The sequence below is a fragment of the Sphingobacterium sp. UBA3519 genome (assembly GCF_002377215.1).
Lineage (GTDB): Bacteria > Bacteroidota > Bacteroidia > Sphingobacteriales > Sphingobacteriaceae > Sphingobacterium > Sphingobacterium multivorum.
Window position 1 is genome coordinate 207,624 of record NZ_DFPI01000010.1, and the last position, 57,671, is coordinate 265,294.

The window sequence follows — 57,671 nt, forward strand, 5'->3', positions numbered from 1 at the left end:
AGAATGGCTAGCGGAACATCGGACCCCATGGAGCCTGTTGGTTCGTATCCTGTCAATGCCATTGGGGTCAGGATGGTTTCTAGATCCTCGCGGGAGAAACCAAATGTCTTTTGATATTTGAAAACAGAATCTTTGGAAAGATAGGTGTAGGTTACACGAGGTTCTTCCAGTTCTTCTAGCTTAATTTTATAGTTGTCCAACCAATCACTATAAGGCTGTTGGTTGATCAATTGATCTTTTACTTCGTTATCGGTGAGGATACGGCCTTGTTCCATGTCGACAAGGAAAATCTTGCCTGCTTGTTGACGGCCTTTTTTGATGATGGTAGACTCCTCGATCGGAAGTGCCCCTGCTTCAGAAGCAACAACGACGCGGTCGTCTGAGGTTACGGCATAACGTAGCGGGCGTAAGCCGTTGCGGTCTAATGTAGCACCAATATGCTTGCCATCGGTGAAGCAGAGTGCTGCAGGACCATCCCAAGGCTCCATCAAGGTTGCGTGATATTCGTAGAAAGCACGTTTTAAAGGATCCATTTGCGTATTGCCATCCCAAGCCTCAGGGACCAACATCAACATCACATGGGTGAGACTACGTCCGCTATGTAAAAGCAGCTCGGCTACATTGTCAAGGCAGGCAGAATCTGATTGACCACGGTCAACAATAGGAAGTAAGATTTCCATCTCTTCTTCCGTAAAATACGGCGATGATAAAGCGCGCATACCTGCGTAAAACCAATTCAGGTTACCTGTCAATGTATTGATCTCGCCATTGTGTGCCAGCATACGGAATGGCTGAGCGAGGGACCATGAAGGAAAAGTATTGGTGGAAAAGCGCGAGTGAACTAAGCCAAAAGCAGATACCACACGAGGATCGCGTAAATCAAGATAATAAGTTCCGACCTGGTATGTTGTTAATTGACCTTTGTAAATAATTGTTTTGCAAGAAAGCGATGCAAAGTAAAGGGGGAGAGGGTATTCTTGTTGTTGTTTAACTTTTTGAATGATCAGGCGACGTAGTACAAAAAGTTTGCGTTCAAATTCTTCAGTGTTTGAAACGCCGTCCGGTCTGCTAACAAAAAATTGGACTATTTCAGGTTCTGCACTGAGCGCTGTTGGTCCAATACCTTCACGATTGACTGGTACTGGACGGTAGCCAAGGAATTTCATACCCCTTTCTGCTGCCGCTTCCTCAATCAAATCCCGACATATTTTGTTCATGTCTTCTTCTTTTGGAAGAAAGACCATACCTGTGCCATAATAACCTGGCTCTTCCAATTGTATACCCAAGTTGATACATTCTTCCCATAAAAATTCATGGGGAAGCTGGATCATGATACCCGCTCCATCACCGCTTTCTGGGTCACAGCCACAAGCACCACGGTGCTCCATATTCTCCAACATGGTTAATGCATCTTTTACTTGTGCGTGTGATTTATTCCCTTTGATATGGGCGACAAAGCCTACCCCACAGGCGTCATGCTCAAAATTAGGGTCGTAGAGGCCCTCCGTTTTCGGTCTTTGTTGAATCATCTTTCCTTTTCAAATATTATACATTGCTAATATAGGAATAAAAAACGGAAATATTATAAATATTATAATGAAAATGTATTTAGTTTGATTTTATCATTTCTTTTGATATGTTTTATTGCCGATATTGTATTTGATATTCGCCGCAATCAATTCAGTTTGATGCATCGCTGAATAATGCAACATTTGGCAATATTTTTTGTGGGATATGGAAAAATCATCCCAAGATTGCAAGAATATATATAAATTAGGCAAAGTATTGCATATCCTTTATGCTGTATCGACATGGCTTAACTAAAGAGTGAGATGAAAATAACTGAAATTGAAATTTATCGACTAAGCATTCCTATGGAACCTTTTGTTATCGCAACAGGGACGATGGATTATGCGCAAAATACTTTTATACGTATATATACAGATGCTAATATATATGGTGTGGGCGAATGTTCTGCCTTTCCGATGATCGTAGGAGAAACACAAGATACTTGTTTAGTTCTGGCAAGGGATTTTGCAAAGATTTGGAAGGGGCGCGATCCTTTGGCTATAGAAGAGCGTTTGGCAGAATTGGACCTATATATCGCCGGTAACAAGACGATCAAATCAGCTTTTGATATGGCCTTGCATGATCTGGCGGCCAAACATGCTGGTCTGCCACTTTATCAATTTCTAAAGGGAGCGAAGCGAGAGATTACGACAGATATCACCTTGGGAATTGCGTCTCCAGAAGAGATGGCGTTGAAAGCAAAACGTTTACAGAGCGAAGGTGCGGTCATGTTGAAAGTTAAGTTGGGAAAGGATCCAAAAACAGATATTGCGCGTATACGTGAAATACGTAAGGCTGTTGGATTCGAAATGCCTATTCGTGTTGATGCAAACCAAGGCTGGTCTTATGAGGAGGCATTAGAAGCATTACAGGGGTTGGAACCTTATAAGATACAATTTTGCGAGCAACCGATGCGTACATGGGACGACGAATATTTACCGCAATTGCGTGCAGAAACAATTGTTCCCGTGATGGCGGATGAATCCGTTTATTCTCAACATGACGCAGAGCGTCTCTGCAAAGCGGATGCTTGCGATTATATCAATATTAAATTTTCGAAATCAGGAGGCATACAGGAAGCCTTAAAAATTAATCATATTGCCGCGGAATACGGTATTACTTGTATGATCGGAGGGATGTTGGAATCTCGCTTGGCTTTAGCAGCTAAAGTACATTTCGCTTATGCTGCACCGAATGTCAAGTTTTTTGATCTGGACACCTGTATGGTTGGCCATCTGAAGGACCCTGTTATAGGTGGGATTCAATATGATGGATACAAAATACATATCTCAGACCAAATTGGAATCGGAGCAGATATGGAACAGACATTTTTAGATCAATGCGAGAAATGGATCATTTAAATTGAAAAAATATGAATAGTATGAACTGGGGAATAGGGACACAAGAGATTATTGTCCTGATTATTATCATTATCTTTTTGATAGCGGCCTTTTTGTTTTTCTCTAAGTTGTTGAAAAAGTAGGTTTTAATTGCCTTTTTTTGATTGAATTCCTTCTGTGAACTTGTTTTTCAGTTTTATAACTTATTTTTAAGTTGTAAAACTGAAAAATAAGTTATAGCTTTATATTAGTATAAACAACGCATCAAATTATGGAAGAATTAACAAAAAAAGAAGAGGAAGTCATGCAGGTGATCTGGAAACTCAACGAGGTCTTTGTCAAAGATATTATTGAGTATCTGGATCCAAGCAGTTCAATTCCTTATAATACAATCTCCTCGATTGTAAGAATATTGGAAAAGAAAGGGTATGTAGGTTATAAGGCCTTCGGAAAAACTTACCAATATTATCCTTTGATTTCGAAGATGCAATACCGGAAATTATCATTCTCGAGAGTGCTCGATCATTATTTTGATGATTCGGTAGAGAATTTACTCTCTTTTATGGTAAAAGAAAAGAAGCTTTCGGCGGAGGATATTCAGAAAATAGAACAACTCATCAAAAAACAAGAAGATCATGAATAGCTTACTTTATTATTTATTTGAAGTTAACTGCAGTCTGGTAATCGGGGCAGTTCTTTATTTTCTGGTATTCAGACAGCTTTCATTTTTTCAATGGAACCGTTATTTTATCCTAGGTTTATGTTTGTTGAGTCTGCTTCTGCCATTTGGAACTGTACGTTTGGGTGAATTATTTCTTCCGTCGGCAAGTCCGGCTCTCGCTTTTGGACAATCCAATACACTAACTCATTCCATCGGAACTGCGAGTGGTCTCGTGTCAGAAGTAGAAATGGCCGATTCTTTCTGGCATTCTTTTTCGATCGGATATGGCATTGCTTATGGTTATCTGCTTGTATCTTTTGTATTGTTGTGCCGCTTTGCGTTTCGCTATATCCGCTTGTACCGTCGAATTGGACAGTTAAGTCAGTATAAATTTGACGGATTTACAATGGTTGCTCCTTTTGGACATTATGCGAATTGTTCTGTGCAGCATGTCATTGTTATGGAAGAGGATCAGCTCAATACGCCAGAAGGTAAATTGATTTTTGAGCATGAGCGTCAGCATATTGTTTTTAATCATTGCCGGGATAAATGGTTGATAGAAATTTTTCGTTGCCTTTATTGGCTAAATCCATTTGTTTATTGGTTGCGTAGACAGCTGTATTTGCTGCATGAATATCAGGTAGACGAGGTGTTAGCCAATCGATATGGTAACAGCGGCTATGCCCGTTTTCTACTGACTCAAACACAGCAGCCATGTCCCACTGGGTTGCAGAGTAGTTTATTTAAGAATAGACATGAGTTGGTGGAGCGGGTACAGGTTATGATGTCAAAACCTTCCTCCAAAAAGGCAAGATGGCAGTACGTATTGACTATTCCATTACTAGGTCTTTCACTGTTATTTTACTCTTTTATTAATCCACCGAAGAGCACTTGGTTTTCTACTTCTTTAAAAGAAGGAAGTAATCGGTCTAAAACGATCATTCTTGACCCCGGACATGGAGGAAAAGACACGGGTGGTATTTCATCTTTCGGATTGGAAGAAAAATCATTGACCTGGGAAACCTGTTTGCTTTTGAAACAGGAGCTGGAGCGCAAGGGGCACAAAGTCGTATTGTCAAGAGCGGCTGATGAATATAAATTACTCAGAGACCGATCGAACGTTGAAGGGGATTTATTGTTATCAATCCATTTCGACAATGTAAAGGGCAAACAATCTCTTCCTATACGGATATTATATCAGTCGGGGGTTAGTCATACGATGCTAGAAGAGCTTAACCGCAAATTTGCGTTTAGTTTGGGCCAAATGTTGCAACAGAATGGACTGGCTGCGGGTACTCCAGCGATAAATACAAAGCTTGCAATTTTACGCGGTGCTAAAATACCGGCGCTTCTCCTTGAGCTGGAGAACATCAATGCCATTGATAAAAACGTAAAACCTGAATTTATCCATAAACTAGCACAGGCTATAGACCAAAGCTTTGAAGACTAAGCGTTAATTTTCGTAGATATCATGAAGTTTAGGATACTTATAGGGTTATCCATGGCATTGCCATGTCTGTTATCGGCGCAAATAGTCCCCAAAACTAAACAGCAATTAACCGACAGCACGATGCTGCGAAATACTGGATCCGATTCAAGGAGGATAGATACAGTGCTTGTTGAGGGATCAGGGCCTCTCGAACAGCAACTTTTGGATCGGGTCCGTATTCGAACGGGCAGCAATCCCGTTTTATTGAATGGAAATACGTTGGCTGTTTTAAATGCCATTCCGAGTATACAGGTAGACGAATTAGGCAATTTTTCTTTACAGGGAAAAACGGGCGTGTTGATTACCGTCAACGGCAGGCAGACCTATCTCAACGGAACCGCTTTGATCGCCTATTTAAAATCTATCCCGGCAAGCTCTTTAGAGAGCATTGATCTCATGACCATTCCACCAGCAAAATGGAGTGCGGAAGGGGCCGGTGGAGTAATTGATATTCGTATCAAAAAGGATGTCCTGAAAGGTCTAACAGGAAATGTTTTTTTAGGAGCATCAAAAGGAAGGCTTTGGAAATGTAATAATGGCGTGGGGCTGCAGTATGGAATGAAGAAATGGACCTTAAACTCCAGTTTTTCCGTTGCACGCTCTTCGAATTATTTTGATGTTGACCGTAGGCGTGAACTTGCGTATCGTGAAAATGTTCATTATGTGATCGGACAGCTGAATAAAGAGACGAATAGCACGCAGGAATTAAATGGTCGTTTGGGCATGAGTTATCGAATCGACAAGCAGTCGGCTATTGAATTGAACTGGAATTATCTTCGCAATAATTATGAGGAGATAGGCGTCTATCAAAATGATTTTTCAGCCGATGGAACATTTATAAGTGCAGCCTAGGAATACGATTCCTTTTACATTTGTTAAAAAAATGTGGTCTATACGTGTTTTGAATCTCTATTGGGACGAAAATAGATTATATTCAGTACCTTTGCGGTACTTATTATTTTATAAAAGTTAGAAAATATCATGAGTACTCAAAAAGGACCTATTTCTCAATTTATTGAGCATAATTACCGTCACTTTAACGCAGCTGCATTAGTAGACGCTGCAAAAGGTTACGAGGAGCATCTGTTGGATGGTGGAAAAATGTTGATCTCTTTAGGAGGTGCAATGTCTACTGCCGAATTGGGTGTTTCTTTAGCAGAAATGATCCGTCAAGATAAAGTACACTTTATTTCTTGTACTGGTGCCAATTTGGAAGAGGACGTGATGAACCTTGTCGCACACTCACACTACAAAAGAATTCCGAATTATAGAGATTTGACAGCTGAGCAAGAAAGAGAGCTATTGGATAATCACTATAATCGTGTTACAGATACTTGTATTCCAGAAGAGGAAGCTTTTCGTCGTCTGCAAAAACATCTCGAGGATGTTTGGCATGCTGCTGAAGCTAAAGGTGAGCGTTACTTACCACATGAGTTTCTTTATCAAGTTGTTAACTCAGGTGTGTTGGAACAATATTATGAGATCGACCCAAAAGATTCTTGGATTGTTGCAGCCGCTGAGAAAAATTTACCGATCGTATGTCCGGGATGGGAAGATTCAACGACAGGTAATATCTTCGCTTCCAATGTGATAAAAGGTAAATTGAAAGCAAGTACAGTAAAATCGGGTATCGAATACATGATTTACTTGACAGAGTGGTACCGTAACAACTCCGCAGGTAAAGGTGTTGGATTTTTCCAAATCGCAGGCGGTATTTCTGGTGACTTCCCAATCTGTGTAGTTCCGATGATGTATCAGGATCTTGAATGGGAAGAAGTGCCTTTTTGGGCTTATTTCTGTCAGATTTCGGATTCAACAACTTCGTATGGTTCTTATTCTGGTGCTGTTCCAAACGAGAAAATCACTTGGGGCAAATTAGATATTGATACACCTAAATTTATCGTAGAATCTGACGCGACGATCGTTGCGCCATTAATTTTCTCGTATATCTTAGGTCATTAATCTTTTTGACATACAGAAAGGAGCGATTCTTCGCTCCTTTTTCTTTTCTCTTTTTCTTCTTTATCTTTACGGTTTAATATTTCTTTTCCCGATGAGCAATCTTACAACAGATAATCCCGTTGCACTTCAGGCCTTAATGGATGAAACCATCTTTGGAAATGGTTTTAATTTTCAAGCCGATCTGTCTGTACATCCTTTACAGGAGGAGAACAGTACTCATGTGCAATATGCTGACCCCTCATCCTCGACAACGAAAGATACCTCGTATTTGGCAGTGGGATTAGGTGCGGAGCAGGCCGCTATGGCTATTGGGTCCGGCAGGGTTGGCGATACTGTTGACAATCTGGAGGTATTGGGTGGTGAATTTATTTATCAAGGAAATAAGGATCAGGGCATACTATTTATATTGCGCTACGAGCAATATCCCTACTTTTCGCCCGCAGCATTGGACGCCTTTGAAAAAACAATTGGTGCCTTGAAATTGACTAAAGAGACCGTTGCGGTACTCAATTTGGCAAATCCCCATAATCCGAATGATTTTAAGCGCATTATGCAGTTTTTTCAACCGACTAAGATTATATTGTTGGGTGTGGAACCCGCGTCTTTAAAACTTCCATTTATTGAACATAATTCCTACATGAAAGGCCGTATTGCAACGGTTTTTAATACGTTCAGTTTTGAAGAGATGTTTGTCGATGTGAATAAAAAGAAGCTGTTCTGGAACGAATTTAAGACCTTTATTGTTTCCTGATTTTATCAGATACTTGTTCTGAATAAAAATTGGGGTTTAATGCTTATTTTTGGGGGCGTGAATTCATGGAAAGATAGTAACATACTACAACGTGAGGAGCACTGTCAACAAAGAGAAAGAACAAACAAAAAGCTAAATTTGAAGAAGATGCTAGAACTTGTATTTGCAACCAATAATGCCCATAAATTGGAGGAAGTCCAAGCGATCGTGGGAAGTGCTTTTATCATTAAGAGTTTAAATGATATTGACTGTAGCGATGATATTCCAGAGACAGGAGAGACCTTTGAGGAAAATGCCAAGCAGAAAACAGACTATTTGGTTAATAAATATGGACTTTACTGTTTTGGAGATGACTCAGGTTTGGAAATTGATGCATTAAATCGAGAACCGGGAGTTTATTCAGCACGTTATTCGGGATCAAGGGATATGGAAAAGAATATTGATCTTGTCCTACAAAAATTAAGCGATAACCCCAATCGTACAGCGAGATTCAAAACAGTTATTTCATTATATTTGAATGAGCAGCAGCACTTTTTTGAAGGCAGTATCGAGGGGAAAATTATTGAAGAACGTAGAGGTATTGATGGCTTTGGTTATGATCCCATTTTTATTCCGAATGGCTATGATAGGACGTTTGCCGAAATGACAGCGGCAGAAAAAAATAGCATTAGCCATCGAGCGATTGCTGTTGGTAAACTTGCTACATATTTAAAAACGAAATAGGTTAATAACTACCTCATTTGAGTTATAAATAGAAATTTTCATTTCTCTGAGCTAAGGAATGAGTGCGTCTGATACGATCAGGAGATAGCCTTAAATTAAAAAAGCAGCGCAAAACAATTTGTTTTGCGCTGCTTTTCTGTGCGACTCAGTATTGGCGGTTATTTAGCTTTTACTTTTGTTTGAATACTATCTTGAGCAGGTATTATCGCCGATTTATTGGTTGTTGAGTCAGACTTTGCAGCTGCTTTGTCGGTTGCGGTCTTTACATTTGTTTTTGTAGCGCTAACTTTATCCGTTGTTTCAGACGGCTTAGCTGTTTTGGTTACAGCGTTTGTTTTATTGTTTGCAGCGCCCACCTCTTTTTCTTCCTCGAGCGTTTCGGTAGCACCAGCTTTCTTAGCGGCACCTTTTTGAGGGGTCGTTGTTTTATCGCCTTTTTTAATAGACTTCATTGTCCCGGATTCTTCACCTTCTGGTGCAGTCGGAACCGTAAATGACGCTTTTGAAAGATCCCTTTTTCGATTTAATAAATCATCTTTTGATTTAGGTCGATCTTCGGGACGCCAGGTGAAATTCGGAAGAAATTCTTTGTCGGCCGTGACTTCAGCAATGGGATAGACTTTGCCATCCACTTTTCGAATAGATACATATTCCTTCAACTTATTATCTTCCATCAAGATCTTGAAACGACTGCTTCGATCATGTACAAGCTCAGTGGTTACATTGGTCTTTTCATCAATATTGTAAAAGATATTTTCTGCATTGCCATCAACAAACAAACGTTCCATACGGTTATTGGTGAAAAAGCTGGTAATCTTACGACCCTTAATCTGATTGAACTTTAATGAGTCGCTTGTTGCGTTCACCATGAAAGCATTACCGACGAGTAAGGAATTGTCCAATTTCTGATTCTTTACCTGTAAAAATATGGTATCTCCGGAGATTTGTGAGTTTTCGGCCCACATCATTGGTTTTCCCATCAGCCTGAACATCGAATCTTGCATACCATAATACATGGAATCTGCTACAGCCTGCAAGTCTGATTTAAATAATCGTGCATTATAGTAGGCTTTTATAATCCGTGTTTTAGCAGTATCCTGTGCAAGAGAATCTCTTCTATTCTCTTGGGCATTTTTTAAAGCTGCTCCCATCAATTTATCGGATTCACCGCCTTTGGGGATGATCGCTTTTTTACGCAAAACACTATCAGCCTTGAGGTTTTTTTCAATTTCTATCTTGTTTTGATCGCCGACAATAACTGGCGTTTTCTTTGGTGCAATCGGTTTTTTATTTATAAGTGTATCTTGTACTTTTTTAATGCTCTTTTCAAGAACCGGTTTGTCACTGTCTTTTTTAGACAAACTGTCTATTCCCTTGTGAAGGTTAACTCTTGTGTTATCTGATGTACCAGTAGAATCAACTGTTGTTGAGCTGGAATCCTGGTCACCATAATCCACTTCATTGTCATCTTCAATAGCCCCACCTTCACGATTCAATTTAAAATCTTTTGCAATATAATCTCGGCGAAATATCATCTGTGAGAAGAGGGTGTCGGCTGTCATAAAAACAGAATCGACTTGTGAATCAGCCTTAAGGGTTTTACTATTATCGCTTTTGATATTCTTACCTGGATGTTCCTTTTCTTCTAGAACAACTTGCGATGTGGCTTTATTTGATTTGAGTTCATCTTTGTTTTGTTCTTTTTCAATCTTCTTCAATTCCTTGGCTTCATTTTTTCGCTCTTTCTCCGATTTTTGTTGGGCAGGAGACAAAGAAGATACAGAATCTTTTTGTGTTGAATCTTTTTTGACCACCGAAATAATCAGGGGTTTGTCTGTCATTGTAATGGATTCGTTCCTCCCGTTGTACAAACCAAATCCACCATAGGCGTAAAATTTGTCTAAGGTATCAACAAAGACCACATTTTTTACGGCTTTACCGATTCCCACTTGTCTATCGTAGAATAGGCTGTCTCCTTTAAGAAACTTTGTCCCTTCTGTGTAGAGGTTGTTTTTAGAGAAATAAGCCTGGCCCGTTGCCATATGGTATCGGCCTTTTTCAGTATACAGGTTTTCCCCTTTATTTCCCTTGATATTCGTGGGACCATAGAAATCAGTAATGCGTGTATTACCATTATATTTCATGGAGTCTGTGTAGACTTTTACATTGGTCGATCGAACCACAACTTTTTGATTGAAATAAGATTCCCCTGTATTTTCGAAATAAGTAGCTCGCTGGCTTGTAATTGTATCGCTTCCTGATAGAATACGCCCGCCGCTGTAATAATTACCGATTTTACTTCGCATATTGTAGACAAGATGATCGGTCGTTAATACCGATCCACTAGTGCTGACCATTCGAACAGCGTCTGTAAGCGTAGCGAGCTGCATTGCTGCTTCATAATGTAATTTATTGGAAAATATCTGTGTCCCGTCGGGTTGAGTAATGATTACGTTTCCAAAGGCTTCAAAAAATTGTCGGCCAATGTTGTCTTTATGTAAATAGCCACTATCTGATGATAGCGTTGAACCTACATGTTCATAGACTGGACGGTAAAACAAAATATTGCCGTCTTTCCCAGTAATAATATGGGATGACGAAAGAAGCTTTAGTTCATCCTGTTTCTGTGCTTGGACCGACAAGCCAGTTAAAATAAATACAATAAGTGTATAAATGTATTGTTTCACAAGGGCAAAAATATGGATTTTAATTGCTACTTCACTGGATTTCACAAATTTTAAGAGTTGAATTTATCATTCGGACAAAATATACCGTAACTTTGTTCTATGAATGTGCTGGAAAGACTAATGGGCTATATTGAAAAGGAGCATTTGTCGATGCCTCATGATAAAATATTGCTTACGGTGAGTGGGGGAAAGGACTCGATGTTAATGGCACATTTATTTGCAAAAGCAGGGTATACTATTGCTATTGCACATTGCAATTTTCAATTAAGAGGAACAGAATCTGATGAGGATGAAGCTTTAGTTCGGAAATTTGCAACGGAAAATAATGTTCCAATATACGTGAAGCACTTTGATACAAAAGCTTACGCAAAGGACCATCAAATTTCGATTCAAATGGCGGCCCGGGAACTTCGCTATACTTGGTTTGAGAAATTGCGACATGAACTGCAGTTCGATCGAATTGCAGTAGCCCAGCATCTGAACGATCATATCGAAACGGTACTCCTGAACCTTTCACGTGGAACGGGTCTCCAAGGACTCCAGGGTATTTTCCCTATCCGGGAACGCATCATTCGGCCACTACTTTTTCTGAAAGCAAGCGAGATTGAACATTTTGTTGATATGTATGGGATTGCTTATCGAGACGATCAATCCAACTTTTCAACAAAATATGCGCGTAATAAAATAAGAATTGATATCATCCCACATTTTAAAAAACTTCAGCCAGATTTTGAGATGGTCTTCGAGCAGAATATCAATCATTTTAAGGAATCTTATCAGCTGTTGCAGCAATTTGTGGAGCCTATCCGGAGAAAGCTGTTTTATCCTATAGATGAGGGCTGGGGAGTTCGGAAAGAAGACCTGGAGCCCTATATGGATAATTTGCCTTTACTCTATGAGTTGTTTTCGGCTTTTAATTTCTCAAAGGCGGTACTAAGTGATCTTCAACAGGCTTGGACAAGAGAGTCTGGGCGTATTTTTCAATCCGATGCCTACCATATGCTCTTGGATAGAAATGAGCTTTTTATTCGTGAAAAGGAATTTATTTCTCCCGACGAGGCTTTAATCACCTCCGAAACTTCAACTGTGGAGTGGAAACACTATTGTTTTCATGCCAATGTTTCTGCGGATCTAGCTATCGTCAAAGCGAGTGAGGTTGCAAAGCTGGATTATGATGTATTAGTTTTCCCGCTCACGATTCGATCATGGAAAGTTGGCGACAGCTTTTATCCTTTAGGTATGGAAGGGCGGAAGAAGTTAAGCGATTTTTTTATCAATAAGAAGATCAGCTTATTTGAAAAAGAAAATATTCCGATCGTAGTGAATGGAAATGGAGATATCCTATGGGTAGCCAATTATCGCATGGACAATCGTTATAAAATTACCGCCAATACAAAAAAAGTCCTTACTTTAGTTTGCAAAACTGATTAGCAGCAAAAATTGCTGATGTTAATCAGCGCCAAGGGTCTCTGTTTTGAGAATTAATGCCATATGGTTGATAGTCCAAACAATGGGCCCTGGAGGTGACAAAATCTATAGAAATAAAAACGAAGTTATTGAGAAGCTCTGCTATTAGAAAACAATGGTGTGAAGTCTCCAAATTAATAGCTAAATCTTAAGTAAATGAAAGAAGGTGTACTTTATTCGGAAAATCAATATTTAGGTCGTGACCGTGTTTGGATAAGCGTGCGTCTAGTGCTCGTACTTTTTTGTTTCACAGCATTTTATTTGAATTTAGACCATTTGATATCGAGTCAATTGTTCTTTATCGTAGGAGTAGGTATTATCATCACGTCCATTGTCATGATGTATATGGTATTATTCCGTACGGAAGTATTTCAAGACCATATACTGATTAGTGGACTATGGTCTACTCGTGTCGTCAAAATCGATCTTGCCTCTATTACAAAAATAGAAAAGGCGCCTTATAGCACATTCTTTTTCAATAATCCGGTTTATAACCTGCATACAAAAGGAAAGATTAAATTCTTTGCTGGTGGCAAAAATGCTGTTTTTTTAACAGATAAAGATGGTCTTACTTACGTATTGGGAACACAGCGCCAGGAAGAGCTCTATCGAATAATTATGGAAACAAAAGGGCGATTAGGAAAGTCTTAAAATTTGTTAATAAATTCTTATCTGACATTTTAAAGACAACAGTTTATCGAGTTATTGGTTAAATTTGAGAAAATAGCAACGAATTAACTATGGCATTTTTAAAATTTATACTTATTGCATTCGCTGTTTACTTTGTAGTAAGATTCTTATTTAGATTATTTTTACCATTTGCAATGCGTAAGGCAGCTGAAAAGTTGATGAAAAAAGCGCAGCAGCAGGGTGGAGCATACGGTAGCCAAGGATCAGGCGGTACATTTTATTATGAATTTAATGGTCAAGGACAACAGGAAAGTAAAAGGTCTCAGCCCGAAGGGAAGGTACATGTCGATTACATTCCACCGAAGGATGGCCCTGAACGTAAAGGGACTGAAACAGCTGGTGAGTTTGTGGATTTTGAGGAAATAAAATAATTTTTAGCAACCCAAATAGCGTATCTTTGTGCTATGTGGCTGAAGCAACTTTCTGTTCTGAATTTCAAGAATTACTCGGAATCATCTTTGGAATTTCTTCCCGAGGTAAATGCGTTTACAGGGAATAATGGTGTTGGTAAAACCAATCTTTTGGATGCGATTCACTATTTATCACTCTGTAAAAGTTATTTCAATCCAATTGATTCGCAGCATATCAAATCAGGTAATGACTGGTTTATGGTACAGGGTGAGTTTGATAAAGAATCAATTAGTGACTTCATTTCTTGTAGCCTTAAGAAAAATCAGAAAAAGCAGTTTAAAAAAAATAAAAAGGATTATCCCCGACTCGCTGACCATATCGGCTTATTTCCTTTGGTCATGATATCTCCCAATGATAGCATCATCGTAACAGATGGGAGTGAAGAGCGCAGAAAGTTTGTCGATAATGTGATTTCCCAGACAGATAATAAATATTTAGATACCCTAATTATTTATAATAAGTTTTTAGCCCAACGTAATAGTCTCCTTAAACAAGCGCGTCAAACCAGTGTATTGGATCTAGGCCTAATCGAAATTCTCAATTTTCAACTTGAAGAAGTAGGAAATATTATTTTCCAGAAAAGAAGGTCTTTTATGGAGGAATTTCAGCCAGAGTTTGATCGACACTATCAGTTCCTTACCGAGGATGCAGAGTCTGTTCACTTACACTATGAATCGCCTTTAATGGCTGATTCTTTTCTAAATATTTTGGAGAAGAATTTGGAACGTGACCGTATTCTGGAACGCACAACTCAGGGAATACATAAAGATGATCTGATCTTTACCATTCACGGCGGAATGCCCTTAAAAAAGTTTGGCTCCCAGGGCCAACAAAAATCTTTTCTAATTGCACTGAAGCTTGCGCAATATTCTTATCTACAACAGAAAAAAGGTTTTAAGCCTTTACTTCTTTTGGATGACATCTTTGATAAACTTGATGATCGCCGTACACATAAATTGATGCAGATGGTTTCAGAAGATGATTTTGGACAGATTTTCCTGACGGATACAGATTCCATGAGAATTCAGCGAATCTTTGACGAAATCAGCCGCCCTGTTCGTATATTTGATATTGAAGGAGGACAAGTCAATGTATAAGAAGCAAACTAAAAAAAGCCTAGAATTCATTCGGTCAAGCGACGATATGACGATTAAAGAGGGGGTTGAGCGTCTTTTGGAGGCTTATAAGCTACGAAGGAAATTTGATGAAACTTCGATCGCATCTGTTTGGCCTCAATTAATTGGTAAGGCTATTGCTAATCGTACACAGCAGCTATATGTTCGTGATAAAAAACTGTTCGTACGGGTAGAGTCTGCTGTTATTAAGAATGAATTGGCGCTTATGCGAAGGCAAATTCTAGGAAGAGTAAATGAATATGTAGGTCACGTCATTATTGAAGAAGTCGTGATTTTATAAAACCTCCTTTCATGTTAGAGCAACTCTTTTAATATTTTTTCCTATATATGAGGCTAGTGCCTTAAAACTTTTCTCAAACTTCGAGCGTATTGAATTAAAATGAGTATTCTCATTGACGCGACAGCAGAAGAGGAATGGAGCCCAACTATCAAACAGTTTGAAAAGCAACCGGTCGGAAATGCACAGGTTAGATTTGTCCAAGGTGAATTGTTTTGGATTGTTTTTTCCTGGAAAACTACTTATAGAAACAAAGCGCAGAATTGACCTTTTCAACATAGCGATAAAAAGACGGATAGCATATAGTTCTTAACTTTCCACAGGGATCTGTTAGTATAGCTTTTTTATAAACACGCTTTTTAACAAATTTGTCGATGACCGCTAACTTATGCACATTTTTATGTGTATAACTACTTAGTTTTGCACATTTTGTCATTTTTTGGAAACCTTATACTTTGTGTTATTAACAAATTCATGTTGATAAGTGGTTACTTGTGCACATTTTATGTTGATGCGCGTAGGTCATTAAGTTACTTATTAACATTCTCTATGTTAATAAGTAGCTTGTTTTGTTAATAAGTATGTTAACGGGAGTAGTTTATGCACAAATTACCAACAATGACGCTGGGGAAAATTTTGCAAATAGGTCAGTATATAGAATTTCTATTGAAAGTTGGTTTTTATAGGAATTGCTCCAAGTCACCTTTTCCTTCACGAATTACTTCAAAAGTTCCTTCTGTAAGATCAACCACGGTAGATGCGACATTATCGCCATAACCGCCATCTATAACAGCATCAACTAGATCTTCGTATTTTTCGTGAATTAATTCTGGATCGGTAGAATATTCAATAATTTCATCTTCATCGTGAATGGAGGCTGTCACAATAGGGTTGCCTAATTGTCTGACAATTTCACGAACAATATTATTGTCTGGAACACGGATACCCACGGTCTTCTTTTTGGAACTTAGGAGCTTAGGGACTTTAGTTGTTGCGTTAAAAATAAAAGTAAAGGGTCCTGGCAATGCTTTTTTCAATACACGGAATACGGAGGTATCGAAGGATTTTGTGTACTGCGAAATATCTGTTAAATCATAGCAGATAAATGATAGGTTCGCCTTTTCTGGTTTTAGCCCCCTAATTTCACATAAGCGTTCTATGGCTTTTTGTTGCGTGATATCACAGCCAATACCGTATACGGTATCGGTTGGGTAGATAATTACACCACCACGGCGAAGAATATCAACCGCCTGTTCTATTGCCCTGGGATTGGGGTTATCGTTATATATCTTAATGAGCATTTTTATTTTTGTTAAGCACCTGAATTAGGTCTAATCTCAGGCCCTATTGTAGGATGTCAATAGGGCAATGGTTATTATCTGCATTCAGATACACTATATATGAAAGAACAACAGCCAAAATATTTTGTTTTGGCTGTTGTTCTTTAGATTAAAATTCTGCGTTTTTCGGTGTGCGCGGAAATGGTATTACATCGCGGATATTTGTCATTCCGGTTGTGAATAATACCAAGCGCTCAAAGCCTACACCAAATCCTGAATGTGGGACTGAACCAAAGCGTCGTGTATCCAAGAACCACTCCATTTCTTCTGCAGGAATACCAACTTCAGCCATGCGATCGAGTAAGCGATCAAGATTTTCTTCACGTTGCGAACCACCGACCATTTCACCAATACCTGGAAAAAGAATGTCCATGGCACGGACTGTGTTTCTTCCTTGTGCATCCGGCTCATTTTGCTTCATATAAAAGGACTTGATTTCGCGTGGATAGTCTGTTAAGATAACAGGTTTTTTGAAGTGTTTTTCCACCAAATAACGTTCGTGTTCCGATTGTAAATCAGCTCCCCAGTCATCAATTAAATATTTGAATTGTTTCTTCTGGTTTGGTTTGCTACGCTTTAATATTTCAACGGCATCTGTATAGGTTACGCGTTCAAAATCGTTTGTTAAAACAAAGTTCAATTTCTCTACCAGGTTTAATTCTGACCGTTCCGCAGCTGGTTTCGATTTCTCTTCTTCCAATAAGCGATTTGTTAAGAACTCAATTTCTTCTGGACAAGTTTCCAAAGCGTATTTGATGACATATTTCAGCAAAGCTTCGGCCAGATCCATATTGTCTTCCAATTCATAGAAAGCCATTTCTGGTTCGATCATCCAAAATTCGGCTAAGTGACGTGTTGTATTTGAGTTTTCCGCTCTAAATGTAGGGCCGAACGTATAGATGTTTCCAAAGGCCATAGCGCCAAGCTCCCCTTCTAATTGGCCTGATACAGTAAGGTTCGTCGATTTCCCAAAGAAGTCTTCTTTGAAATCGATATCTCCATTTTCTTTACGTGGCGGGTTTTTTAAATCCAAGGTTGTAACCTGGAACATTTCTCCAGCACCTTCCGCATCCGAACCTGTGATGATTGGTGTATGCATGTAGACAAAGTCATTTTCCTGAAAAAACTTGTGTACTGCAAATGCTAAAGCATTACGCACTTTGAATACCGCATTGAATGTTCCGGTACGGAAACGCAAATGCGCAATTTCACGTAAAAATTCTAAGCTATGCTTTTTGGGCTGTAATGGATATTTTTCGGGATCAGAGTCGCCAATAATACTAACTTCTGTCGCTTTAACCTCAACTTTTTGCCCTTTACCCAGTGATTCTACCAATTGACCTTTTACGCGAACTGCTGCTCCAGTGGTGATCCGTTTTAAGATATCTTCAGGTGTATTTTCAAAATCGACTACTGCTTGAATATTATTGATTGACGAACCGTCATTGATTGCTATAAACTGATTGTTACGGAAAGTTCTTACCCAACCTTTAACAACGACCTCTTTGCCAAATTCTGTGGCATTCAATAGTTCCTTTATTCTTGTGTGTTCCATCTTAATTTTTGGAGATTGACTTGTAAAAGATGCTTTGTTAGAAAAGCAATACAAAAATAAGCTATTCTGTTGGTTTATTGGTTATAAATGTTGATTTAATTCACTTGAAGATGGTTCGTTAATGTGCAAAGGAAAAATATTTTCTGAAATAAAGATGGGTGAAAACGCAAAGCAGGGGAAACGACACATAGCTCACTTTGCTATGAAATATCGGATCGGTAGGAAGTGCTTTTTTTTCGTTGTGGCGTACAGAAATAGCCGATAGAAACAAAAAAGCGCGGATTATAACTAATCCGCGCTTTTTGTTATGATGATTAAAGGAACTAACCTTTTAATACTTTTGTTACCAATTCAGCAGCTTCTTTCAATAAGATTGCGGAATAAACTTGTAAACCGGACTCATCAATTAATTTTTTAGCCTCTTCAGCATTCGTACCTTGAAGGCGAACGATGATTGGAACAGGGATGTTACCGATTTCGCTGTAAGCATCAATTACACCTTGAGCAACACGGTCACAACGAACAATACCACCGAAGATATTAATTAAGATCGCTTTTACGTTAGGGTCCTTTAAGATGATATTGAAACCAGCCTTTACAGTTTCAGCGTTAGCAGTACCACCTACGTCCAAGAAATTTGCAGGTTCACCACCAGCTAATTTGATGATGTCCATTGTAGCCATTGCTAAACCAGCACCATTTACCATACAACCTACGTTACCATCTAATTTAACGTAGTTAAGGTTTGATTCACCAGCTTCAACTTCCGTCGGATCTTCTTCAGTTACGTCACGCATAGCAGCGTAATCTGGGTGACGGTACAAAGCGTTCTCATCAAGATTTACCTTCGCATCAACTGCTAAGATCTTGTCGTCTGAAGTTTTTAATACCGGATTGATCTCAAACATAGAAGAGTCTGTAGAATCGTAAGCTTTGTAAAGAGCAGCAACAAATTTTACCATTTCTTTGTGTGCAGCACCAGAAAGACCAAGATTGAAAGCAATTTTACGTGCTTGGAATCCTTGTAAGCCTACTTTTGGATCGATTTCTTCTTTGAAAATCAAGTGTGGTGTTTTTTCTGCAACTTCTTCGATATCCATACCACCTTCTGTAGAGTACATAACGATGTTACGTCCTTTAGCACGGTCTAATAATACAGACATGTAGAATTCTTTTGTTTCGCTCTCGCCTGGATAATAAACGTCTTGAGCTACCAAAACTTTGTTTACTTTTTTACCTTCAGGTCCAGTTTGAGGCGTTACTAATTGCATGCCAATGATGTCAGTTGCTCTTTGTTTGACTTCATCTAAGTTCTTAGCCAACTTGACACCACCACCTTTACCACGGCCACCAGCGTGAATTTGAGCTTTAACAACAACCCAATCAGAATTGTAGTCTTCTTTCATTTTTTTGGCCGCTTCCACAGCTTGCTCTGGAGTATCTGCTACGATACCTTCCTGTACGCGCACACCAAAGCTCTTTAGTATTTGCTTTCCTTGATATTCGTGAATGTTCATTTGCAAAAATATTTGGCGTAAAAATATAATTTTTTGGGGGATAAGACAAGGGATAAGTTGCTCTTTTATCTATTTTTTGACATTTAGACAAAATAAAATGGCTGGAATAGAGAAATAACAGCTTATTTATTCAAACTCGTGGTATCGTAAATTTATTTATCTTTGTCCTATGATGTTACATGCCAAAGGAATTCACAAAGCTTATGGATCATTACCAATTTTGAAAGGTGTTGATATCGCTGTTGAAAAAGGGGAAATCGTCAGTATTGTTGGTGCCTCAGGAGCTGGAAAAAGTACACTGTTGCATATTATTGGTACCTTGGATAAGCCTGATCAGGGGGCAGTTTTCATCAATGGTGTTGATGTTCAAAAATTGAATGCTAAAAAGCTCAGTGCTTTCCGTAATGAACATATTGGTTTTGTTTTTCAATTTCACCATTTGCTGCCTGAATTTACGGCCTTGGAAAACGTATGTATTCCAGCTTTTATTCAGGGAAAAGGGAGATCCGAGGCGGAAGCTAAAGCAAGAGAATTACTGGAATTATTGGGGGTTTCTCATCGTATTGACCACAAGCCCGCTGAAATGTCTGGCGGCGAACAACAACGCGTTTCTGTGGCGCGCGCTTTGATCAATGATCCTTCCATTATTTTGGCCGATGAACCTTCGGGTAATCTTGACTCAGAGAACGCGGCAGCTTTACATCAATTGTTTTTTGATCTTAGACATAAATTTCAACAGACATTTATTATCGTTACTCATAATGAGGAGCTTGCCCGAATTTCGGATCGAACGATCCATATGCGCGATGGGTTAGTCGTGTAACAGTAATCGGGATTATAATTATATTTTTAATGAAGAAAATACTCATAACTTTCGGGACCAGACCTTTGGCGATGCGTATCGCTAAAAGACTTGGGACTGATTTCGAAATATTATATGCAAGTTCAGAAGATATTCCCGAATTGCTTTTAGCCTCAGGGAAATATGCTAAAATTCCAAAAGGTCTTCTTCCTACTTTTGCGCATGAGATACTCAAATTAAGTTTAGACCAAGAGGTTGATTATGTGTTGCCTCTGGGTGGTTTTGAGCTGGAGCCATTGTCCACTGCCAAGGTTTTATTTGAGGAATATCAGATCTCCGTTCTTGTCCCCGATAAACAGCAGCTTGAAACTATTCCTGTTATGGAAAATCCACCTGCTGAATTGCCTTATAAACTCCTTTCGAAGGGGAACAATTTATTGGATTCGACGAGATTTGACAGGCCATTGGATGGATTGTTTGTCACTTCGGATTCAGGCGAGGACTTAGCGCTAATTTGTGTGTCCAAATAGAATCTTATTGTTGTGGCCAGTGTCATTAAGGTTTTAACGATGTCGACACAACCCTTAATTTTAAGCTTTTACTTATCATGATGTTTCCAGAAGATAAAAAGGTATATGTTTTTGAATTGGATGATGTTGTTTTTCCTAAAAAGGATTACTTACTTCAAGTATATTATCTTTTTGCTAGTTTTATAGAATTTACAGAGACTGTTCCTGCGCAAGCAGATTTGGTTCAATTTATGAAAAATCACCTTGAGCATCAAGGTGAGTATTTATTGTTCGAACATGCGCAGCAAACTTTTGGATTTGATCCAAAATATAAAGAGAATTTTGAGCGGCTTCATGTCAATGCAATTTTGCCGCTACGGTTACATTTGTTTGATCATATTAATACGCTGTTTAAGCAATTAAAAGCGGCAGATAAACATGTATGTATTTTGACGAAAGGAAATCCGCTAGAACAACTCAATAAAGTTAAATTTGTGGATTGGGGTGAATATGGGGATGATATAAAGGTTTATTTTAAAGATGAACTTGTTTTTAGGGAAATTGATCCATTGGAGTTCCTCGCCAAGGAGTTTACCGTTGAAACGGCTGCAATTCAATTTGTAGACTAAGTTTACAGTCAGTATCTTTGTTGAATCTACCAACAATAATTGCCATTAAAGTCGTTGTCGATATTGTTGAGAAAAAATTATGATTAGGGATATAAAAGCCCTATTTTTATATAAAGCCCTTGGATTTATGAATAAAGTGAACAAGCCTGCCACGATTAAAGAAATTGCCAAGAAGCTCAAAATCAGTCCTTCGACAGTTTCTAGAGCATTGAATGATCACCCAAGTATTGGACTGGTAACAACAATGCGGGTTAAAAAAATGGCCGAAGAATTGAATTATGAACCCAATCAGACGGCTATATTCTTCAAGCAGCGTAAAACTTTTACGATTGCTGTAATCTTACCGAGTTTGTCTGAACCGTTTTTTTCTTTCGCCATTAGTGAAATTGAAAATGTTGCATCAGAACACCGATATACAGTTCTGATGGGGCAATCCTTGGATGATCCTGATCGGGAAGAGCAAATTTTAAAAACATTTAAAAACCATCGTGTTGACGGGATTTTAATGTCCATAGGTAAAAAGACGACCAATTTGGAATTTATTGAGAAATTGGAATCGTCCGGTATCCCGATTGTTTTCTTTGACTGTGTGCCTAGTTTACCCAATATCAATAAAGTACAAAGTGATCTTTCTACGGGTATGAACGAAGCTGTGGACGCCTTCGTAGCCCGTGGACACAAAGTTATCGCGCTTGTAAATGGGCCGAAAACACTGCCCGCTAGTGAAGACAGAAAAGTAGCTTACCTATCGGCAATGAAAAGGAATGGGATGGATATTCTGGAGAAGAATATCATCGAAACGGATTTGAGTACGGAAGGAAACGAGAAAGCGATGGATCATATATTCGCGATGTCTGAGCGGCCTTCAGCCATTATATCTTTTAATGACTTTGTTACACTTGATTTGATGAAAGCAGCCAGACAAAAGGGTCTTGTCTTAAATCAAGATATTTTCTTTATTAGTTATGCCAACTATCCGTTATGGCAATATATGGAAAATCCGCCAATGGGGCGCATAGAGCAATTTCCAGGCATGCAAGCGCGTAAAGCCGCTGAAATCTTATTTGAACGCATTGACAATACCGAAATTGTCGATCAACAGATCGTCTTTAAGTCACGATTGGTTATGTAATCGCTATTATCCATTCGGCAATAAAACTAAAAAGGGGAAAANNTTTTCCCCTTTTTAGTTTTATTTTTTTTAATACTACAAGTGGATCACTTCACCGTAAGCATCAGCACAAGCTTCCATAATCGCTTCACTCATTGTTGGGTGAGGATGGATCGTTTTAATCATTTCATGACCTGTTGTTTCCAATTTGCGGGCAACAACAACTTCTGCAATCATCTCGGTCACATTGGCTCCGATAAGGTGTGCGCCTAGAAACTCACCATATTTAGCGTCAAAGATAACTTTAACAAAGCCATCTTTCGCACCAGCAGCTGAAGCTTTTCCTGAAGCTGAGAATGGGAATTTACCAACTTTAATTTCATAGCCGGCTTCTTTTGCCGCTTTTTCGGTATAACCTACAGAAGCAATTTCTGGGGAGCAATAGGTACAGCCTGGGATATTATTGTAGTCAATAGGTTCAACATGTAGCCCTTTGATTTTTTCAACACATGTGATCCCTTCTGCTGAGGCAACGTGAGCCAGGGCTTGGCCTTTAACGATGTCACCGATAGCATATACACCTTCGATGTTTGTTTTGTAGAAATCATCTACAACAACACGGCCGCGATCAGTTTTTACACCAACCTCTTCCAAGCCGATATTTTCGATATTTGGAGCGATACCAACAGCCGATAATACAATCTCTGCTTCGATAACTTCAATACCTTTTTCTGTTTTGATTGAAACTTTGCTCAACTCACCTGTTGTGTCAACGGATTGAACTTCAGATTTCGTTAAGATGGTGATACCTTGTTTCTTTAAGCTTTTCTCTAATTGTTTTGAAATTTCTTCATCTTCAACAGGAACGATTCTATCCATAAACTCTACGATCGTTACCTTTGTTCCGATTGCATTATAGAAATAAGCGAATTCAACACCGATTGCACCGGAGCCAACAACAACTAAAGACTTTGGTTGCTCAGGAAGTGTCATTGCCTGACGGTAACCGATGATTTTTTTACCATCTTGCGGTAAATTAGGCAATTCACGTGAACGTGCACCAGTCGCTAGGATGGTATGTTTTGCCGAATATTCTTTAGTAGAACCGTCTGCTCCTTTCACATCGATTTTACCACCTTTTTTAATTTTTGCAGTTCCATTGATGACGTCGATTTTATTCTTTTTCATCAAGAACTGAATACCTTTACTCATTCCTTCAGCAACCCCGCGACTTCTTTTGACAATAGCGTCAAAATCAGCCTCACCACCTTGAACATTGATGCCGAAATCAGCGGCATGGTTTAAATATTCAAATACCTGAGCACTTTTCAATAATGCTTTTGTAGGGATACAGCCCCAGTTTAGACAGATTCCGCCTAATGATTCGCGTTCAATAATCGCTGTTTTGAACCCTAACTGAGCGGCTCTAATGGCAGCAACATACCCGCCTGGACCACTACCGATTACAATGATGTCGTAATTCATATAAATAAATATTCTGTAGTTGAGTGTTATAGCTTCAAATGACAAAATATGTGAAGCATATATTCATTCAAAAGTACGCATTTTTTCTGATGAATATGAACTATTTATTGTAAAATTGGCGGTTTCTGATAAAACGCTGTCGCTGTTTCTAGCTGAATGTCACATCCTGGTCAAAGGGGGAAAAATAATAGTTAAAGCGTTTTTAGTGTCTTATTTTTGAAGTTCACAATGCACAGTTTATCATTATGTTAAGAATATTCAGACAGATCGCCTTGTGGGAAGCTATCTCCACCATTTGCTTGTTTTTTATTGCTATGCCCTTGAAGTATTTTGCGGGAATCCCCGAAGCTGTCAAAATAGCCGGTTCCATTCATGGCTTCTTTGTTGTTATTTTTGTGGTTATGCTGATTATGTCAACAGTAGAATACAAGTGGCCTATATTAAAAGCGGTAAAATATTTCTTAGCATCCTTGATCCCTATTTTTGGCTTTTGGGTGGAATTGGACCTTAAAAAAGAAATCGAAGGAAAAAGACAGAAGTCATAGTATTTGTATAAAAATTCAAATGCATGATTTTTATAAAGGTTCAGGAAGAGGTAAGAGAAGGAATTGGATTGCGAATAGACCAGAGGAATCGCCTGTATTCAATGGACGAATACGTGTGTCCCTCTCCTTTGCGGGAGATATCAATTAATAAGACAGGAGAGAGATGTTTAATCCTCTCTACCTGTCTTCTCAATACCCATATACGCATAGGTAATGCTATCCCTTCCGTGGGGAGCAGGATTACCTTCTTCATCCAGGTTTACAAAGACCAATTTATCGATTGATAGAATTGTTTTTCTGGATATTTTATTGCGGACCTCGCAGCGCATCGTTAACGATGTTGTTCCAAAATTGATCGCTTCAATACCCAGTTCAAGTATATCGCCTTGTTTGGCTGAGCTTACAAAGTTAATTTCTGAAATAAATTTCGTAACCACTTTGGGGTTTCCTAATTGAACGATAGCATAAATGACCGCTTCTTCATCAATCCATCGCAGGAGTGTTCCGCCAAATAATGTTCCATTGGGATTTAGGTCTTCGGGTTTGACCCACTTTCTTGTGTAAAAATTCATCGTGTTTAGGTAGTTAAGAGAAAGGGGAAAAGTTTTCTTTTCCCCTTACGTTTCGATATTTATCGCCTAAGCGTGTATTGCTCTATTTGCTGTAGCTGCTAGCGCCGCCTCTTTGATTGCTTCCGTGTAGGTTGGGTGTGCGTGGCAAATACGTGCGATATCTTCTGCAGATGCACGGTATTCCATAGCTACGGTTGCCTCACCAATCATATCTGCTGCACGAGGACCGATCATATGTACACCTAATACTTCGTCAGTTGTCGCGTCTGCCAGTACTTTTACAAAACCGTCGGTGTCACCCGATGCTTTTGCACGACCAGAAGCTTTGAAAGAGAATGATCCAGCTTTGTATTTTACACCAGCCTCTTTAAGTTGTTCTTCCGTCTTGCCAACAGAAGCAACTTCAGGCCAAGTATAAACAACACCTGGAATCAAATTATAATCAATATGTGGTTTTTGACCTGCGATATATTCTGCAACATATACACCTTCGTCCTCAGCTTTGTGTGCCAACATTGCTCCAGTGATCACATCACCAATTGCAAATACACCTTGCACTGCTGTTTCCAGATGGGCATTAACGGGGATTTTCTTACCTCTTTCTTCTACTGTGATGCCGATATTTTCTAATCCTAAACCTTCAGAATACGCGGTACGACCAACGGCTACGATACAGTAGTCGCCTTCTAAAGTTACTTCTTGTCCTTTTGGATCTTCAGCAGTTACTTTTACAACTTTACCTTTCGCGGAAGCTCCAGTCACTTTATGACCTAAATAGAACTCCATGCCCAATGATTTTTTCAAAACACGTTGTAGTTCTTTTCCTAAGCCACCATCCATTGTACCGATGATAGATTTTGCAAATTCAACAACAGATACTTTTGAACCCAAACGCGCATAAACTGAACCGAGTTCCAAACCGATAACACCACCACCAATGACAATAAGGTGTTTTGGTATTTCTTTTAGGTTAAGTGCTTCGGTTGAGGTAATGATTCTTTTTTTATCAACAGGTAAGAAAGGCAATGAAGTCGGTTTCGATCCCGTTGCGATAATTACATTTTTAGCAGTGATCTGCTCTGTAGAACCATCTGCTTTCGTTATTTTGATGGTGTTTTTGTCCACAAATGAACCCACACCCTGAAAACTGTCAATTTTATTCTTCTTAAATAAGAAGGTGATACCGGCAGTATTTTGGGCAATGACATCGTCTTTACGAGCAATCATCTTTGCCATGTCTACTTTCAGATCTTTCAAACTGATGCCAAATGCATCAAAATTGTGCGCAGCATTGTGGTAATGCTCCGAAGAATCTAAAAGCGCTTTTGAAGGAATACATCCAACGTTAAGACAAGTACCACCAAATGTGCTATATTTTTCAATAACAGCTGTTTTTAATCCTAATTGGGCACAACGGATAGCTCCTACATATCCGCCTGGACCACTTCCGATTACAATTACGTCGTATTGCATTGATTACGTTTTATTTTTTTGTAGCACAAATTTAATGATTATTAATGGGATAGGAAATCAAAACTTACGATTTGTGATCAAAGACCCTTACTTTACATTTTTTTGATAAAAGAATGGAAATTATGCACCTTGGGGAGGAACGGGGCGGTGCTTTAAAGGGGGATAGATCTAAAAAAGGATATTCAAAATATGAATATCCTTTTTTACTTATTTGTTATTCTGCAACAATTTTTCCTTGCATAACACCATAGTGACCAGGGAAGCTACAAATAAACGTATAAACTCCTTTTTCAAGTGTAAATGTGATTTTATCAGTTTCTCCAGGTCCCAATAATTTGGTGTGCGAAACAATTGAAGATAAAGCTGATTTTGGAATATATTCGTCTGCAGCAGCTGCAGCAGCCTCAGCACCGAAAGTTGGAAGGTCAACACCTGGTTTTAGGATAACGACGTTATGTCCCATGGACTCTTTCGGCATAGTACCTGCATTTTTGAAGGATAATTCTACTGGTTCACCCGCTTTTACACGGAAAAGATCCTTATTATATTTCATTTGATCGTTACCTTCTAAAGATAAGCTGTTGGAAATAGCTACGTTTTCAATACCAGGCACTGTTTCTGTTGCTTGGCTTTCGGTTGAAGTTGTCGCTTCTGTACCAGTTGATTTTTCAGACTTGTCACTGTTTCCACCACAAGATGCAATTGATAAAGCAACTGCAACTGCTGGTATCATAAAAAGTTTTTTCATTTGAATGATTGTTTGTTTATCTTTTATTTATTGTAGGCATTTCCGCAGCCTCTAGCGGTTTAGTGATGAAGTTATGACGAACTTGATTCCTTTCTGGATGTGCGTTCATGAGAAATAACATCAAAACATATTGTTTATGTTCTAAAATTAATGATTTCATTGATAAATTGAAACTATCATTTCAATTTTGACAATAAAGTATCAATTGTTTTATATAATTTGATAGGATCAAATGGCTTTCCGACGACTTCATTGGCTCCTGCATCGAGCGCTTCCTGTTGTTCGGCTTGAAGCACAGAGGCTGAAATGGAAATAATCGGCATGTTTGCGATTATCGGATTCGTGTTTCGACGTATTTCCTTGATTGCTTCAAAACCACTCATGAGTGGCATATGGGCGTCCATAAACACCAGATCAATTTTTTTCTTATTGATTTCTTCTAACGCAATGAGGCCGTTTGTCGCCAAAGTGATATCGCAATTCCAGCTCTTCAGGATATTCGCCAGCATAAAACTGTTTAATTCATTGTCTTCAGCAATCAAAATCATCGGAAAGTTGAACTTGGGTAATTCTGTATAGAGTACCTGCGTTTCTTTCTCTACCGGTTTGTCTTTGATTTTATCAAAGGTACATTCAAAAGAAAATATACTTCCTTTACCGTATTCACTTGAAGCAAAAACCCGACCGTTGAGCAGCGCAGCAATACGTTTTACAATTGCAAGACCTAGTCCTGTACCGCCAAACTTTTTGGTGATACTATCCTCTCCCTGTTCAAACGCAATAAATATTTTCTCCAGGGCATCTTCTACAATGCCGATCCCTGTGTCTATTACCTGAAACCCTAAACAAATGCTATGGTTATCTTCTGCTAGGAGTTGAATCTTTAATACAACAGAGCCTTCCGAGGTGAATTTAAAACTATTGGAGATAAAGTTGGTCAGTATTTGTTTTAATCGAAGTGGATCGGTTAGAAAATAACTTGTGATCCGATCGTCCACATCAATTGAAAAATCCAGGCCTTTGTAGACCGCTTTATCAATGAAGAGATTGTTTAGATCATCCGTAATATCATGTACAGAGGTAGATTCCATATTAAGTTTCATCATACCCGAGTCAACTTTAGATAGGTCGAGTATGTCGTTGATAATAGTCAACAGATTTTGAGAGGCAGAATCCAATTTATTGATCCAATTTTCTTGCTCTAGCGTGAGCTGCGAGTTTTTTAGCATCTGTGTAATGCCCATAATACCGTTAATCGGGGTACGGATCTCATGGCTCATATTGGCCAAAAAGGTTTCCTTGGATTTTCGAGCAAGATCGGCCTCTTCTTTAGCTTTGAGAATCGCCTGTTTTGATTCTTCTAAGGCTATGTTTTTCTCTTTAATTTCTTGCTGTATCAGTAATTGCTGGACAAAAGATTTTACTTTCGCGATCGTTGCTTCCGGGTTAAGCGGTTTATATAAATAATCCACAGCTCCACTATTTAGTCCCTGAATAAGGTATTTGTCTTCTTTTGAGATTGCTGTTACCATAATAGGGATAATATGGTTTGTTTTCGGATTCTTCTTTAGGAAGGAAACAAATTCAAAACCATTGATCTCGGGCATCTGTACGTCAACAAGTGCTAAATCAATATCCTCTTTCCAACAGATTTTTAGAGCTTCGTTGGGATCTGTGCTCGTCACTATATTTATATTTTCGATATCCTCCAGTAATGCTGTTAGACTGATAATATTTTCAATTTTATCATCGACAATCAATATATTTACCTTCTTCATTTTAGCAAATCTAAATACAATTTTAAGTCAACTGTTTGACGTAGTCCTTTATTTCTTGAATGCTCAAAATGCGTTCCTGCGCATCGAGTTGAATAGCTGCTTCGGGCATGATGGGAACTTCAGCAGTCACAGGGTCTTGTACAAATGTCTTCCCGCCGTATCGTTTTATCATTAATAATCCTTGTGCACCATCCTGATTCGCCCCAGAGAATAAAATAGCTGTACAATTTTCTTTATATATTTCGGCTACGGATTCAAAAGTCACATCAATTGATGGTCTGGAATATTGAACAGGTTCTGAGATATCCAAAGAAAAGCTATAGTCTGGTTCAACTAAAAGATGATAGCCTGCAGGGGCAAAATAGATCGTTCCATTTTCTATCGCTTCCTTATCATCTGCAGTTTTTATTTTTTGAACAAGTGCTTTAGATAGCGTGTCCTCAATACTAGAAGCATACTTAGGGTTTCTGTGTACGATGACAATAACGGGTATGCGAATCGGCCGTTCCAATGACTTTAAAATATTTAGAATCACACTAAACCCACCTGCAGACCCCGCTAATAAAAGAATTTTTCTTTCCATTACCTACTACCCAATTTTTTGGTAAATATTCTGTTTTTTGTTTACGATCTTAAATTTAGCAGCATCTTTATAGTTGATTAAAGACTCTTTTGCTCCCAAACATAAGAAGCCCAGATGGCAAAGTGAATGATAGAATAAATCCAGGACTTTATTTTGCAATTCAGTATCAAAATAGATCAATACATTACGGCAGGTAATCAGTTGAAATTCATTAAAAACGCCATCGGATACCAAACTATGTATGGAGAAAAGGACATTTTTTTTAAGACTATTATTAATGGTAGCGGCGTTGTACATCGCTGTATAATAATCTGACAATGAGTTTTTCGGTTCCGTCTTAATAAAATTTTCCGAGTATTCCTTAACTTTCGTAAGCGAATAAATACCGCGTTTTGCCTTTTCTAACACTTTGCCATTGATATCGGTGCCATAGATAAACGCCCGTTGGTAAAGATTTGCTTCTTCTAATAAGATGGCTAGCGAATAGACTTCTTCGCCAGTCGAACAACCTGCACTCCAGAGTTTGATATGTGGATAAGTTGCGAGATAGGGAAATACATCCGTTTTTACAGCTTTATAAAAATCGGGATCCCTAAACATTTCAGTCACATTGACTGTAATTTCCTGTAGGAAATAGGTGCTGAATCCGGGCTGATTGATCAAATTGGACTTTAGCTCCTGTAGATTGAGCTTGTTAAGTTCCATTATTCTAGTCACACGTCTTTTTAAAGAAGCTCTTGTATAGCCGGACACATCATATCCGTGGAGATTTTTGACTATATCAATAACTTCTTCTAACTCCTCAAAATTGATCATTGCTACTATTTTATCAGTTAACTCAGCCATACGCGCATTAGGGATATTAATTTGTCAACATCAACCGGTTTACTAATATAATCGTTTGCACCAACAGCAATTGTTTTTTCCCGATCACCTTTCATGGCTTTCGCTGTCACAGCAATAATTGGAAGGTTTGCAAATTTCTTGTTTGCCCTTATTTTTTCAATAGCTTCATAACCATCCATCACGGGCATCATGATATCCATTAAGACAAGGTCAATCTGTTCATTTCGTTCAAGAATATCTAATGCCTCCTGACCATTGTTGGCAATTTCAATGTTCATATCATAGCTTTCAAACGCCGTGCTAAGGGCAAATATATTTCGCATATCGTCATCTGCTAGTAGTACTGTTTTGGAAGCTAAATTGTTTTCAGCAATGACAGAAGCTCCGGCGTGATTGAACATATTGTATTCGCGCTTATTGCTGCGGATTTTATTTAAGAATAAATTAACTTCATCGATCAGGCGATTATTTGATTTCGCTGACTTAAGGACCATCGCTTGGCTGTGATGCAAAATTTCGGAAGTCTGCTCTGTGGTGAGTTCCATTGCCGTATTGATGATAATAGGTAAATCCCTAAATTGATCGTTCGATTTGATTTCATTCAGGAGTTCAATGCCCGATTTGTCAGGAAGGTTTAGGTCCATAATGATGCAGTCAAACAATTTCTCTTGATCTAATAAATCGAGAGCCTGTCTCGCATTGAAGGCCTGAAATATCTGAATGTGCTGTTCTTCCAAAGATTGTTTGATAAAATCGCTTTGGATTTCCTGATCTTCCACCAGCAGAATTTTTTTCAGTGGATGACTAGTCGATGCTTTTATTTTTAAGAATGTTTCAGCCAAAGATTCTTCTGACACAGGTTTAGCCATAAACCCGATGGCTCCGGCAGAAATAGGTTCGTCATGTAAAAATGTTCCTGCCGACATCATGTGCACAGGAATCTCCTTGGTGCTGTCGATTTTTTTGAGGTTACGAAGAACTTCCCAGCCGTCCATTTTAGGCAACATAATATCTAGGATAATCGCGGCAGGGCGTAAATTCTGTGCTTTTTGTAGCCCATCTTGCCCATCATAGCTGATGTATACATCGTAGCCGTTTTGTTCGGCGTAGTCTTTTAGAATATCTGCAAAAATGAAATCGTCTTCAATAATCAGCAGTTTATTGTGTTTTCCATCGTTGTCGATTGACTTTGTTTTTTCGACTATAGGATTTTCCTTCGGAATTTGTGTTGGCGGATTACTTTCTTTTTCGATAGATGGTACTTTCGGAACCTGAATTTCTTGTTCTAGCGGGATACTGAAGGTGAAAATACTACCTTCACCAACCTTACTGGATAAGATTATTTTCCCTTTTAATAAGCTAGCAATTTCGCGGCATATCGATAAGCCTAAACCTGTGCCACCATATTTACGGCTCGTTGAGCCATCTTCCTGTTTAAAAGCATCAAAGATAAGCTCTTGTTTTTCAGGGGCGATCCCGATACCGTTATCTTTGACCGTAAAAAGAAGATTTTCTGCTTCAGCTATTATTCCTAAAGAAACTTCGCCTTTTTCACTTGTAAACTTGAACGCATTCGATAATAAATTCTTGAGGACTTGTTGTATACGATGTTCATCGCCAATGAATTCCTGCGGTGCATTTACATTGACATCGAGTAAGAAGTGAATATCTTTCGACGCTGCGGTATCGATGAAAAAATCTTTAATATAATTGACAAGGTCGTACGTGTTGATACGTTCTTTTTGGACTTCAACCTTCCCCGATTCAATTTTTGCCAGATCCAACAATTCGTTAATTAAATGTAGGAGATCTGAGCCGGCACTATGAATAACAGAAGCATACTTTATTTGGTCTTCACTGAGGTTTTTCTTTTTGTTATCCTGAAGTAATTTGGCAAGAATGAGAATACTATTGAGTGGTGTCCGCAATTCATGGCTCATATTGGCCATAAATTCAGATTTATATTTGCTCGACAGCTCTACTTCCTCTATTTTTTGAGCTATGGCCTGACGGGCTTTTTCCAGATCTTCATTTTGTGCAAAGAGCAATTTGGCCTTCTCGTCCAGCTCATTATTGGTTTGGATAAGCTCTTCCTGCTGTACTCTAAGCTCTTCCTCAGAAGCCTCCAACAAATGTGTCTTATGGATTAACTCCTCATTGGTTGTTCTCAATTCCTCCTGTTGAGTCTCTAATTCCTCTGTTTGTTGTTGAAGTTCCTCATAAAGATCAGCAAGCTTTCCATGCGTTTGGGCTACTTTTATGATAACGGCAATGTTATCTTTTGCTTTATCCAAGAAGTTAAATCGCAGTTGCTCGTCCTTCGCATTAATAATTGGGCAACAAATTTCCATGATACCGACACACTGGTTTTCATAAGAGAAGGGTACAATATAAATCTCAGTTTCTAAGCGGTCGGATAATGAGGTTTCTAAGATAAGATGCTTGTGGTCGACGTCCTTTATTTTAACGACTTCATGATTGTTTGCGACTTCGCCCAAAATACCATCGTTTTCCTTAAACGTTCGTTTGATAAACTGTGTGGAGGAAATGCCAATTTTGTGGCAAAGCTGATACTCCTGATAGTTATCATCGAAAATATAAATAGTCCCACCTAAAGCTTTTGTCGTGGAAGCAATAGCATGTAGGCTTATTTCGGCAATTTTCTTGTCTGTATAGTCACCCCGTAATTGTTCGTCGATGCCATTAATAGCATTCAAAATCCAGTTATCACTGTTGGTCTGGTCTTGCAATAGTTGGAGGCGGTTGTTGGATTCTTGCTGACTTTTCATTGTAGACCTCAGAAATCTAGAGATCGAGGAAATTTTGGCGAGAATATAGAAAAATCCACTTAAGCCAATGGCGATGAAAAGGTAAGTAATGTACTGGGCCAGTTGTAGTTCATTTCTAGATCTTTCTAAGAGTCTTGCCCTTTGATCCAATAAGTCTCTCGACATGAGATCGATCTGATTTAATATCGAGGCTTTTCGCTCGTGAATATTATGGGATATGGATTGTGTTTCCTTCGTGTTATCAATATCCTGCTCAAAGTCGTAAAATGCAACAATATCCTTTCGGATGTTTTCAGTGCTGTTTGGCTGAACATGATAGAAATCATCTTTTAGACTTAAAGATCGTAACAGTTCATCCATTTTTTTTAATTCCATTTTATAAGGAATAAATAGTGAAGCGTCTTTCTTATTCAGGTAATCAAGTTTGATGTCATTTACCTCGTCTACACTTGATTTGATTTCATTAATGATATTGAATCTATTTTCGGCGACACGAACAATACTTCGCTCGTTATTTAAGTTATGATGCAGCGATATGAAAAAATATAGGGCTGAAAGGAAGATAAGTGAAAAAGAAATGATCACTCCAATGGTAATTTGCTTTCTATAATTTTTTCGATCCATGTGAGAATGAGTTTATTGTTTTACTTTTCTGTAGGTATTGTGTTTCGATGGTACCTGGGGAAAAAGATATATGTAAAATAACAAAAAAACTTGCTATTCCTAAAATAATCAAAAGTCAGCATAGAAACAAACCTATACAGCAGTCAAGGATCCCCACCAATATAATCTATTTGCGCACAACATCGACTTTTTATTGCGTAAGCGTAACTTAGACCATTTTTTTGTCTTTTCATTCTTAGTCGCAGCACATTGGGGGCAATTAGTGATCAGGTTTGATCTTTCAACAGTATTTGTTCAGTGCTAGTTCAGTGATTGTTCAGTACTTGTTCAGTGATTACTCAGTATGAACTGAATATTGAGTGACTGACCACTGTATAATAATAGATGGAAAACTGTAGTAAGCTTTAAAGTGATATGAAGGTCTGTCAAACCGATTGTTATTTCGATTATTGATAATAAGATATTATGGTAATCATCAAATAGTAGAATCTATAAAATAGAAGAAGAAAAAATACTTATAAAAACAAAACCCTGATGATGGGCACCAGGGTTCGTTACTAACCAATTATAAACCTAAATTATGAAAAGACTTTTTAAGGGCTTCTAAACTAAATTAGTTGCCGTGTTGTGCCGTGAAAACTAAAAATGATTGTTTTTTAAATCTTATGCAAACTTTAAGTCAATAACTCTTCTGACTGCTTGCTGTTAGTGTTTCATAGCGAGATAACCTTTAATTATCTTCTACAAAGATACGGTAAATATACCGTAGCATCCAAATATTTTTAAGAATAAGTTGCTAATACAACTATGTTGTGACACACAAATGATATTTTGGCTTATCTGAATAATTATCTGACAGTGTTGTCAATTAGATCAGTATCGCTTCGCGAATTATTACTCGAAATGCCTTACTTTTACAAAAAATATATTTATGGTATTGACTGAATTTAAATCGATAAAAGCATTTGTATTGGATGTAGATGGTGTGCTGACTGATGGTACTGTGCAAGTTAATGAAGAAGGGCATCAGTTACGTACATTTCATATAAAAGATGGCTATGCCATGCAGTTGGCGATCAAGAAAGGTTATCCGATTTTTATCATCACAGGTGGAGGTTCGAAGGGCGTCGAGCAGCGGATGAAAGGTTTGGGGATCAAAGAAGTCTATTCAAAAGTTACGGACAAGCTTTCTAAAATGAAAGAACTTGCTTGTGATTACAAGCTTGAATTAAATCAATTGATGTACATCGGCGACGATATCCCTGATCTTAGCTGCATGAAGTCCGTTGGTATAGCTGTTTCTCCGGCAGATGCAGTAGAAGAGATCAAGAAAATTTCACATTATGTGTCTGGTTTTTGTGGCGGAAAGGGAGTTGTACGTGAATTGATCGAAAAGGTAATGAAAGTACAAGGCAACTGGTATGAGGATGAAACGGTAAAAAGCATATAGGGATGTTGAAAAATCTAAAAAATAGAACAATTATATTAGGGTCTCAGTCTCCACGGAGAAAGCAGCTGTTAGCAGGGCTTGGACTGACATTTGAAGTCGACGTACGGGAAACGGCAGAATATGTGGATCCGAATTTGTCTGCAGCTGAGGTCGTTCGTCAAATTGCTATTTGTAAAGCGGAAGCATTTGCGGATAAAAAAGATTGTTTGGTTATCTGTGCCGATACTATTGTGGTATCGGATAAGGGCGAAATCTTAGGTAAGCCCAAAGATGAACAGGAAGCCAGAGAAACGCTAACAAACTTGTCTGGTCAGAAACATGTGGTGCTGACTGCTGTAGCGATCTCATGGGAGGGTAAGATGAGCACTTTTGTCGAGACGACAACTGTTTATTTTTACGAACTAGAGCTGGATGAAATCGATCATTATGTTACTCAATTTTCGCCACTAGATAAAGCAGGTTCTTATGGAATACAGGAATGGATCGGCTTAATCGCCATAAAAAAGATAGAAGGGGAATACAATAATGTGGTCGGATTACCCACGGCAAAGCTTTATCAAGAATTGAAAAAGTTAATATAAAAAAAGCGGCTTTTGCCGCTTTTTTATTACTCTTTGATTTTTTTTAGCTTACCTGTTATTTGATGAAATAACGAACGCCGGTGTAGAACATGCGTCCTGTTAAAGGACCCCAAAGCATTGACGTATCAAAATAGTTTCCAAAGGGTTGATCCGCGGCAAGGATTGGCATATTTTGGAAATAATTAGACAGATTTTCTCCGCCCACATACACGGTGAAGTTTTTCTCTTTCCCAAAAGTTTTGCTAATCTGCGCATTCATTGTCGCATAAGCCTTTGATGCTGTAGGCATTTGATATTCAACGGGGTTCTCTGCTGTTGATGGAATGCGTTTTTGTCCAACGACATTCAATGTATAATCTACACTCCAGCCAGAATGGTGATTATATGCCAGGTTGACAAAACCACGGTGTTTGGCCAATAGCGGTTTGGTCTTTCTGCCACTTTCAAAATCAGTTTGAACATCAAGTAAGCGATAGGCCAACCTCGTTTCAAAATGTGGTGCTGGCATCAAGCGAAATTCTGTTTGCAAACTATTGGAGAAAGATTTTCCATTCAAATTATAAAAATTGATCTCTCGGGGATTTTCGTAATCGACCACGACCTGATTAGAGAAGCTGTTATGGAAAAATTCAACTGATGCCGAAGCCTCACGTCCGAAGATCCGCATACTTTGGTCTATCGCTATTCCGCTATTCCAGGAGACTTCAGGTTGTAGGCCATAAGCCTTATCGTATATATTAGGCGATTGGATAACCAATTTTCTGCTACTAGCCAATACTGCCGTGTTCTCCGCAAATATATTTGCAGTACGTTGACCTCTTCCTGAGCTAGCTCGAACTGTTGTTCCCGAAAGCGGGGCATAACGTAAATGGATGCGTGGTGTTGTAAACCATCCATACAGGGAGTTGTAGTCTTGGCGAAGACCAATAATGGCATCAAATTTTTCTGATGGACTATAGGTATATTCTGCAAATGCTCCCGAAACCACTTCTTTCCTTTTGAAGTTTTGATCTTTTAAATACCACTCATTGTAATTGTCATAATTAATGGAGGCACCAACGCGATACTTGTGGGCGACTGTCCCGATAATATCTTGAAATAAGAGATTAGCATATCCATTTTGTTGCTCCGAATCGTAGTTATTGAGCCCAAAATAGCTTTTTTGATTGTAGTTTGATCCTGCAAGCTGGAGACCTATGCTGCGGTGCTTATTTTCGGGGAACACATAACCAATTTTAGCAAAACCTTCTACGCGTTCGATATCAAATCCCAAACCATACCGATTTGTCGTACCCTTATCTGTCTTTTTGTTAAAATCAATCTGTCCGCCTGTACGGTCGTCATTGAGATATTTAACCCCAAATTGTACCATAAGCCCTTTTCCATTTTCATAAAACCAGCGGTTGACACCAGAGAATAGATTGCCAACGGGTATATCTCTAAAACCGTTGTGACTAAAGTTCATGGATTTATTGTACATGAAATTGTCATGCAGGAGCACTGCAGTGGACCAATGCTGACCAATTTTTTGTGAAAGATTTAAGTTGACATCTGTACGTCCCATGTTGTTTGCATAGGCATTAAAAAACAATTTTTCTGAATTTTGAGGTTTCTTCAATTCGACATTGATCTGTCCGGCCATGTTTTCGAAACCGTTGGCTACGGAACCGATACCTTTCGCAATTTGAATTGATTCAATCCATGTCCCTGCAATAGAATTTAAACCTAAAGGAGAAGCGAGCCCACGTGGCCCAGGTAAATTTTCAACGGTTAATTGGGTATAAATACCGCTAAGGCCTAGCATTTGAATCTGTTTACTGCCTGTTACTGCATCAGCACTGACGACATCGACGGAGGCGTTGGTTTCAAAGCTTTCGCTTAAATCACAGCAAGCGGCTTTGAATAACTCTTTTCCGGTAAGAACTTCTAGTCGTGCAGGTGTCATACGGTCAATATAATTTGAGCGTCGTGTTCCTTTAACCTCGACTTCCATCAACACATTACCCTTCGCTGTAATCATAATGACTTCATGCAGATCTTTGATGGTGATGGTGTCAGATTTCATCCCTACATAACTTACAACCAATTTGTTGAACCCTTCTTTGTGGTCCAATTTAAATACACCATTTTCGTTTGTCCTTGTGTTTTTGGTTGGAAGGTTGGCCCAGTGTAAATTGGCGCCAATGATGGGTTTAAGATCCCCCTTTTCATTTTCTTCAACAACAACACCGGTAACGGTATGTGGATGATCATGGTTATCGGTTGTCACCGCTTTCTTTTCGGGTACTTTGCCATTTTCCAGTCGCGGATACATACAGCATTCATGGAGTTTAGCATAGGATTCATCAGTGGCCACCAGGTTGTCAACATCATGACCAACCTGAGCAATATTTTTCTTGATTGCCTCCAACTGAACTTTTTGGGGGTTATATTTGATTTGCAATAGGTTGTCTCTTGCATTCCAAATGGCCGTTTCTACGCCATGCATTTTTGCGGCCGTTTCAATACGTTTTTTACACATAGCGCAATTTCCAGCCACTGTAAGTGTGCGGGTACTGTCGGTCTGTGCCTGTACAAATGCCAGAAAAAATAAGGATAGGATGGTCGTTGTATATAGTTTTTTGAAAATTTGATTCATCATTTTAATTAAGAGTATTCGCTTCAACTAGCATTTAATTTTTATCTTCATGATATCGCGCAACCACATGCAAGGGGTACGGATTTATTTTTTTCAGTTCTACAATTTTTTTGCTGAATGATTTAAAATCCACTTTTTTGTTCCGTGATAAGCTACGAAAAGATGAATGTTGGGAATAACAGTCTGCTATTCTCGCGAGATATAAAAACTATAGTGGACTTCGATCAATTCAAGAAAATGAACTGCGTTCAGTGAAAAGAGGTGATATTAAATTCTAAAATTTTGATTGAGAATAAAAACAGGAGGGCTCTGTCTATTGTAACTCGCAAAATCGGTATACGTTAGTTTAGAAAAATCGTCTTCCTCCCCAGCGAAATGATAATAATTAAGTATCCAATGAAGCGTAATTATTGCAGGAGAAAAATGGTTAAAATCAAGATTTTGTGTTACTCTGCTGAATTTATCGACCTTTTGTGCTTCGATCTTAACATCTTTACAGCTTCCTGTTTCATGACAGTGTTTCTGCTGTTTTTTTGCAGACTTGGCACACAGAGGGCAGGCCATATTATGGCTTTCCGATAACGATACACTTTGTGTTTCCCCTTGGCAAAAATGAAGATGCACTGAGGCACCACTTGCTGCGAGCAAATAGAAAAATAGGCCGATTAATAGTGCAATTTTCTTCATCGAAGCAAAAATAAAGAAAATATGTAATTTTTTTTTGTAATATTTTGGATAAATGTTATAACTTGTAGTAACAAATGAAAAACTAAAATTTACCAAAGTTATGAATTTATTATTTATCAATCCGGTCAGCTCGTATTTGCTAGCTATCTTTTTGATTGTTGGGGCAATTCTATTGTACAAGGGATTTTACCATCTGGCTCGTCGTATACAGGAATAGTACAGTATGTTCGGTGTTTTTTAGGAGCACTTTACAGGGAAACAGCCTATGTAGTTTAGTCCCTTAAATTTGACTGCTCAAGGAAGATTTTATAAGAATGGGAACATTTTCTAGATGCTCCCATTCGTGTTGTTTATCGGCTTAATAAAGGGTCACTTTTTCCGGCATTTCCAATCTCTACACGACCTGCATATCGTTCTTCGAAGTTTAGAAAACCACTGCAAGTAAGGCGGAAGTCGTACCAAAAGTTTTGCTTAGCCAATTCAAAATGTATCGTGATGGATTGTCCACCTTTAAGTTGCAAACTTCTTTTTTCCTTTCCATAGCTGAGATCCTCAAAAATAAGTTGCTCGGTTGTTTTTCCATTGTTTGTACAGGAGAAAGACAAACGGCCAGTAAATGCTGCTTCATTTTTACTTTTTTCATACGTACAGCGGATCTTTATATGTGGATTATCCGCGTCGCCTTTAAATTCCCGATAAAATCCGTTTGGACCATGGATTTCGAGGTGGTACATTCTTTTGTCGAAGGCATCTAGCGGCCAATGGTCTGTTACATGATCTCCTGGAGCAACCGCATAATTTCTGGAGGTTCCAACTTCTCCTTTGTAGCTAGCAGCATGGTAAACTGTAAATGGTGCGCCTGCGGCCTGTTTGCCAAAAATTTTATCTGAAGCCTCAAATGTGACCAGGTAATCCCCTTTGGATTGGTATTCGCCATGCACATAAAGTTCATAAGGAAGGATACATGAATCCCGAAGCCCTTTTTCTTGTTTTGGGAAATAGGGTGAACTGCCGGGGTCTTGCTCTATTTGTTTGATCTCCATTGCGCTAAGCGCTTTGAACCCCATGGGAAGACCTTTGAACTTGGCTTGGTGAATCTCTTGGATAAAAGGTTCCCGCTCCAGCACAATAGGTTTGTTCATGGTTTCGCCATGATAGGGTCTAAATGCCGAAGTTAAGTCTCCACATACGGTACGCCGCCAAGTGCTGATGTTGGTTTCTTTTATATTTTTATTGATTTTGTGATTAATAAACTTCTCCAGGAATTGTAAACTGGAGGTATGGTCAAACACTTGTGAATTGACCCAACCGCCTCTGGTCCACGGAGAAGCAATAATCATCGGTACACGATAGCCAAGACCGATATTGCTTTCTCTTCCGCTTTCAGGATAATATTGCTCATCGCGGCGTACAAATTCCAATGCAGGGTTTATTCCCTCGGATACTTTTCCACTTTCTGTATCATCAGGGTTTGGTGCTGTAAAGGGTGCAAAGTGATCGAAATACCCATCATTCTCATCATAAGTAAGTATAAAAATTGTCTTTTTCCAAACTTCTGGATTTTGGGTGAGAATGTCCATAATTTCGCTGACATACCATGCGCCGAACCAAGGAGAATCGGGGTGGTCAGAAAAAAGCTGGGGCGGAGCTAACCAAGATACGGTTGGAAGTTTACCCTCCTCAACATCTTTTCGGAATTGATACAGGACATCTCCTTTAGGGATCTGTAACTCGCGCTGTTGCCCCCCTTCTTGATAATGCATTGTTTCCAATTCCATATAATCTTGCTGCGCACTGTTGTTAACAAAGGCACGGCGATGAATATCTTTTGTCCGCTCGTCGAGCTTTTCAAAGTTATCGGCTGTATATCGCTGTAATTCTTCTTGAATATGCTTGAGATTTTTCTTTAAATCTTCAAGTGCTTCGGCAGCTGGTGTTTCGCTAATTTTGCGCTCGAGATCTTCTTTTTTTAGAGTCAGGAGCTGGCGATAGCGGGGATGATATTTGACCTGATATTGGGGGAAGTACTCCATCGGATTACAACCAAAATTGGCGAGCCAGCTGTTTGCCTCTCCACTATAACCAGCACTGCTTGAAGAAATTTCATTTTGATAGATTTTCCAGTCTACGCCTAATTCCGAAAGGCGTTCAGGAAAAGTGGTCCATGTTGCTTTCCCGCTAAACTCGGAGTCTCCATTCCAAACTAAGGCTTTTCCTGTCAGATTTTCCCGGATATTGGCCGTCCAGAAATAAAGCCGGTTTGGATTCGTGCCGGTGATGCTCGAACAAAAGTGTTGGTCACAGATTGTGAAAGAGTCTGCCAGAGAATAGTAAAAAGGGATATCTTCACGGGTATAATGTCCCATAGTCAACGGCAGATCGGCAAATTCTTTAAATCCAGAATGTTTTACATCCAACCATCTGTTCATTTTACCCTTATTCCTTGCGTCGGTTTGATCGGTCCAGTTGTGCGGAAGACAGCCCATCCAGGTAACTTTTGAATCTTTGATATCCAATCGGAAGGGGGCAAATGTTTCTCCGGATTTTTGCGTCTGAAACCATACTTTATTTCGATTGGGTTGACGGATAGCTCTTGGGTCATTGAAGCCTCTTACACCACGTAGTGTTCCAAAGGCATGATCAAATGAACGGTTTTCCTGCATTAATAAAACGACGTGTTCGGCATCGTAAAAGGTGCTGCCCAATGCTGGATTAATAGCCATCGCCTTCGCAATAGCGGATGGAATAACATGGGAGAGAGATGCTCCCCCGGCAAGCATAGCCGCTTTCTTTAAAAAATCTCTTCGTGTATCCATGGTTATATCAGTATAGATTTGACGGGCCGCCTATTGCTTGGTTAATTAAGGCAGCAAAGATATTCTCTTTGAAAAAATACATTTTCAAAAACCGTCTTAAAAATAAGAGTTCGATCCAAGAAAAAAGACTTTAGATCGAACTCTTATTAAAAAAATAATGCTTTGCTAATTTTTAGCCTGTAGGTTAAGCTTTGATAGACGAGATAAATGCTGGGATTTGGTCGAGATAATCCGGTTCTTTTAACCGTTTTACAAATGCAGTACCTATAATGGCACCCGCCGTATGCTTACTTGCTTTTTGAAAGGTCGGTTTATCGGAGATACCGAAGCCAACGATCAATGGATTTTTTAATTGGAGATCATGTATCCGCTTAAAGTAAGCTGCTGTATCGTCTCCAACATCAAGTGTTTTACCCGTCGTTGCATTGGAAGAAAGTAAATAAATAAAGCTCCTAGAAAGGCTGTCTATTTTTCTGACGCGTTCTTCAGAAGTCTGCGGTGTTACGATGAATATATTGGCGATTCCATTTTTCTCGAAGGTTTCTTTGTAAAGTTCTTCGTATTCATCCATTGGTAGGTCGGGTATAATGACACCATTAACGCCTACATTTTTACATGCTTCACAGAATCTTTCCACACCAAATTGAAGTACAGGATTAAAGTAGCCCATCAAAAATACGGGGATACTGACATGCTTACGCAGGTCATTCAACTGATTAAATAACTTTTCTACAGTCATACCATTTGCCAAGGCAATTTCAGAACTGTGCTGAATGACAGGTCCATCTGCCACTGGATCGGAATAAGGGAAACCGATTTCCAGAAAGTCCGCGCCGGCATCTTCCAATTTCTTTGCAATATGGATTGTGCTGTCCAATGTTGGATACCCAGCTGTAAAATATATCGATAAAAGGGGGGTACCTTCTTTTTTCTCAATTGTATTCATGCCTTAAAAATCAAAGTATTTCATATAATTATCTAGATCCTTGTCACCACGTCCAGAAAGACAGACAACGACAGTCTCATCGCCTTTAAAAGGTATTTTTTCCAGATAAGCCAGCGCATGAGAACTCTCAATAGCCGGTATGATACCTTCTAATCGCGTAAGCTCAAGACCTGCACGCATCGCTTCGTCGTCAGTCACGCTGACATAGTTACCTCTACCGGATTTGAATAACCAAGCGTGTTGGGGGCCAATACCGGGATAATCGAGTCCCGCCGATATGGAGTAAGGTTCGATGACCTGGCCATCCGCTGTTTGCATAAGTATAGATCGGCTTCCATGTAAAACTCCCTCTTTTCCTAATGCTGTTGTAGCAGCGGATTCGCCTGAATCAACACCGTGGCCAGCGGCCTCTACGGCATACAATTGAACCGATTCTTCATCGAGGTAATGATAGAACATACCTGCCGCATTGGAGCCTCCACCGACACAGGCCAATACAATATCTGGATTTTCTCTTCCTGTTTTTGTCAAGAGCTGTTTTTTCGTTTCGGCAGAAATAATAGACTGAAAGCGAGCAACCATATCGGGATAAGGATGTGGTCCCACAACAGACCCAATGATATAATGGGTGTCGACAGGATTGTTGATCCAATCTCGCAAAGCTTCATTGGTAGCATCCTTTAGCGTTTTGGACCCTGATGTTGCCGGAATAACTTCGGCACCCATCATTTTCATTCGTGCTACATTTGGAGCCTGACGTTGAATATCAACTTCTCCCATGTACACTGCACATTGTATACCTTTGAGCGCACAGACGGTCGCTGTGGCTACGCCATGCTGTCCTGCGCCTGTCTCCGCAATGATGCGCTTTTTGCCCAGGCGTTCCGCTAATAGAATTTGGCCAATGGTATTGTTGATTTTATGCGCTCCGGTATGGTTAAGATCCTCCCGTTTTAAGTAAATCGTAGTTCCATATTTTTCAGATAGACGCTTGGCATGATATAATGGAGAAGGACGTCCGACATAATCGCTGAGCAGTTGGTTAAATTCCTCCTGAAAGCTCTCTTCTTCGATAATTTTGAGATATTCTTCACGTAGCTCTTTCACATTTGGATAGAGCATCTCAGGGATATAGGCTCCTCCAAAGGGACCATAATATCCTTTTTCATTGACTTGATATATACTCATTTTTTAATTGTATTTATACTGTGGCTTAATAGCGCAATATCTTTTAAGCCGGGTTCTACTTCAAATTTTGAATTTAAATCCAGGGCATATAGTCGTGGATCATTTCTTTCTAGCGCTGTTTTGATATTTTCGGGATCTAAACCACCGCTGAGAAAATAGGGGGTAGTAAGTTTGTATTGGTCCAATAGGGACCAGTCAAATTGTACTCCTGTACCACCATAGGAACTACTTTTGGTATCAAATAAAAAGTAGTCCACAACTTTAGCGTAAGGATCAAGCTGTATCCAGTCAAAGTTTTGATCAACTCCGAAGGCTTTCAAGATGATAACCCCTGATTTTTCTTTCAATTTAAGACAGAATTCGACAGATTCATCGCCATGCAATTGAATTACATTTAGTTGGAATTCAGTTATTTTATCTAGAATTGCTGAGAGGCTAGCATTGACGAAAACGCCGACTTTGCTTAGGCCGTCAAGCTCCTTAATGTATGCGGAGGAGCTTTGACCAACATAACGTTTGGATTGATCATAAAATATAAATCCCATATAATCGATGCCCAAGGAAGCTACAGCGGTTATATTGTCGGGATATTTCATACCACAAACTTTTACTTTGACCGCCATTTTATTTTTTGATTAGTTTTTGGAAACTTCGTAAAGCTTTACCTCCCATCAATGAACCTTCTGCTTCATAAAAACAGTCGCCAAAAGATTTTTCGGGGTTAAAGGTCTTGATCGCAAATGCGGCATTGGTCAAAACAACATTGTTCTGCACATCTGTACCCTGATTGTTCAATATCGATAAGAATGTGTGGGCGGTATCCGCTATCGTTTCACCTCCTGTCAGCTCCTGGGCTGAGACTGGGGTGAAACCAAGCTCTTCCATGTTGTAGTAATTTTCCCCTTGGTTGTTGATTAACTTAAAATCACCGGTCATGGATATCTCGTCATAACCGTCCAAAGCATGAATAATGGAATATTGTTTGTTGGTGTTTTGGTATAAATAACCATACAGTCTTGCCAATTCTAAACTAAATACACCAACAGACTGAAATCTAGGATTGGAAGGATTTGTCAATGGCCCTAGCATGTTAAAGAAAGTCTTAACACCCAATGCACGACGTATCGGGGCAACAGTTTTCATTGCAGGGTGAAACAATGGTGCATGGAGAAAACAGATGTTGGCTTCATCAAGCTGGCGTTGTAGTTCAGCCTTATCGTTGCTGAATTGATAGCCTAAATATTCCATGACATTGGAAGAACCACAGCTCGAAGATACCCCGATATTACCGTGTTTTGCGACATGGTAACCAGCCCCAGCTGTGATAAAAGATGCTATTGTCGAGATATTAAAGGTATTTTTACCATCCCCACCTGTACCGCAAAGGTCAATTAAATCATAACCATCAAAATCCAGTTTGAGACATAAATCATACATCGCATCCCTAAACCCTCCAAGCTCTTCAACGCGAATGCTGCGCATACCATAAGCGGTCATAAATGCCGCAATTTGGTGGCTGTCATATTTGCCCATGGCAATGTTGGTTAGAATCTCGTAGGCCTCTTGCCGAGAAAATGTCTTGTATTCAAATAAATGCGCTAAAATTTCTTTCATGGTAATTTAAATAAAAAAAGGGCTTACCTTATTTAGGCAAGCCCATCATATCTTGACGTATTAATCAAATAATGCAATAGGAATTTGCCACAACGTTATTCGTTGTGCCACCACCAAGCTTTATTTGAGACAGTTGTTATCATTGTTGTTTTTATTAATACAAATATGGTTGATAGAATTATAAAATGCAAGTGTTTTTATTGAAAAATTTTTAAGAAAGCATCATTGGCTTAATATTGCTAACAAATATGCTTTAAAATAAAACCTGATAAGCGCGCATTTATGTAAGCCTGAGCGTGATATTTAAGGGTTATAAGAGCAAGGATCTGATAAAATGGGGGCGATGAAAACAAGATGAAAATTAATAGAATACAAAATGGGCCTTATTGTTACCTTTAGAGACTAATGTAAAAGAAGCTATTTTTCTATCACGAATAACGGCAGCAAATACAAAACGCTTGAGGTATTTGACAAAGTAGACTTGTTGTGGATCAATACCTTCGAGATCGATATCACTTGTTTCTTTTCTTCCCGCTTGAGCAAAGCTAAGATATTCCAGTTGGTTGATATTCTTGCTCTGTACATTTATCCTGATTTCATCGATGCTTGCCAATAAGTATTCTTGCAGGTCTTCGTTTAATTTTTTTGATGTGATTAGATCTTGACTTAGTATAATATCAGTAGCTAGACTAGGATCATGTAAACGTTGGACAAACCTTTTTAAAACAACACTATATTCATTGGATGTTTGTTGTTCCTGAGCAAATGAGCTTTGGCTGACCATACAGCTAATCAATAGGAACAACAATAGCTTTAATTTTATCTTCATATCTGTAAGACTTAGCTTCATCTAAATGGATTAAAACTAGGGAATAAAAAAACTCGGGAGCTAATCGGTATACACCATACTGAGGTGTCTCCGAAAAGAGGGGGATGTTTTCAATAAAAAACGCCTTTATTAAAAAGGCGTTTTTTATTTTTTAGTATTCATCTTCATTGAAGAAGAAATCGTCTTTTGTTGGATAGTCGGGCCAAATTTCTTCGATATTTTCATATGGCTCACCATCGTCCTCAAGAGATTGTAAGTTTTCAATCACCTCAACAGGTGCACCCGAACGAATAGCGTAATCGATTAATTCATCTTTTGTTGCTGGCCATGGTGCATCTTCTAGATGCGAAGCTAATTCTAATGTCCAATACATATAAAAACAATTTAAGTTCTCTATTTTCGCAAAACTATGATTTAATTTAACTTAAGCAAGTAAATCACGTGTTATTTTTGTGGTTTTAATGTAAGTAGTTGATTTTTAACGTTATAATATTTTTAGATATTCTCAAAATCACTTCCCTTTTCGTTTAACGCATTAAGTCTTGGGGACACGGATTTAATATCAGGATTTGGATAATCATTTTCGATCAAGCCATCTCGCATGCGTACAATACGGTGTGCATGTAATGCGATATCCTCTTCATGAGTCACTAGGATAATGGTATTGCCCTTGGAGTGAATTTCTTCCAGTAGACCCATAATTTCAATAGACGTTTTGGTATCAAGGTTTCCTGTTGGCTCATCGGCAAGTATAATGGATGGATCGTTGATCAACGCTCTTGCAACAGCCACACGTTGTCGTTGTCCTCCTGAGAGCTCGTTCGGCCTATGATCCATACGATGTCCTAAGCCGACACTTTCCAATGCTGCAGTAGCTTTTTCCTCACGTTTAACTTTATTATAGCCCGCATAAATTAGGGGAAGTGCAACATTTTCAAGTGCTGTATTCTTTGGTAATAGGTTAAACGTTTGAAAGACAAAACCAATTTCTTTGTTTCTTACTTCGGCGAGTTCATCGTCAGTCATGTCACTCACATTAATCCCGTTGAGGATATATTCTCCCCGGCTAGGGGTATCCAAACAACCGAGAATGTTCATTAACGTGGACTTGCCTGATCCTGAAGGCCCCATTAAGGCAACAAATTCTCCTTTATGGATGTTGAGTGTAACGGAGCTTAAGGCATGAATTGTTTCTGCACCAATTTGGTACTCTCTGGCAATATCCTTGATTTCGATTAAGATCTTTCCTGACATATTTTTTGGAGGTTCTCTAGGTTATGAAAATACGATTTATTCTTCATAATCCAATAGGAATGCATTTTGTCATATACAACTTTTTCTAGTTCCGATGCATTATCATCGTTAAAATATTTAGTCTCTATCGGCTTGAATACATGTATTTTAACTATTCCCGGCCGAGATCCTCTTTTCGAGCCGTCATCGAAAAAGATATCCCAGGCATTTTCTATAATAATGGGTACTGTGGGAACGTCATTCTGAATAGCAATTCGAAAGGCTCCGGATTTAAATGCGTGAATCTGTGGGGGGAAACTATCGTCGATTTTTCCTTCTGGGAAGATAACCACACTTCTTCCGCTTCGGACGAGTTCATTGGCACGTTGAAAAGCCTTGAAAGAAGATACTTTACTTCTTCTTGTGACCGGGATATCTATTGTTTTGAAAAAAATGCGTGTAACCGGGTTTTTAAGCAGGGAAGCTTTTCCAATAAATGAAAAAGGAGCGGGGCACAAGTAGGTGAGAGCTGTTATATCCAAGACCGAAGTATGATTGGGACACAATACCATGGAACGGTTCCAATCTATTTTTGATTCATAGCTCACCTTAAAAAATACACCAGCTAAGGCCGAACCACCAACTGATACCCAGCGTCGCATACGGGCAATCCGAGCATAATTTTTTTCGGGACGTCGTGCTAAAAAATAGATGTAAGGGAAAAACAGAAGAAAAACAAGTAGAACGCTGATAAAATACCAATACCGATGGAGTTTTTTGAGCAATAGGATCATACAAGTCAACTAATTTTGACCTAAAGTAAAAAAAGAAAATGGATAATTAATTATCCATTTTCTTTTTTAGTCTACTGTAAAACCATACTTCTTGTAAATACGCTTGGCTGTTGGCGAGTCCATGAATTTTAAAAAGTCATCTGCAGCCTGCGTATGCGGTGCGTTTTTCAATTTTGCAGCAACGTAAGTTGCGGTTGTATTTTGCGCATCAGGAATGGTAATCCCTTCGACAGGATGGCCAATTAGTTTTTGATAAACGACTTCAGAAGCCCAAACTGGAGCCGCATCAGCCTGTCCATACAATACACGCATGGGGCTTTCGCGATGGTGGATCTTAGTCAGATAAGTGCTGCCGTCGTTGACCTTATCTTCCATGATTTTTTTGACGAGTTGTTCGCCCCCGGCTTTTCTATAGGATGCTTTGATCTGCTCCCCAATTCCTTCCCATTGGGGATTAGGCATGCTGATACGAACTTTGTCATTCCCCAGATCATTCAATGTGCTAATATTAGCGGGATTTCCTTTTGGAACCATCAAACAGATATTGTTATAGCAATACACCTGCGTATGGCTAAAATAATCTGCCATTTCGTTGATCGCCCGTTTACTCGCCGTGTAAATATCGGGTTTATGCGTAATGCGTAGATTGCCTATCGTAATTGAACCGACTTTAATCTGCTTGGCTAAAATGCCTGGTGGCAGTGTTTCAACAAAAATACGTTCGTATTGTGGGTATTCTTGTTTGAATGATGCGAGTAGATCATCGACGACCATAAATTGATTGCCAGCGAAAAAAACGGTAAGCTGCGGATTCTCGATATCACCATATAAATCTGGAATATTGTCTATTCCGGGTACCGTAAAATTTAACGCCGATTCTGGTGGAGTATTCCAGGGCGGATCAAAACGATGTTCTTGTGCCTTAATTTCCTGGACACCCAATAATGCTATTGTTAGACCAAGCAGTAGAAAATTTCTCATTATACTATGGTTTAACGATAACCCAACCTTCATTTGCGCGTAAGATTAATTCACCATTTCCGCTAGGAACATAACCTATAAAATCAAATAGCTCTTCTTTGGCAATATGTTTCTCTTCCAACGTATTCAGGCATTGCGCTACGATAACGCCTTTCTCGACGAGATCTTTCAAGGGTTTCTCGTATTGGCTGTTCTTTTTTAGGTAGGCTTCGGTACCGCCAGAAAATGCAACCAGTTCAATTTGTAAACGTCCTTTTAATCGCGGGTCCTTCAAGACATTGTTAATATTGCGAATTGCTTTTTCAATTGTTTTTGGATCATTGCTGTCCAGTTGATAGATAGCTTTATACGCTTTTTTCTTCGCAACGGCACCGCTGTATTGATGGTTATCGAGCAACAATTTATTGTCCTGTGCTTTCGCTTGAATAGTCATTATCGCTAATAAAATACAAGCGATTGTAAATTGTTTTTTCATATTTATTATTGATTTAAAGGGATATGTATGTTTAAAAATTAAAAGGTCCGAGTTTATGTTGTTCTATACTAATGTTATCGGCATAAGGTGGATAGGGGCTATCTTTGGGCTTTTTGCTTAGATTAGGATAGTCCAATTGCTTATCTGTTTTTTGAGGTCTATCGAAAGAATTGATATACGCCGCCACATCATAGGCTTCGTCGTCTTTCAACTGAGGTGCATCATAAGTTGCGCCTAAAGGCATATTCGCTTTGATAAAACGGGCCGCGGTAAGCAATCGTGCCATCCCCGCGCCATCATTGTAGCTGTCTTTACCCCATAAGGGTGGATATTGATATCCTTTGCCAGCTGTTTGAGGCAGCCCCTGTCCATCTCGTCCATGACAACTGGCACATTTGTTCTCAAAGACCACTTGACCATGTTTCAGGTCCGCCGCACGGTTGGGAATATCCATTTTTATAAATCCTTGGCCTGCCAACCGACCTTTATTAACTGTATTCACGCTGATGTTCTTAATATAGGTGACAATAGCCCTCATTTCCTTGCTGTTTTCGGGAATAGCTCGACCATTCATACTCCGCTCAAAACAACCATTGATGCGCTCTTCAAGTGATTCAATCTTATTTTCTCGTCCAATATAGGTTGGAAAGACATTGGTGAGCCCGACGTAAGGAGCAGCAAAAGCCTTTGTGCCGCCATTAAGATGGCAGCTGCTACAGGCCAGCCTGTTTCCAATCTTGACTTCACCATCATAAAAATAATCGTATGTGTTTTTAATTAGCTTTTCACCATAACTGGCCATTTCACCTTCGGGGCTATCTTTGAAGGAGATTTCCTTAAATTGGGAAACGTGTGTAATAAGGGAGTCGTTGTGTATATCAATAGCATCTGCTTGGTTTTTCCGATTCTCATGTTTGAGTGGAAACACACATAAAGTTGTACAAGTAATGACCAATGCGACGATGATCCAGCTGAGTGCCTTTAAGTAATTTGTAAGTTTTTTATAATCCATTCCGCTAATTCATTTGTACAAATCTATGCGGCTCCAACCTGGAATTAAAACGAAGTTTGTTTATGAGACATAACATTTGGTTATAACTTGAAGTTTTGCCGTAGACAGAATTGCAGAAACTGGTTGGGCGTACCGGCAAGTCCTCCATATAAATGGGTAAAATAGAAGTAACGTTCTATTGTCAATTGTGGAATATCGACAATGGTCAATAGATTATTTAACACTTCTTTTTGCACCGTATGAATTGACAAAAAAGCAAAGCTGTTGCGACGGGCAAGGTAGCCTTTGATACTCTCTGTTGAAGGTAAGATCATTTCTATCTGTACTTCGGATAGATTGATGCGGTTATCTTTTAGTGCGTTCTCAATAATTGTTCGTGTACCCGAGCCCTGCTCGCGTAGTACCAAGGGTAAGCGTGTGATATCGGATAATACTGGATTTTTTAATTGATCTAATAGTGGGTTTTGGCTATTTGTGACAAGAACCAGTTCATCCTTCATAAAAGGAATGTATTTCAGGGCCCGGTTGTCGGTAGACCCCTCCGTGATACCTAAATCCAATGTTTTATCAATAAGCTGTTCCTCAATACTGCGGCTATTGGATTGAAAAGACTGAATACGGTTGTTGGGGTATTGGGATAGAAAATCAGCAAGTAGAGCGGGTAAAACATATTGGGAGATGGTTGTGCTGGCTCCCAACACCAGATTTCCTTTTCGTCCTTCTTGCAATTCCTGTATTTCTTGGCCCGCCTGATTGTATAGATTAATAATCTGTTGGGCATATTTATAAAGAATTTGACCTGAATCGGTTAAATTAAGATTGTTACCCTTTCTTTCGAAGAGTGGTACGCCAAGTTTCTTTTCTAGTTCTTGGATGTTTTTGCTTACTGCTGGTTGCGAGATAAAAAGGGCAGCGGCCGTTTTGGTGAAGTTAAGGTGCTGAGCAGCAGTGTAAAATACAATTAAGCGGAAGTCAAAATCCATAAAACGATAAAGGGTTATTTCTAAAATTTAAAAATAACCCTTTATCTAATGAAAAACTAAATTATTTGCTTAGTTCCGCGTAATATTTATGAAATAAAGGTATTGTTGAAATTCCCATTAGGTAATTCTCAATACCATATTTTTCATTTGGCGAGTGCAGGTTGTCACTATCCAAACCGAAGCCTAGAAGTACTGTTTTTAAACCCAATACTTCCTCAAAAAGAGCAACGATTGGAATAGATCCGCCACCCCGAGTTGGGATCGGTTGAACACCAAATGTTTCATGTAGCGCTCTCTCTGCAGCTTTGTAAGCAATGCTGTCGGTCGGTGTCACGACAGGCTCACCACCATGATGGGGCTTTACTTCAACTTTCACATAATCTGGTGCAATAGATTCAAAATGTTTTTTGAAAAGCTCCGTAATACGGTGAGAGTTTTGGTTTGGTACAAGACGCATGGAGATTTTCGCATTCGCTTTTGATGGAAGTACTGTTTTGGCGCCTTCACCGATATAACCACCCCAGATACCATTTACCTCCAAGGTTGGTCGAATACCGGTGCGTTCTAATGTTGTGAAACCTTTTTCTCCCCAGATATTTTGGATACCCAGGTCTGTTTTGTATTCTTCAATGTCAAAAGGTGCTTCATTTAATGCTTTGCGTTCTTCGGCAGTCAATTCGACAACATCATCATAAAATCCAGGGATAGCGATATGATTGTTTTCGTCATGTAATGATGCAATCAGTTTTGCTAATATCGTCGCCGGATTGGCTACTGCTCCACCATAGACACCGGAGTGTAAATCTCTATTAGGCCCCGTAACTTCAACTTCAACATAAGAAAGGCCGCGTAAGCCAGTTTCTAAAGAAGGTTGCTCCATGCTGATCATCGAGGTATCAGAAATAACGATAACATCTGCTTTCAGCCTTTCTGTATTTTCTTTAACAAACGTGCCCAAATTGACTGAGCCTACTTCCTCTTCACCCTCAATCATAAATTTGATGTTACATGCTAAAGCATCATTTTTAATCATGTATTCGAAGGCTTTTACATGCATATAAAACTGACCTTTATCATCGGCAGAACCACGTGCATAAATTTTGCCATCACGGACCGTCGGTTCGAAAGGAGGGGTATCCCACAGCTCGTAAGGATCAGCAGGTTGTACATCGTAATGACCATATGTCAACACTGTAGGAAGTGCCGGATCGATAATTTTTTCTCCATAAACGATTGGATTACCAGCGGTAGGACAGACTTCTACATTGTCCGCTCCGGCTTCACGCAATTTCTGAGCAACAAAGTCAGCAGTTTTTTCCACATCTCCTTTAAATTTAGGATCGGCACTTACTGATGGTAAACGCAATAAATCAAACAACTCATCTAAAAAACGTTGCTTGTTTGCTTCTACATATTCTTTAATGTTTTGCATATTGTTTGTGTTTGAAACAAATTTACACAAATCGACACATTTAACTCAATTTGTTGTAACCTTTTCGGGAATAGCCGTGACTAATGTAAAAACTAATTCAAATAATTATGGAAAAGCAATCAGTAGCAGCCGTTTTGGGCGTCGGATTATTTACGTGTATTACCTTGTGTGTTTATTTTATTATGCGTTATCGAAGTGCCACAGTACACCTACCTAGCGAAAGTAGGAAAAAGGAGTCTTTGGATTGGCAAAAACCAGGAATTTTGGTCCTTGGTATCGGAGTAGGCCTGTTCATTGTCGGGATTTTGGATAACTATATCAATACAGACTTGCCAGATTCACTTGCCGTAGCAATTTTGATTATTTCTGCAGGAGTTGCGATGATAATTGCTAACCGATTGGATAAAAAACGCGATATTTAACCCGTCAATGGATGAAATCTATATTCGAAAAGTTCTGTCAGGTGATGTGGAGTCTTATCGTTATTTTATAAAAACGTATAAGGATATGGCATTTTCTGTCGCTCTTTCTATTGTGAAGGAAGAGCATTTGGCAGAAGATGCCGTTCAGGATGCATTTATAAAATGCTATCAATCGCTGTCTTCCTTTAAAGGGAAATCTAAATTTAGTACCTGGTTTTACCGGATTGTGGTGCATGTGGCTTTTAATGCCGTTCGACATAAGAAACTGGACCTGGTCAATTTTGATCTTTCCCACCATGACACATCGCATGAGGATTCTGTATTAGATGAAATAATCGCGCATGAAAGAAAAGAAATGATCAACGATGCACTCACTATCCTGCCCGCCCGGGAATCTGTTGCATTACGTTTATTTTATTTAGAAGAACAGTCTATGGATGAAATTCAGGAAATTATGGGCTGGACATTGGCAAATACAAAAGTGATCTTACACCGGGCCCGTAAAAATATGCAGATCATCTTGAGTCAGTTAATTAAAAAAGCAGAGTATTATGGATAAGCAGCAGGAAAAATTCAGAAGGGTTATGCAAATGAGCAAAATAGAAATGCCATTCGACGATTTTGAACAACGGATCATGGGCAGCATCTTAGCGCTTGAGAAAGATAAAGAAAAAGCCCTGTCAAATAAAAAGTATGCGATTACATTTTTTCTCCTTGGGACTGTTTGCGGAATCCTGTTAAATAATTATCTGATGGCCAAAATTGAAGTTGCAGATATAACCCCGGATCTTAAAAATTATAGTGCGATAGCTTGTCAAATATCTTTTGCCCTATTGATATGCTTCTTTTGTCTGCAGTTGTGGCGGTTGATCAATATGCAACAGAAAAAACATTATCAAGTCTAGCAAAAAATCTTTTTTTGAGTAAAGGTATAGGACCTGAGTTTTTGTACAAAGGACTTCCTATTTCGTTCAAATAGTGGGGGCGTGGGCCAAAATTAGTTTTTTTAGAAATAAAATTAAATTTACTGTAACAAAACATTGGTTTTATCTACTAATGTTATATTGATATTAATTTACTATCCAACAATTTTATGAAAAGAGTTTTACAAATGCTCTTATTTTTCATTTTTGCTATTCCTGGTCTGGCTTTGGGTCAATCCAAGATTGCTGGAAAAATAAGTGATGTAAAGGACCAACTAAAGTTATCAGACGCAACAGTTATGCTATTGACTGCTAAAGATTCTATATTAACAGGCTTTACCCGGTCTGATGAAAATGGTCTATTTTCCTTAGCCAAGCCCGATACAGGATCTTATGTGCTTATTGTGAGTTACCCCAAGTATGGTGATTTTTATACGGAGATCCAATCCGGTGTGGATTATTCCAAATTGGCTATTGGCCTAACAAACACAGCTACATTATTACAAGAAGTCATCGTTACGGGCCGTATCCCAATCACCATTAAAGGTGATACCACTGAATATGACGCCGGCAGTTTTAAAGTTGAGAAGAATGCCAAAGTTGAAGACCTGTTGAAAGCTTTGCCCGGCATCACGGTTGATGCATCTGGAAAGATTACTGCACAAGGTAAAACAGTCAAAAAAGTATTGGTAGACGGCGAGGAATTTTTTGGCGATGATCCGACGCTGGTAACGCGCAACATCCGATCGGATATGGTGGATAAAGTTCAGGTTTACGAGAAAAAATCCGAGCAGGCAGAGCGAACAGGAGTGGATGATGGTCAGCGTGAGCAAACTATCAATGTAAAGCTAAAAGAAGGCTCTAAAAATGGCATGTTCGGAAAAGCGCTTCTTGGTGGTGGAACCGACGACTACTATATGGGGCAATTGATGTTGAACAAGTTTAAGGGTTCGCAAAAAATATCAGTTTATGGGCTTTTCGGTAATAATGGTACCACAAGCATGAACTGGCAGGATGCCCAAAAGTATGGTGGTGATTCAGGTGTATCCTATGGTGATGACGGATCGATGAGCTGGTCTAATTTTACGGATCCTTTTTCTGGACAAGGAGTTATTGGTGTACCTAAAGCCATAAATTCGGGCGTTAACTTCTCGGATAAATTTGATAAAGATAAACATACAGTCAACATTAACTATAAATACGGAAGATTGAGCAGTGATGGAAATGATGAGACGATTACAACAGGTTTGATCAATAACAAATCGGTGAAGAATATAGATTCCGAAAATGACCAGCATCGTGCGAATCTGAAATATGACCTGAAATTAGATTCGTTAAATCTCCTAACCATACGAGGTGGAGCATCAAGAAAGAATCTTTGGTCAGATAACAAACGTGAAGCTTATCAGTTTGGCCAAAACGCAGACACAACCATTGCCGAGAATACAAGGGAATTGGTGAAAAATAATATCAACGAGTTCAACTTGAGTACCTATTTTACCCATAAATTCAAGAAAAAGGGACGTTCTTTTACATTTGATGGTCAATGGAAAAGAAATGAAATGAAAGGTACTGGGCATTTAAATTCTGACCTGAGAAATTATAGCTTAAAAACAGATTCAACTACAGATCAAAGTAAGGTACGTAACAATACAAGTGATGTGCTAAGCGCTTCAATTTCCTATACCGAACCTTTGTCCAAAATTTGGAACCTTGTTGTGGGAACTGGAATTGAGCAAAGTAATAGTAGTTCCATCGTGGAGTCTTTCAATAAGGATGGAGAGGGAAATTACACGCAATTGGATCGTCGTTTCAGTAATAACTATGATTTTGATAGAAGCAGCAATAGGTACAAATTGGCTATAGTCCATACAACTGAAAAATTTAAGTTCACTGTGGCTAATAATTTCAATAATGACAAATTGAAACAGTTCAATAACTATACAAGCGAGGGGATTACAAGAAGTTACTTTACTTACAATCCAAATGTAAGTGCAGGCTATTCCTTTACAAAAACTAAGGGGTTATGGATGAATTATACCGGTAAAAATCAATTGCCTTCTTTGAGCCAGATCCAACCGATATTAGACAACTCAGACCAGATTAATCGCTATTTGGGAAATGAAAACCTAAAACCTTCTTTTAGAAATTCATTGAATCTGAATTATAATTCGTTCCGTGTGTTGACCGGGAATTACGTGTATGTCGGCGGTAATATTTCTACCGAAAGAAACCCGATAACACAAAATATTGATACATTGAACGGGATCAATACATATACTTGGAATAACGTTGAGGGTAAGACCAATACTTCCCTGAACGTATGGTCTGGAGTTTATTTCAAGTTGAGCAAAAAACTTGGCCTGTCCAACTCGCCACAGTTTTATGTGAATATGAGTGATAATTATAATATGTTCAATCACCAATTGAATAAAGTAAATACGACGAACTTTAATTTTACGTATAATTTTAAAAGAGATACCAAGACAGGTTTAAATTTTGACCTGAACTTTAGTCCACAATATCGTTTGATGAAATCAAGTTTGGAACGCAATACCAATAGCAATGGTTTCGTATTCGCGTCCAACGGAAGTGTGG

General features: G+C 38.9%; 54 protein-coding genes (2 of these 54 cut by a window edge). 25 read left to right on the forward strand and 29 right to left on the reverse strand.

Annotated features, from left to right (window positions below):
- Window positions 1–1,529 carry the 5' end (the start) of a glutamate synthase large subunit gene (gene gltB / locus B3297_RS04830; protein WP_286778525.1) on the reverse strand. It extends 2,986 nt beyond the left edge of the window, so only the first 1,529 of its 4,515 coding nucleotides appear in the window; it begins with the start codon at window positions 1,527–1,529; the stop codon falls past the left edge of the window.
- A 303-nt stretch (window positions 1,530–1,832) separates the two neighbouring features.
- Between gltB and B3297_RS04835 the strand changes: the two genes are divergently transcribed.
- From B3297_RS04835 to B3297_RS04865, 7 genes are all read left to right on the forward strand, one after another.
- The gene (locus tag B3297_RS04835) at window positions 1,833–2,930 is read left to right on the forward strand and encodes a mandelate racemase/muconate lactonizing enzyme family protein (RefSeq protein WP_070560672.1); all 1,098 of its coding nucleotides are present in this window, start codon (window positions 1,833–1,835) and stop codon (window positions 2,928–2,930) included.
- Between the two features lie 250 nt (window positions 2,931–3,180).
- The gene (locus B3297_RS04840; protein ID WP_070560671.1) at window positions 3,181–3,552 is read left to right on the forward strand and encodes a BlaI/MecI/CopY family transcriptional regulator; all 372 of its coding nucleotides are present in this window, start codon (window positions 3,181–3,183) and stop codon (window positions 3,550–3,552) included.
- Window positions 3,545–5,020, forward strand: a complete 1,476-nt coding sequence (locus B3297_RS04845) for an N-acetylmuramoyl-L-alanine amidase (RefSeq protein WP_070560670.1) — start codon at window positions 3,545–3,547, stop codon at window positions 5,018–5,020. Before B3297_RS04840 ends, B3297_RS04845 begins: the two co-directional genes overlap by 8 nt.
- 21 nt (window positions 5,021–5,041) lie before the next feature.
- Window positions 5,042–5,911, forward strand: coding sequence for a hypothetical protein (locus B3297_RS04850; RefSeq protein ID WP_286778526.1), 870 nt, complete (start codon window positions 5,042–5,044; stop codon window positions 5,909–5,911).
- Between the two features lie 129 nt (window positions 5,912–6,040).
- Window positions 6,041–7,021, forward strand: coding sequence for a deoxyhypusine synthase family protein (locus tag B3297_RS04855; RefSeq protein WP_046674101.1), 981 nt, complete (start codon window positions 6,041–6,043; stop codon window positions 7,019–7,021).
- A 91-nt stretch (window positions 7,022–7,112) separates the two neighbouring features.
- Window positions 7,113–7,772 carry a hypothetical protein gene (locus B3297_RS04860; protein ID WP_254667620.1) on the forward strand — a complete coding sequence of 220 codons (660 nt, stop codon included), beginning with the start codon at window positions 7,113–7,115 and terminating at the stop codon, window positions 7,770–7,772.
- Window positions 7,773–7,919: 147 nt separating this feature from the next.
- Window positions 7,920–8,495 (forward strand): non-canonical purine NTP diphosphatase, encoded by a 576-nt coding sequence (locus B3297_RS04865; protein WP_070560711.1) that lies wholly within the window; start codon window positions 7,920–7,922, stop codon window positions 8,493–8,495.
- A gap of 158 nt (window positions 8,496–8,653) precedes the next feature.
- Here the strand turns inward: B3297_RS04865 and B3297_RS04870 are convergent, their stop codons facing one another.
- Entirely contained in the window at window positions 8,654–11,182 is a 2,529-nt protein-coding gene (locus tag B3297_RS04870; protein ID WP_286728036.1) for an OstA-like protein, read from the reverse strand.
- 99 nt (window positions 11,183–11,281) lie between these two features.
- On the opposite strand from B3297_RS04870, the gene tilS reads away from it, so the two are divergent.
- The 6 genes from tilS to B3297_RS04900 all read left to right on the forward strand — a co-directional run bounded on the left by tilS (window position 11,282) and on the right by B3297_RS04900 (window position 15,430).
- A complete protein-coding gene (tilS, locus tag B3297_RS04875) occupies window positions 11,282–12,613 on the forward strand; it encodes a tRNA lysidine(34) synthetase TilS (RefSeq protein WP_070560667.1) in 1,332 nt (443 codons plus the stop codon).
- Between the two features lie 192 nt (window positions 12,614–12,805).
- Window positions 12,806–13,300: a hypothetical protein gene (locus B3297_RS04880; RefSeq protein WP_070560665.1), complete on the forward strand. Its 495-nt coding sequence runs from the start codon at window positions 12,806–12,808 to the stop codon at window positions 13,298–13,300.
- 89 nt (window positions 13,301–13,389) lie between these two features.
- Entirely contained in the window at window positions 13,390–13,710 is a 321-nt protein-coding gene (locus B3297_RS04885) for a DUF4834 family protein (protein WP_070560663.1), read from the forward strand.
- Between the two features lie 33 nt (window positions 13,711–13,743).
- Complete coding sequence (recF, locus tag B3297_RS04890) at window positions 13,744–14,847, forward strand: DNA replication/repair protein RecF (protein ID WP_070560661.1); 1,104 nt, start codon at window positions 13,744–13,746, stop codon at window positions 14,845–14,847.
- A 46-nt stretch (window positions 14,848–14,893) separates the two neighbouring features.
- Entirely contained in the window at window positions 14,894–15,166 is a 273-nt protein-coding gene (locus B3297_RS04895) for a DUF721 domain-containing protein (protein ID WP_227550177.1), read from the forward strand.
- A 99-nt stretch (window positions 15,167–15,265) separates the two neighbouring features.
- The gene (locus B3297_RS04900) at window positions 15,266–15,430 is read left to right on the forward strand and encodes a hypothetical protein (protein ID WP_286710135.1); all 165 of its coding nucleotides are present in this window, start codon (window positions 15,266–15,268) and stop codon (window positions 15,428–15,430) included.
- 413 nt (window positions 15,431–15,843) lie between these two features.
- On the opposite strand, the gene B3297_RS04905 is transcribed toward B3297_RS04900, so the two are convergent.
- The 3 genes from B3297_RS04905 to sucC all read right to left on the reverse strand — a co-directional run bounded on the left by B3297_RS04905 (window position 15,844) and on the right by sucC (window position 19,575).
- On the reverse strand, window positions 15,844–16,464 hold the full coding sequence (locus B3297_RS04905) for an L-threonylcarbamoyladenylate synthase (RefSeq protein ID WP_070560659.1): 621 nt from the start codon (window positions 16,462–16,464) through the stop codon (window positions 15,844–15,846).
- Between the two features lie 148 nt (window positions 16,465–16,612).
- A complete protein-coding gene (gene asnS / locus B3297_RS04910) occupies window positions 16,613–18,058 on the reverse strand; it encodes an asparagine--tRNA ligase (RefSeq protein ID WP_070560657.1) in 1,446 nt (481 codons plus the stop codon).
- A 323-nt stretch (window positions 18,059–18,381) separates the two neighbouring features.
- Entirely contained in the window at window positions 18,382–19,575 is a 1,194-nt protein-coding gene (gene sucC, locus B3297_RS04915) for an ADP-forming succinate--CoA ligase subunit beta (protein WP_046674091.1), read from the reverse strand.
- A 172-nt stretch (window positions 19,576–19,747) separates the two neighbouring features.
- On the opposite strand from sucC, the gene B3297_RS04920 reads away from it, so the two are divergent.
- The 4 genes from B3297_RS04920 (at window position 19,748) to B3297_RS04935 (ending at window position 22,647) form a co-directional block, all read left to right on the forward strand.
- Complete coding sequence (locus B3297_RS04920; RefSeq protein ID WP_208734186.1) at window positions 19,748–20,398, forward strand: ABC transporter ATP-binding protein; 651 nt, start codon at window positions 19,748–19,750, stop codon at window positions 20,396–20,398.
- Between the two features lie 29 nt (window positions 20,399–20,427).
- The gene (locus B3297_RS04925; protein ID WP_070560653.1) at window positions 20,428–20,907 is read left to right on the forward strand and encodes a hypothetical protein; all 480 of its coding nucleotides are present in this window, start codon (window positions 20,428–20,430) and stop codon (window positions 20,905–20,907) included.
- A 77-nt stretch (window positions 20,908–20,984) separates the two neighbouring features.
- Complete coding sequence (locus B3297_RS04930; protein ID WP_070560652.1) at window positions 20,985–21,515, forward strand: hypothetical protein; 531 nt, start codon at window positions 20,985–20,987, stop codon at window positions 21,513–21,515.
- A 127-nt stretch (window positions 21,516–21,642) separates the two neighbouring features.
- Window positions 21,643–22,647 carry a LacI family DNA-binding transcriptional regulator gene (locus B3297_RS04935; RefSeq protein ID WP_070560710.1) on the forward strand — a complete coding sequence of 335 codons (1,005 nt, stop codon included), beginning with the start codon at window positions 21,643–21,645 and terminating at the stop codon, window positions 22,645–22,647.
- A 75-nt stretch (window positions 22,648–22,722) separates the two neighbouring features.
- Here the strand turns inward: B3297_RS04935 and lpdA (B3297_RS04940) are convergent, their stop codons facing one another.
- Window positions 22,723–24,111 (reverse strand): dihydrolipoyl dehydrogenase, encoded by a 1,389-nt coding sequence (lpdA, locus tag B3297_RS04940; RefSeq protein ID WP_286778527.1) that lies wholly within the window; start codon window positions 24,109–24,111, stop codon window positions 22,723–22,725.
- A gap of 245 nt (window positions 24,112–24,356) precedes the next feature.
- Between lpdA (B3297_RS04940) and B3297_RS04945 the strand changes: the two genes are divergently transcribed.
- A complete protein-coding gene (locus B3297_RS04945) occupies window positions 24,357–24,656 on the forward strand; it encodes a DUF3817 domain-containing protein (protein WP_046674086.1) in 300 nt (99 codons plus the stop codon).
- A gap of 19 nt (window positions 24,657–24,675) precedes the next feature.
- Entirely contained in the window at window positions 24,676–24,804 is a 129-nt protein-coding gene (locus tag B3297_RS04950) for a hypothetical protein (protein WP_262511800.1), read from the forward strand.
- A 19-nt stretch (window positions 24,805–24,823) separates the two neighbouring features.
- Here the strand turns inward: B3297_RS04950 and B3297_RS04955 are convergent, their stop codons facing one another.
- The 7 genes from B3297_RS04955 to B3297_RS04985 all read right to left on the reverse strand — a co-directional run bounded on the left by B3297_RS04955 (window position 24,824) and on the right by B3297_RS04985 (window position 34,069).
- Entirely contained in the window at window positions 24,824–25,228 is a 405-nt protein-coding gene (locus B3297_RS04955; protein WP_046674085.1) for an acyl-CoA thioesterase, read from the reverse strand.
- A 66-nt stretch (window positions 25,229–25,294) separates the two neighbouring features.
- Complete coding sequence (gene lpdA / locus B3297_RS04960) at window positions 25,295–26,701, reverse strand: dihydrolipoyl dehydrogenase (protein ID WP_070560648.1); 1,407 nt, start codon at window positions 26,699–26,701, stop codon at window positions 25,295–25,297.
- A 214-nt stretch (window positions 26,702–26,915) separates the two neighbouring features.
- The gene (locus B3297_RS04965; RefSeq protein ID WP_070562060.1) at window positions 26,916–27,449 is read right to left on the reverse strand and encodes a plastocyanin/azurin family copper-binding protein; all 534 of its coding nucleotides are present in this window, start codon (window positions 27,447–27,449) and stop codon (window positions 26,916–26,918) included.
- 176 nt (window positions 27,450–27,625) lie between these two features.
- The gene (locus tag B3297_RS04970) at window positions 27,626–29,227 is read right to left on the reverse strand and encodes a response regulator (RefSeq protein ID WP_115047260.1); all 1,602 of its coding nucleotides are present in this window, start codon (window positions 29,225–29,227) and stop codon (window positions 27,626–27,628) included.
- A 22-nt stretch (window positions 29,228–29,249) separates the two neighbouring features.
- Window positions 29,250–29,810, reverse strand: a complete 561-nt coding sequence (locus B3297_RS04975; protein WP_070562064.1) for a chemotaxis protein CheB — start codon at window positions 29,808–29,810, stop codon at window positions 29,250–29,252.
- Window positions 29,811–29,816: 6 nt separating this feature from the next.
- Entirely contained in the window at window positions 29,817–30,656 is an 840-nt protein-coding gene (locus tag B3297_RS04980; RefSeq protein WP_236560115.1) for a CheR family methyltransferase, read from the reverse strand.
- On the reverse strand, window positions 30,644–34,069 hold the full coding sequence (locus B3297_RS04985; protein WP_286778528.1) for a response regulator: 3,426 nt from the start codon (window positions 34,067–34,069) through the stop codon (window positions 30,644–30,646). The genes B3297_RS04980 and B3297_RS04985 overlap by 13 nt, the downstream gene beginning before the upstream one ends.
- 931 nt (window positions 34,070–35,000) lie before the next feature.
- Between B3297_RS04985 and B3297_RS04990 the strand changes: the two genes are divergently transcribed.
- Window positions 35,001–35,519, forward strand: coding sequence for a KdsC family phosphatase (locus tag B3297_RS04990; protein WP_070562067.1), 519 nt, complete (start codon window positions 35,001–35,003; stop codon window positions 35,517–35,519).
- A 2-nt stretch (window positions 35,520–35,521) separates the two neighbouring features.
- Complete coding sequence (locus B3297_RS04995; protein ID WP_115047264.1) at window positions 35,522–36,100, forward strand: Maf family protein; 579 nt, start codon at window positions 35,522–35,524, stop codon at window positions 36,098–36,100.
- A 55-nt stretch (window positions 36,101–36,155) separates the two neighbouring features.
- Here the strand turns inward: B3297_RS04995 and B3297_RS05000 are convergent, their stop codons facing one another.
- From B3297_RS05000 to B3297_RS05075, 16 genes are all read right to left on the reverse strand, one after another.
- Complete coding sequence (locus B3297_RS05000) at window positions 36,156–38,741, reverse strand: TonB-dependent receptor domain-containing protein (protein WP_286778529.1); 2,586 nt, start codon at window positions 38,739–38,741, stop codon at window positions 36,156–36,158.
- 264 nt (window positions 38,742–39,005) lie between these two features.
- Window positions 39,006–39,605, reverse strand: coding sequence for an HYC_CC_PP family protein (locus B3297_RS05005; RefSeq protein ID WP_115047266.1), 600 nt, complete (start codon window positions 39,603–39,605; stop codon window positions 39,006–39,008).
- A 170-nt stretch (window positions 39,606–39,775) separates the two neighbouring features.
- Window positions 39,776–42,241 carry a phosphocholine-specific phospholipase C gene (locus B3297_RS05010; RefSeq protein ID WP_286778530.1) on the reverse strand — a complete coding sequence of 822 codons (2,466 nt, stop codon included), beginning with the start codon at window positions 42,239–42,241 and terminating at the stop codon, window positions 39,776–39,778.
- A 184-nt stretch (window positions 42,242–42,425) separates the two neighbouring features.
- Window positions 42,426–43,187 carry a tryptophan synthase subunit alpha gene (gene trpA, locus B3297_RS05015; RefSeq protein WP_112373783.1) on the reverse strand — a complete coding sequence of 254 codons (762 nt, stop codon included), beginning with the start codon at window positions 43,185–43,187 and terminating at the stop codon, window positions 42,426–42,428.
- A 3-nt stretch (window positions 43,188–43,190) separates the two neighbouring features.
- Window positions 43,191–44,375 carry a tryptophan synthase subunit beta gene (gene trpB, locus B3297_RS05020; RefSeq protein ID WP_070562076.1) on the reverse strand — a complete coding sequence of 395 codons (1,185 nt, stop codon included), beginning with the start codon at window positions 44,373–44,375 and terminating at the stop codon, window positions 43,191–43,193.
- Window positions 44,372–44,998 carry a phosphoribosylanthranilate isomerase gene (locus tag B3297_RS05025; protein ID WP_286778531.1) on the reverse strand — a complete coding sequence of 209 codons (627 nt, stop codon included), beginning with the start codon at window positions 44,996–44,998 and terminating at the stop codon, window positions 44,372–44,374. The genes trpB and B3297_RS05025 overlap by 4 nt, the downstream gene beginning before the upstream one ends.
- 1 nt (window position 44,999) lies before the next feature.
- Window positions 45,000–45,989 (reverse strand): anthranilate phosphoribosyltransferase, encoded by a 990-nt coding sequence (trpD, locus tag B3297_RS05030; protein WP_115047270.1) that lies wholly within the window; start codon window positions 45,987–45,989, stop codon window positions 45,000–45,002.
- 361 nt (window positions 45,990–46,350) lie between these two features.
- Window positions 46,351–46,818, reverse strand: a complete 468-nt coding sequence (locus B3297_RS05035) for a hypothetical protein (protein WP_286778532.1) — start codon at window positions 46,816–46,818, stop codon at window positions 46,351–46,353.
- Between the two features lie 151 nt (window positions 46,819–46,969).
- The gene (locus B3297_RS05040) at window positions 46,970–47,191 is read right to left on the reverse strand and encodes a DUF2795 domain-containing protein (RefSeq protein ID WP_028072584.1); all 222 of its coding nucleotides are present in this window, start codon (window positions 47,189–47,191) and stop codon (window positions 46,970–46,972) included.
- Window positions 47,192–47,313: 122 nt separating this feature from the next.
- Window positions 47,314–48,072, reverse strand: coding sequence for an ABC transporter ATP-binding protein (locus tag B3297_RS05045; protein ID WP_070562268.1), 759 nt, complete (start codon window positions 48,070–48,072; stop codon window positions 47,314–47,316).
- On the reverse strand, window positions 48,054–48,845 hold the full coding sequence (locus B3297_RS05050) for a lysophospholipid acyltransferase family protein (RefSeq protein WP_070562270.1): 792 nt from the start codon (window positions 48,843–48,845) through the stop codon (window positions 48,054–48,056). The genes B3297_RS05045 and B3297_RS05050 overlap by 19 nt, the downstream gene beginning before the upstream one ends.
- A gap of 66 nt (window positions 48,846–48,911) precedes the next feature.
- Window positions 48,912–49,826 (reverse strand): substrate-binding domain-containing protein, encoded by a 915-nt coding sequence (locus tag B3297_RS05055; protein ID WP_070562273.1) that lies wholly within the window; start codon window positions 49,824–49,826, stop codon window positions 48,912–48,914.
- Window positions 49,827–49,830: 4 nt separating this feature from the next.
- Complete coding sequence (locus B3297_RS05060) at window positions 49,831–50,301, reverse strand: DsrE family protein (protein WP_070562276.1); 471 nt, start codon at window positions 50,299–50,301, stop codon at window positions 49,831–49,833.
- A gap of 31 nt (window positions 50,302–50,332) precedes the next feature.
- A complete protein-coding gene (locus B3297_RS05065) occupies window positions 50,333–51,313 on the reverse strand; it encodes a c-type cytochrome (RefSeq protein ID WP_115047275.1) in 981 nt (326 codons plus the stop codon).
- Between the two features lie 80 nt (window positions 51,314–51,393).
- Window positions 51,394–52,296, reverse strand: coding sequence for a LysR family transcriptional regulator (locus tag B3297_RS05070; protein WP_070562282.1), 903 nt, complete (start codon window positions 52,294–52,296; stop codon window positions 51,394–51,396).
- A gap of 61 nt (window positions 52,297–52,357) precedes the next feature.
- Window positions 52,358–53,728 (reverse strand): dipeptidase, encoded by a 1,371-nt coding sequence (locus B3297_RS05075; RefSeq protein ID WP_112373775.1) that lies wholly within the window; start codon window positions 53,726–53,728, stop codon window positions 52,358–52,360.
- 107 nt (window positions 53,729–53,835) lie between these two features.
- On the opposite strand from B3297_RS05075, the gene B3297_RS05080 reads away from it, so the two are divergent.
- The 4 genes from B3297_RS05080 to B3297_RS05095 all read left to right on the forward strand — a co-directional run.
- A complete protein-coding gene (locus B3297_RS05080) occupies window positions 53,836–54,150 on the forward strand; it encodes a hypothetical protein (RefSeq protein WP_139144912.1) in 315 nt (104 codons plus the stop codon).
- 7 nt (window positions 54,151–54,157) lie between these two features.
- Window positions 54,158–54,709, forward strand: a complete 552-nt coding sequence (locus B3297_RS05085; RefSeq protein WP_070562291.1) for an RNA polymerase sigma factor — start codon at window positions 54,158–54,160, stop codon at window positions 54,707–54,709.
- Window positions 54,702–55,055, forward strand: coding sequence for a hypothetical protein (locus B3297_RS05090; protein WP_115047277.1), 354 nt, complete (start codon window positions 54,702–54,704; stop codon window positions 55,053–55,055). Before B3297_RS05085 ends, B3297_RS05090 begins: the two co-directional genes overlap by 8 nt.
- A 188-nt stretch (window positions 55,056–55,243) precedes the next feature.
- Window positions 55,244–57,671: the 5' portion of an outer membrane beta-barrel protein gene (locus B3297_RS05095; protein WP_159332733.1), read on the forward strand. It continues 296 nt past the right edge of the window; only the first 2,428 of its 2,724 coding nucleotides appear in the window; it begins with the start codon at window positions 55,244–55,246; the stop codon falls past the right edge of the window.

What these genes read in the sequence shown, in the direction of transcription:
- B3297_RS04835 (WP_070560672.1), top strand. Translation starts at nt 1,833, where the DNA reads ATGAAAATAACTGAAATTGAAATTTATCGACTAAGCATTCCTATGGAA.
- B3297_RS04840 (WP_070560671.1), top strand. Translation starts at nt 3,181, where the DNA reads ATGGAAGAATTAACAAAAAAAGAAGAGGAAGTCATGCAGGTGATCTGG.
- B3297_RS04845 (WP_070560670.1), top strand. Translation starts at nt 3,545, where the DNA reads ATGAATAGCTTACTTTATTATTTATTTGAAGTTAACTGCAGTCTGGTA.
- B3297_RS04850 (WP_286778526.1), top strand. Translation starts at nt 5,042, where the DNA reads ATGAAGTTTAGGATACTTATAGGGTTATCCATGGCATTGCCATGTCTG.
- B3297_RS04855 (WP_046674101.1), top strand. Translation starts at nt 6,041, where the DNA reads ATGAGTACTCAAAAAGGACCTATTTCTCAATTTATTGAGCATAATTAC.
- B3297_RS04860 (WP_254667620.1), top strand. Translation starts at nt 7,113, where the DNA reads ATGAGCAATCTTACAACAGATAATCCCGTTGCACTTCAGGCCTTAATG.
- B3297_RS04865 (WP_070560711.1), top strand. Translation starts at nt 7,920, where the DNA reads ATGCTAGAACTTGTATTTGCAACCAATAATGCCCATAAATTGGAGGAA.
- tilS (WP_070560667.1), top strand. Translation starts at nt 11,282, where the DNA reads ATGAATGTGCTGGAAAGACTAATGGGCTATATTGAAAAGGAGCATTTG.
- B3297_RS04880 (WP_070560665.1), top strand. Translation starts at nt 12,806, where the DNA reads ATGAAAGAAGGTGTACTTTATTCGGAAAATCAATATTTAGGTCGTGAC.
- B3297_RS04885 (WP_070560663.1), top strand. Translation starts at nt 13,390, where the DNA reads ATGGCATTTTTAAAATTTATACTTATTGCATTCGCTGTTTACTTTGTA.
- recF (WP_070560661.1), top strand. Translation starts at nt 13,744, where the DNA reads ATGTGGCTGAAGCAACTTTCTGTTCTGAATTTCAAGAATTACTCGGAA.
- B3297_RS04895 (WP_227550177.1), top strand. Translation starts at nt 14,894, where the DNA reads ATGACGATTAAAGAGGGGGTTGAGCGTCTTTTGGAGGCTTATAAGCTA.
- B3297_RS04900 (WP_286710135.1), top strand. Translation starts at nt 15,266, where the DNA reads ATGAGTATTCTCATTGACGCGACAGCAGAAGAGGAATGGAGCCCAACT.
- B3297_RS04905 (WP_070560659.1), bottom strand. Translation starts at nt 16,464, where the DNA reads ATGCTCATTAAGATATATAACGATAACCCCAATCCCAGGGCAATAGAA.
- asnS (WP_070560657.1), bottom strand. Translation starts at nt 18,058, where the DNA reads ATGGAACACACAAGAATAAAGGAACTATTGAATGCCACAGAATTTGGC.
- sucC (WP_046674091.1), bottom strand. Translation starts at nt 19,575, where the DNA reads ATGAACATTCACGAATATCAAGGAAAGCAAATACTAAAGAGCTTTGGT.
- B3297_RS04920 (WP_208734186.1), top strand. Translation starts at nt 19,748, where the DNA reads ATGTTACATGCCAAAGGAATTCACAAAGCTTATGGATCATTACCAATT.
- B3297_RS04925 (WP_070560653.1), top strand. Translation starts at nt 20,428, where the DNA reads ATGAAGAAAATACTCATAACTTTCGGGACCAGACCTTTGGCGATGCGT.
- B3297_RS04930 (WP_070560652.1), top strand. Translation starts at nt 20,985, where the DNA reads ATGATGTTTCCAGAAGATAAAAAGGTATATGTTTTTGAATTGGATGAT.
- B3297_RS04935 (WP_070560710.1), top strand. Translation starts at nt 21,643, where the DNA reads ATGAATAAAGTGAACAAGCCTGCCACGATTAAAGAAATTGCCAAGAAG.
- lpdA (WP_286778527.1), bottom strand. Translation starts at nt 24,111, where the DNA reads ATGAATTACGACATCATTGTAATCGGTAGTGGTCCAGGCGGGTATGTT.
- B3297_RS04945 (WP_046674086.1), top strand. Translation starts at nt 24,357, where the DNA reads ATGTTAAGAATATTCAGACAGATCGCCTTGTGGGAAGCTATCTCCACC.
- B3297_RS04950 (WP_262511800.1), top strand. Translation starts at nt 24,676, where the DNA reads ATGCATGATTTTTATAAAGGTTCAGGAAGAGGTAAGAGAAGGAATTGG.
- B3297_RS04955 (WP_046674085.1), bottom strand. Translation starts at nt 25,228, where the DNA reads ATGAATTTTTACACAAGAAAGTGGGTCAAACCCGAAGACCTAAATCCC.
- lpdA (WP_070560648.1), bottom strand. Translation starts at nt 26,701, where the DNA reads ATGCAATACGACGTAATTGTAATCGGAAGTGGTCCAGGCGGATATGTA.
- B3297_RS04965 (WP_070562060.1), bottom strand. Translation starts at nt 27,449, where the DNA reads ATGAAAAAACTTTTTATGATACCAGCAGTTGCAGTTGCTTTATCAATT.
- B3297_RS04970 (WP_115047260.1), bottom strand. Translation starts at nt 29,227, where the DNA reads ATGAAGAAGGTAAATATATTGATTGTCGATGATAAAATTGAAAATATT.
- B3297_RS04975 (WP_070562064.1), bottom strand. Translation starts at nt 29,810, where the DNA reads ATGGAAAGAAAAATTCTTTTATTAGCGGGGTCTGCAGGTGGGTTTAGT.
- B3297_RS04980 (WP_236560115.1), bottom strand. Translation starts at nt 30,656, where the DNA reads ATGGCTGAGTTAACTGATAAAATAGTAGCAATGATCAATTTTGAGGAG.
- B3297_RS04985 (WP_286778528.1), bottom strand. Translation starts at nt 34,069, where the DNA reads ATGGATCGAAAAAATTATAGAAAGCAAATTACCATTGGAGTGATCATT.
- B3297_RS04990 (WP_070562067.1), top strand. Translation starts at nt 35,001, where the DNA reads ATGGTATTGACTGAATTTAAATCGATAAAAGCATTTGTATTGGATGTA.
- B3297_RS04995 (WP_115047264.1), top strand. Translation starts at nt 35,522, where the DNA reads ATGTTGAAAAATCTAAAAAATAGAACAATTATATTAGGGTCTCAGTCT.
- B3297_RS05000 (WP_286778529.1), bottom strand. Translation starts at nt 38,741, where the DNA reads ATGATGAATCAAATTTTCAAAAAACTATATACAACGACCATCCTATCC.
- B3297_RS05010 (WP_286778530.1), bottom strand. Translation starts at nt 42,241, where the DNA reads ATGGATACACGAAGAGATTTTTTAAAGAAAGCGGCTATGCTTGCCGGG.
- trpA (WP_112373783.1), bottom strand. Translation starts at nt 43,187, where the DNA reads ATGAATACAATTGAGAAAAAAGAAGGTACCCCCCTTTTATCGATATAT.
- trpB (WP_070562076.1), bottom strand. Translation starts at nt 44,375, where the DNA reads ATGAGTATATATCAAGTCAATGAAAAAGGATATTATGGTCCCTTTGGA.
- B3297_RS05025 (WP_286778531.1), bottom strand. Translation starts at nt 44,998, where the DNA reads ATGGCGGTCAAAGTAAAAGTTTGTGGTATGAAATATCCCGACAATATA.
- trpD (WP_115047270.1), bottom strand. Translation starts at nt 45,989, where the DNA reads ATGAAAGAAATTTTAGCGCATTTATTTGAATACAAGACATTTTCTCGG.
- B3297_RS05035 (WP_286778532.1), bottom strand. Translation starts at nt 46,818, where the DNA reads ATGAAGATAAAATTAAAGCTATTGTTGTTCCTATTGATTAGCTGTATG.
- B3297_RS05040 (WP_028072584.1), bottom strand. Translation starts at nt 47,191, where the DNA reads ATGTATTGGACATTAGAATTAGCTTCGCATCTAGAAGATGCACCATGG.
- B3297_RS05045 (WP_070562268.1), bottom strand. Translation starts at nt 48,072, where the DNA reads ATGTCAGGAAAGATCTTAATCGAAATCAAGGATATTGCCAGAGAGTAC.
- B3297_RS05050 (WP_070562270.1), bottom strand. Translation starts at nt 48,845, where the DNA reads ATGATCCTATTGCTCAAAAAACTCCATCGGTATTGGTATTTTATCAGC.
- B3297_RS05055 (WP_070562273.1), bottom strand. Translation starts at nt 49,826, where the DNA reads ATGAGAAATTTTCTACTGCTTGGTCTAACAATAGCATTATTGGGTGTC.
- B3297_RS05060 (WP_070562276.1), bottom strand. Translation starts at nt 50,301, where the DNA reads ATGAAAAAACAATTTACAATCGCTTGTATTTTATTAGCGATAATGACT.
- B3297_RS05065 (WP_115047275.1), bottom strand. Translation starts at nt 51,313, where the DNA reads ATGGATTATAAAAAACTTACAAATTACTTAAAGGCACTCAGCTGGATC.
- B3297_RS05070 (WP_070562282.1), bottom strand. Translation starts at nt 52,296, where the DNA reads ATGGATTTTGACTTCCGCTTAATTGTATTTTACACTGCTGCTCAGCAC.
- B3297_RS05075 (WP_112373775.1), bottom strand. Translation starts at nt 53,728, where the DNA reads ATGCAAAACATTAAAGAATATGTAGAAGCAAACAAGCAACGTTTTTTA.
- B3297_RS05080 (WP_139144912.1), top strand. Translation starts at nt 53,836, where the DNA reads ATGGAAAAGCAATCAGTAGCAGCCGTTTTGGGCGTCGGATTATTTACG.
- B3297_RS05085 (WP_070562291.1), top strand. Translation starts at nt 54,158, where the DNA reads ATGGATGAAATCTATATTCGAAAAGTTCTGTCAGGTGATGTGGAGTCT.
- B3297_RS05090 (WP_115047277.1), top strand. Translation starts at nt 54,702, where the DNA reads ATGGATAAGCAGCAGGAAAAATTCAGAAGGGTTATGCAAATGAGCAAA.